At 37.1% G+C, this 57,671-nt stretch carries 50 protein-coding genes (2 of these 50 cut by a window edge); 4 read left to right on the top strand and 46 right to left on the bottom strand.

What is annotated here, in order from left to right:
• From ABH902_RS08990 to map, 44 genes are all read right to left on the bottom strand, one after another.
• Nucleotides 1–404, bottom strand: the 5' portion of a protein-coding gene (locus ABH902_RS08990) for a GspE/PulE family protein (protein ID WP_404590379.1). It extends 1,354 nt beyond the left edge of the window; only the first 404 of its 1,758 coding nucleotides appear in the window; the start codon lies at nt 402–404; its stop codon lies off the left edge, out of view.
• A 26-nt stretch (nt 405–430) separates the two neighbouring features.
• A complete protein-coding gene (locus ABH902_RS08985; protein WP_404590378.1) occupies nt 431–2,605 on the bottom strand; it encodes a hypothetical protein in 2,175 nt (724 codons plus the stop codon).
• On the bottom strand, nt 2,589–3,311 hold the full coding sequence (locus ABH902_RS08980) for a PilW family protein (protein ID WP_404590377.1): 723 nt from the start codon (nt 3,309–3,311) through the stop codon (nt 2,589–2,591). Before ABH902_RS08980 ends, ABH902_RS08985 begins: the two co-directional genes overlap by 17 nt.
• Nucleotides 3,312–3,326: 15 nt before the next feature.
• Nucleotides 3,327–4,001, bottom strand: a complete 675-nt coding sequence (locus ABH902_RS08975) for a hypothetical protein (RefSeq protein WP_404590376.1) — start codon at nt 3,999–4,001, stop codon at nt 3,327–3,329.
• A gap of 439 nt (nt 4,002–4,440) precedes the next feature.
• Entirely contained in the window at nt 4,441–5,781 is a 1,341-nt protein-coding gene (glnA, locus tag ABH902_RS08970) for a type I glutamate--ammonia ligase (protein WP_404590375.1), read from the bottom strand.
• A 41-nt stretch (nt 5,782–5,822) separates the two neighbouring features.
• The gene (locus ABH902_RS08965; protein WP_404590374.1) at nt 5,823–6,206 is read right to left on the bottom strand and encodes a MerR family transcriptional regulator; all 384 of its coding nucleotides are present in this window, start codon (nt 6,204–6,206) and stop codon (nt 5,823–5,825) included.
• 174 nt (nt 6,207–6,380) lie between these two features.
• A complete protein-coding gene (locus ABH902_RS08960; RefSeq protein ID WP_404590391.1) occupies nt 6,381–7,697 on the bottom strand; it encodes a DUF6056 family protein in 1,317 nt (438 codons plus the stop codon).
• A gap of 127 nt (nt 7,698–7,824) precedes the next feature.
• Entirely contained in the window at nt 7,825–9,063 is a 1,239-nt protein-coding gene (gene hflX, locus ABH902_RS08955; RefSeq protein ID WP_404590373.1) for a GTPase HflX, read from the bottom strand.
• 3 nt (nt 9,064–9,066) lie between these two features.
• On the bottom strand, nt 9,067–9,987 hold the full coding sequence (miaA, locus tag ABH902_RS08950) for a tRNA (adenosine(37)-N6)-dimethylallyltransferase MiaA (protein WP_404590372.1): 921 nt from the start codon (nt 9,985–9,987) through the stop codon (nt 9,067–9,069).
• Between the two features lie 5 nt (nt 9,988–9,992).
• A complete protein-coding gene (locus tag ABH902_RS08945; RefSeq protein WP_404590371.1) occupies nt 9,993–10,733 on the bottom strand; it encodes a glycerophosphodiester phosphodiesterase in 741 nt (246 codons plus the stop codon).
• Between the two features lie 139 nt (nt 10,734–10,872).
• A complete protein-coding gene (locus ABH902_RS08940) occupies nt 10,873–11,817 on the bottom strand; it encodes an NAD-dependent epimerase/dehydratase family protein (protein WP_404590370.1) in 945 nt (314 codons plus the stop codon).
• A gap of 161 nt (nt 11,818–11,978) precedes the next feature.
• Nucleotides 11,979–12,488, bottom strand: coding sequence for a hypothetical protein (locus ABH902_RS08935; RefSeq protein WP_404590369.1), 510 nt, complete (start codon nt 12,486–12,488; stop codon nt 11,979–11,981).
• Nucleotides 12,489–12,505: 17 nt separating this feature from the next.
• A complete protein-coding gene (locus ABH902_RS08930) occupies nt 12,506–14,890 on the bottom strand; it encodes a C39 family peptidase (protein WP_404590368.1) in 2,385 nt (794 codons plus the stop codon).
• A 204-nt stretch (nt 14,891–15,094) separates the two neighbouring features.
• Nucleotides 15,095–16,519 (bottom strand): lipopolysaccharide biosynthesis protein, encoded by a 1,425-nt coding sequence (locus ABH902_RS08925; protein ID WP_404590367.1) that lies wholly within the window; start codon nt 16,517–16,519, stop codon nt 15,095–15,097.
• A gap of 10 nt (nt 16,520–16,529) precedes the next feature.
• Complete coding sequence (locus ABH902_RS08920; protein ID WP_404590366.1) at nt 16,530–17,498, bottom strand: glycosyltransferase; 969 nt, start codon at nt 17,496–17,498, stop codon at nt 16,530–16,532.
• Between the two features lie 24 nt (nt 17,499–17,522).
• Nucleotides 17,523–18,347 (bottom strand): phosphorylcholine transferase LicD, encoded by an 825-nt coding sequence (locus tag ABH902_RS08915; protein ID WP_404590365.1) that lies wholly within the window; start codon nt 18,345–18,347, stop codon nt 17,523–17,525.
• Between the two features lie 3 nt (nt 18,348–18,350).
• Complete coding sequence (locus tag ABH902_RS08910; RefSeq protein ID WP_404590364.1) at nt 18,351–19,712, bottom strand: O-antigen ligase family protein; 1,362 nt, start codon at nt 19,710–19,712, stop codon at nt 18,351–18,353.
• 27 nt (nt 19,713–19,739) lie between these two features.
• On the bottom strand, nt 19,740–20,720 hold the full coding sequence (locus ABH902_RS08905; protein WP_404590363.1) for a glycosyltransferase family 2 protein: 981 nt from the start codon (nt 20,718–20,720) through the stop codon (nt 19,740–19,742).
• 7 nt (nt 20,721–20,727) lie between these two features.
• The gene (locus ABH902_RS08900; RefSeq protein ID WP_404590362.1) at nt 20,728–21,780 is read right to left on the bottom strand and encodes an NAD-dependent epimerase/dehydratase family protein; all 1,053 of its coding nucleotides are present in this window, start codon (nt 21,778–21,780) and stop codon (nt 20,728–20,730) included.
• Between the two features lie 10 nt (nt 21,781–21,790).
• A complete protein-coding gene (locus ABH902_RS08895) occupies nt 21,791–22,495 on the bottom strand; it encodes a 2-C-methyl-D-erythritol 4-phosphate cytidylyltransferase (protein WP_404590361.1) in 705 nt (234 codons plus the stop codon).
• A gap of 3 nt (nt 22,496–22,498) precedes the next feature.
• Nucleotides 22,499–23,380: a phosphorylcholine transferase LicD gene (locus tag ABH902_RS08890; RefSeq protein WP_404590360.1), complete on the bottom strand. Its 882-nt coding sequence runs from the start codon at nt 23,378–23,380 to the stop codon at nt 22,499–22,501.
• Between the two features lie 182 nt (nt 23,381–23,562).
• Nucleotides 23,563–25,125: an ArnT family glycosyltransferase gene (locus tag ABH902_RS08885; protein ID WP_404590359.1), complete on the bottom strand. Its 1,563-nt coding sequence runs from the start codon at nt 25,123–25,125 to the stop codon at nt 23,563–23,565.
• Nucleotides 25,126–25,329: 204 nt separating this feature from the next.
• A complete protein-coding gene (locus ABH902_RS08880) occupies nt 25,330–27,816 on the bottom strand; it encodes a GW domain-containing glycosaminoglycan-binding protein (protein WP_404590358.1) in 2,487 nt (828 codons plus the stop codon).
• Between the two features lie 247 nt (nt 27,817–28,063).
• Nucleotides 28,064–28,888, bottom strand: coding sequence for a glycosyltransferase (locus ABH902_RS08875; protein WP_404590357.1), 825 nt, complete (start codon nt 28,886–28,888; stop codon nt 28,064–28,066).
• 14 nt (nt 28,889–28,902) lie between these two features.
• Complete coding sequence (locus tag ABH902_RS08870) at nt 28,903–30,297, bottom strand: sugar transferase (protein WP_404590356.1); 1,395 nt, start codon at nt 30,295–30,297, stop codon at nt 28,903–28,905.
• Nucleotides 30,298–30,526: 229 nt separating this feature from the next.
• The gene (locus ABH902_RS08865; RefSeq protein ID WP_404590355.1) at nt 30,527–31,690 is read right to left on the bottom strand and encodes an EpaQ family protein; all 1,164 of its coding nucleotides are present in this window, start codon (nt 31,688–31,690) and stop codon (nt 30,527–30,529) included.
• 22 nt (nt 31,691–31,712) lie between these two features.
• A complete protein-coding gene (locus ABH902_RS08860) occupies nt 31,713–33,674 on the bottom strand; it encodes a hypothetical protein (protein ID WP_404590354.1) in 1,962 nt (653 codons plus the stop codon).
• A 31-nt stretch (nt 33,675–33,705) separates the two neighbouring features.
• Nucleotides 33,706–35,850 carry a glycosyltransferase family 2 protein gene (locus tag ABH902_RS08855; RefSeq protein WP_404590353.1) on the bottom strand — a complete coding sequence of 715 codons (2,145 nt, stop codon included), beginning with the start codon at nt 35,848–35,850 and terminating at the stop codon, nt 33,706–33,708.
• A gap of 32 nt (nt 35,851–35,882) precedes the next feature.
• A complete protein-coding gene (locus ABH902_RS08850) occupies nt 35,883–39,026 on the bottom strand; it encodes a glycosyltransferase (protein ID WP_404590352.1) in 3,144 nt (1,047 codons plus the stop codon).
• Entirely contained in the window at nt 39,016–40,233 is a 1,218-nt protein-coding gene (locus tag ABH902_RS08845) for an ABC transporter ATP-binding protein (RefSeq protein WP_404590351.1), read from the bottom strand. The genes ABH902_RS08850 and ABH902_RS08845 overlap by 11 nt, the downstream gene beginning before the upstream one ends.
• Nucleotides 40,234–40,287: 54 nt before the next feature.
• A complete protein-coding gene (locus ABH902_RS08840) occupies nt 40,288–41,082 on the bottom strand; it encodes an ABC transporter permease (protein WP_404590350.1) in 795 nt (264 codons plus the stop codon).
• Between the two features lie 176 nt (nt 41,083–41,258).
• A complete protein-coding gene (locus ABH902_RS08835) occupies nt 41,259–41,603 on the bottom strand; it encodes a hypothetical protein (protein WP_404590349.1) in 345 nt (114 codons plus the stop codon).
• Complete coding sequence (locus ABH902_RS08830) at nt 41,603–41,944, bottom strand: DUF2304 domain-containing protein (RefSeq protein WP_404590348.1); 342 nt, start codon at nt 41,942–41,944, stop codon at nt 41,603–41,605. Before ABH902_RS08830 ends, ABH902_RS08835 begins: the two co-directional genes overlap by 1 nt.
• Nucleotides 41,941–42,669: a glycosyltransferase family 2 protein gene (locus tag ABH902_RS08825; protein ID WP_404590347.1), complete on the bottom strand. Its 729-nt coding sequence runs from the start codon at nt 42,667–42,669 to the stop codon at nt 41,941–41,943. The genes ABH902_RS08830 and ABH902_RS08825 overlap by 4 nt, the downstream gene beginning before the upstream one ends.
• Nucleotides 42,670–42,789: 120 nt before the next feature.
• A complete protein-coding gene (gene rfbD / locus ABH902_RS08820) occupies nt 42,790–43,641 on the bottom strand; it encodes a dTDP-4-dehydrorhamnose reductase (RefSeq protein ID WP_404590346.1) in 852 nt (283 codons plus the stop codon).
• A 228-nt stretch (nt 43,642–43,869) separates the two neighbouring features.
• Nucleotides 43,870–44,898, bottom strand: coding sequence for a dTDP-glucose 4,6-dehydratase (rfbB, locus tag ABH902_RS08815; RefSeq protein ID WP_404590345.1), 1,029 nt, complete (start codon nt 44,896–44,898; stop codon nt 43,870–43,872).
• A 24-nt stretch (nt 44,899–44,922) separates the two neighbouring features.
• Nucleotides 44,923–45,495 (bottom strand): dTDP-4-dehydrorhamnose 3,5-epimerase, encoded by a 573-nt coding sequence (gene rfbC, locus ABH902_RS08810; RefSeq protein ID WP_404590344.1) that lies wholly within the window; start codon nt 45,493–45,495, stop codon nt 44,923–44,925.
• 13 nt (nt 45,496–45,508) lie between these two features.
• Entirely contained in the window at nt 45,509–46,378 is an 870-nt protein-coding gene (gene rfbA / locus ABH902_RS08805) for a glucose-1-phosphate thymidylyltransferase RfbA (RefSeq protein ID WP_404590343.1), read from the bottom strand.
• 131 nt (nt 46,379–46,509) lie between these two features.
• Nucleotides 46,510–47,223: a glycosyltransferase family 2 protein gene (locus tag ABH902_RS08800; RefSeq protein WP_404590342.1), complete on the bottom strand. Its 714-nt coding sequence runs from the start codon at nt 47,221–47,223 to the stop codon at nt 46,510–46,512.
• The gene (locus ABH902_RS08795; protein WP_404590341.1) at nt 47,224–48,054 is read right to left on the bottom strand and encodes a glycosyl transferase family 2; all 831 of its coding nucleotides are present in this window, start codon (nt 48,052–48,054) and stop codon (nt 47,224–47,226) included.
• On the bottom strand, nt 48,054–48,833 hold the full coding sequence (locus tag ABH902_RS08790) for a glycosyltransferase family 2 protein (protein ID WP_404590340.1): 780 nt from the start codon (nt 48,831–48,833) through the stop codon (nt 48,054–48,056). The genes ABH902_RS08795 and ABH902_RS08790 overlap by 1 nt, the downstream gene beginning before the upstream one ends.
• Before the next feature lie 173 nt (nt 48,834–49,006).
• Entirely contained in the window at nt 49,007–50,143 is a 1,137-nt protein-coding gene (locus ABH902_RS08785) for a glycosyltransferase family 4 protein (RefSeq protein ID WP_404590339.1), read from the bottom strand.
• A 183-nt stretch (nt 50,144–50,326) separates the two neighbouring features.
• Nucleotides 50,327–51,241, bottom strand: a complete 915-nt coding sequence (locus ABH902_RS08780; RefSeq protein WP_404590338.1) for a YihY/virulence factor BrkB family protein — start codon at nt 51,239–51,241, stop codon at nt 50,327–50,329.
• Between the two features lie 47 nt (nt 51,242–51,288).
• Complete coding sequence (gene map, locus ABH902_RS08775) at nt 51,289–52,053, bottom strand: type I methionyl aminopeptidase (RefSeq protein ID WP_404590337.1); 765 nt, start codon at nt 52,051–52,053, stop codon at nt 51,289–51,291.
• A gap of 248 nt (nt 52,054–52,301) precedes the next feature.
• Here map and ABH902_RS08770 point away from each other — a divergent pair, with 248 nt between their 5' ends.
• Nucleotides 52,302–52,745 carry a flavodoxin gene (locus tag ABH902_RS08770; RefSeq protein ID WP_404590336.1) on the top strand — a complete coding sequence of 148 codons (444 nt, stop codon included), beginning with the start codon at nt 52,302–52,304 and terminating at the stop codon, nt 52,743–52,745.
• Nucleotides 52,746–52,794: 49 nt separating this feature from the next.
• Here ABH902_RS08770 and ABH902_RS08765 read toward each other — a convergent pair whose 3' ends face one another.
• The gene (locus ABH902_RS08765; RefSeq protein ID WP_404590335.1) at nt 52,795–53,367 is read right to left on the bottom strand and encodes a TetR/AcrR family transcriptional regulator; all 573 of its coding nucleotides are present in this window, start codon (nt 53,365–53,367) and stop codon (nt 52,795–52,797) included.
• Nucleotides 53,368–53,621: 254 nt separating this feature from the next.
• On the opposite strand from ABH902_RS08765, the gene ABH902_RS08760 reads away from it, so the two are divergent.
• Together ABH902_RS08760 and ABH902_RS08755 are read left to right on the top strand one after the other, a co-directional pair.
• Nucleotides 53,622–54,857 (top strand): aminopeptidase, encoded by a 1,236-nt coding sequence (locus tag ABH902_RS08760; protein WP_404590334.1) that lies wholly within the window; start codon nt 53,622–53,624, stop codon nt 54,855–54,857.
• 192 nt (nt 54,858–55,049) lie between these two features.
• The gene (locus ABH902_RS08755) at nt 55,050–55,694 is read left to right on the top strand and encodes a uracil-DNA glycosylase (RefSeq protein ID WP_404590333.1); all 645 of its coding nucleotides are present in this window, start codon (nt 55,050–55,052) and stop codon (nt 55,692–55,694) included.
• A gap of 201 nt (nt 55,695–55,895) precedes the next feature.
• Here ABH902_RS08755 and ABH902_RS08750 read toward each other — a convergent pair whose 3' ends face one another.
• A complete protein-coding gene (locus ABH902_RS08750) occupies nt 55,896–56,747 on the bottom strand; it encodes a hypothetical protein (protein ID WP_404590332.1) in 852 nt (283 codons plus the stop codon).
• Nucleotides 56,748–57,128: 381 nt separating this feature from the next.
• Here ABH902_RS08750 and ABH902_RS08745 point away from each other — a divergent pair, with 381 nt between their 5' ends.
• A protein-coding gene (locus tag ABH902_RS08745) for an acyltransferase (RefSeq protein ID WP_404590331.1) crosses the window boundary here: on the top strand, nt 57,129–57,671 show its 5' portion. It continues 540 nt past the right edge of the window; only the first 543 of its 1,083 coding nucleotides appear in the window; the start codon lies at nt 57,129–57,131; the stop codon falls past the right edge of the window.

Raw genomic sequence — 57,671 nt, 5'->3', positions numbered from 1 at the left:
ATAGGATTAACCATAGCGACCACTAAGCGGCCATTTTTACGTTTCACTGGAAATAATTGGTTTTTTTGCGCAAATTTTTTCGGAACGAGATTTAACACCTCGGTTTCTCTTTCCACATTAAACAAATCAATAATACGAATCCGTGATTGCTTACTGCGTAAAAGCATCCGTTCTTCTTCACTTAAATAATTGCTCTCTAATAAAAGCTGATCAACCGTTTTAACTGGGGTTGCCAGTGCTTCAATCTCATCAGCTTGTTCTTTGGTTATCATATTCTGGCGGACAGCCATGGTTAAAAGATCCGTTTTATTCATTACTTTTTTTTCAGAAGAACGTTCTGAATTTTCTTCAGATTCCATAGGGGAGCGCATGATTCTTTTTCTTCGTTTTCTTCGTTCCTCCACCACTTCTGACCTCCTTTTTTTCTTCTTTATTTCATTTCACTATGTTCAAATACTCGTTGTGTTACCCAGCCTGCAGTGGTATTGACCGGCACAGTTGGCGTAATAATCGTTACTTCGCCATTAACCGCATCTTTTTCATCTGTTTTCACCGAAACCTTTACTCCGGAAAGCTTTTTTAACGAATCATTTAACTTCGTCGCATCCTCTACAGTAGCTGGTTTTAAGATTAATTTTCCTTTAATCGATTCAGTACCAACTTTGAAGGCTTTTTCAATAAACGTTGTGTCAAAAAGCAATAGCTCAGGTAAAAGCTTCATGGTAAGAACCGTATCTTCTTCCATTTCTAAATTGAACGGCTCAACACCGGCTGTTCCAAGATCTAGATAGCTTTTCTCTTTTAAACGAATCGTATTCCAGTACTTGGAATTACTGTAGTAGCTACCTTTTTTCTTACTATCGGTTCTTTTTCTTGTTTTTGGCGCATCAATAAAACTCACACCATTTTCCACAACCATGGAAGTATTTTCACCTTCTAATTCCAGTAAAGAAGGCTGACGCGGCGTTGAACCGAAAATACCTCTATCGAAATAAGAAAGTGTCTCTTCTCCTTTGCCGTTTTCCATGGAAGCGCTGGTCAACATAAAGTTGCCGTCTTTTAAAATAATTTTTCTTTCATCTTCTTTGGTTGAAGGTTTTATATCGTCTAAATTCGGATCGTAATTTACTAACCCTCCAAGATGATCAATATTCATTTGATGTCGGATCGTAGGAGTTAAATAAACCGCTGAACCAGCCACCACAAATCCGCCATTCATAAAGGCAGCCCAATTTTGATCTTGTGGATTCAATGTCTTAGAGTCTTTGTCATATTCAGCAAAATTAATTTCTGAAGTGCTTGCTTCTTGTATAACGGTCCCTTTAGATAAATAAACACCAGAAGAAGTTCCAGCTGTATTTTTATTATTAGTCACACCCGAATGATTGATCAATAAATTGGGCGTTTTTATTTCTTTTCCAGCCTGATTCTGTATAACAAATTGATAATATTGTTCTTTCACTATTTGATCGATATAGATTCCTGTACCCGCCGTAACTGAAAGCTCATAAATTGAACCAACTCTATTCGGGTTATTAATATTACTTAAACCCAACATATTTTTAGTTGTTAATTGCCCATTTCCCTTCCCTTTTAAAAAGGGATTATTATAGATTAAAAAGGAGCCTTCAAATGTTAATGAGGAACTAATCGGATCAAGCTCTCTTCTATTCCAAAAATTGAGTATAGGTAAAGTATCCCGATCTTTATAATCTGATAAAAATTTGTAAGTATTATGATAACCGTAAGTAGTATCCTTTGTAGGATCGTACCAAGAAGTTTTATTTACATTAGACTGTCCCCAAGGAAACTCTTTCTTATCTGATTGATAATTATAAATTCGATCCATTTTACGAGTCCATGCATCCGCTGAAATCACTTCTTCGCCATTGGACAAGGGCGTATCATAATAGATATAGCGCCAGGTTTCCAGCTTTTGTGTTTCATTTTGGTTAGCTGTTTGTTTTCCGTTGCTTTGTGTCAGTTTTCTTTTCTCCCATTGAAACTCATAAACGTAATCCTCATGATCCGTTGTAATCATCGGAGAAGCATTCTTTTTATCTCGTGTTACTTTCACTTCTAAGGCAAAGGTCGTTTTCGTGTTAGTCACATCAGCAAATTCCTTTGTCGGACTGATTTTTATCCAGCCGTTTTCTCCAGTCGATTCATCTGAAACAAACTTATACACTTCATTTGTCGCTACGACCGTCGGCTCTGTAAGGATAGTAACTTCATAAGAAAAATCTTTGTTTTTTCCAATTCCTGTTTTTTTCAGTTTATCCTTTAATTCAGCAGCAACCTCAACCATACTTGGTTTTAGATACGCAACATCTTCTGCTTTACTTCTTCCTTTGCCAAGATTCTCATTAGCCGATACCTTTTCACGGATAGCTTTTTTCAATTTAGCAGAAGCGTCCTGCAAGGCATATTCTTTAATATCTTTCGTTTTAGTGATCTTATCAACTTCTGAAATTTGAACATAGTTATTTCTGGCATTCATAAAAATGCCCATCATCAGCAAACCTATAAGTATAATTACTCCCAGTGTATAAAGTAATGCATAACCCGCATCATCTTCTTTTAGCTTTTTACCAACGTCCTTCACCGGGAATCTCTCCTTTCGCTTTCTTCTCATCTCGATATGTTAACTCTGCATTTCTGATGTATAAGATTTTTTTCGCTTCTTTTTCTTCAATACCATTCGCTCCAGACAAATTGATTGTTTCTCCGTCAGCTTCTACATACTGATTAAAATCAATGTCTCCTTCATAAAAGAGAATCGTTACACTATTTTGAATCGTAAAAGTGTCACGATAATTTGGCGACTCAAATTGGGTTTTTAGTGATTCATTTTTATTTTTATGCTGGAAAATTTTCACTTTAGACTTGTGGTTTGGTAAACGATAAATTTTACCGTTACTTTTTGAAGCATCCAAAATATCCGTTATAGCAATTTTATTTGTACCAGGTTCTGTCCAGTCAAAGGTTTTTAAATCAGAACGATCAGGGTCAAAAACGACGACGACTTGGTCAGTCTGCCACGAGCTTTTTCCTGTAACACTATCCGTTTTAAATTTTCCTAAATAGCCGGCTTTTTCATAAATGCCTTCCTTATTAACAATGCCAATCATTTGGACGACCATGTCATTAGCCATTTGCTGAAGTTTAACCTGCCTACTTTGAATAGCGTAACCTTTACTAAGACTGCTCATAATCATTCCAAAAAAGAACAACACGACTAGAAACACAGCCAAAGTTGCAATCAGTTCTACTAAAGTTACACCTTGTTCATCTTTTAGAATGTTCTTCATGATTTACCCCTTCATTTAATAATCAGCAACCCATTTAAAAACAGTATCTGTCATAAATTTACCTGTATCTTCATCGTAAACTTCCAAGGTCAGTTCCAATCCTTCTTCACGATAATCTTTCGCGTTTGCTGCTTTGTCCGTTATTTTACATATGACTAAAAAAGAGTTCTTCGTTTCACTTCCTATGTATTTGCCTAAATAATTAGCCTCTTCAGTACTTTTACCGTGAGCATCCTTAAAACTGCTTGGTAAGGTACTCTCTTTATTTGAATACTTATATTCAATCTTTCTCTCTTTATTTTCACCACCTGGCGCACGATCTCCATAAACTATCGCTTGCTCTCCATAAAGTGTGGGAGAACCTGTATATGGACCTTTTTGTATGCCGGAATTATCCAGAATCAGATATTTAATTCGCGTCTGTTGCTTATCTGTCAGACTGTTATTCTTTTTAACACTGTGGATAAAAACATATTGATTTAAACCGGCTATATCCTGTGATTGCGCACGATACCCCATCCATTCTTTTATATCATCGCGAACATACTGCGCTTCTTTTACTTTTTCATTCAATGCAATGAACTTCTGATTTCTAACGATCATTGATGCAAAAAGCATAAATGTCGTGCCTAGTATGACGACTGATATTAAAACTTCTGCGAGAGTCATGCCATCTTCGTTTTGAAGCATCAACGATCTCTCCTTTAAGAATCATTTTTTCTCGATCTCAAAAACTTAACAGAAGTTAGTATATTACAAAAATAACATCTATTCAATATGGAAATAACAAAATACCAATTAAAATAAGCCTTGAATTAATTAAATAACCCAAAATAAAAACAGACCCAAACCAACAAATTATTTATACAAAAATAATAAATCGAAAAATCAAAAAAAGCCTTTATATAAAGCATATAATTATAATTTAGATATCTTTATTTCTATAAAATTATAAAATACACCCACTATTTTTCTATTTTTATAAATAAAACGTATTTTATCCAACCTTAATTAAATAACGTTAACAAACGATAAAATAACAGAGAAAAAACGTTAAATTCCACAAAAAAATAGTTGAAACTTCCTTTCTCAGGATGTTTCAACTATTTTTCGTATACTTATTTTACTATTAATAAAGCTCTAAATATTGTTCTCTTTCCCATTCAGAAACTGTTTGACGAAAGGCAGCCCATTCCATACGTTTCGCTTCCACAAAGTTCGCATAAATGTGACTCCCTAACGCATCAATCATAACTTCATCTTCACGCAGTTCTTTAATCGCATTATGCAGTGTAGAAGGCAAGTCGTAGATTTGCGCTTCTTTGCGCTCTTCTTCATTCATGACATAAATATTGCGATCAACAGCATCCGGTGGCGTAATCTCATTGCGAATTCCATCCAGTCCAGCCTGCAACAAGACAGCCATTGTCAAATATGGATTCGCTGAAGGATCAACCGAACGCAGTTCCAGACGAGTGGATACACCGCGCGATTCCGGTACGCGCACAAGCGGCGAACGATTGCGTCCACTCCAAGCCACATATACCGGCGCTTCATAGCCAGGCACTAAACGTTTATATGAATTAACAGTTGGATTGCAGACCGCTGTATAAGCACGTGCGTGTTTTAATAACCCACCTAGGAAATGATAGGCTGTTTGACTTAACTGCATTGCGCCATTTTCATCATAAAAGGCATTTTCTTCCTCTTTAAATAAAGACATATTGCAGTGCATACCTGAACCATTGATTCCATATAACGGTTTTGGCATAAATGTCGCATGCAGTCCGTGCTTTCTCGCAATTGTTTTTACAACAAGTTTAAAGGTTTGAATATTGTCACAAGCTTCAATGACATCCGCATACTTGAAATCAATTTCGTGCTGACCAGGCGCCACCTCATGATGCGAAGCTTCTACTTCAAAACCTAGACTTTCCAGCTCAAGAACGATATCTCTACGACAATTTTCACCCAAATCCGTCGGCGCAAAATCAAAGTAGCCGCCGCGATCATTCAAATCGGTCGTAATCTCCCCATCTTCATCTAATTTAAACAAGAAAAATTCAGGCTCTGGCCCAAGATTGAATGACGTAAACCCAAGCTCCTTCATATCTTCCAGCGCACGCTTTAAATTCCCGCGCGGATCACCAGCAAAAGGTTCGCCACTCGGATTGTAAATATCACAAATCAGACGCGCGACTTTCCCATGATCGCTTTCCCACGGAAAAATCATCCAAGTGGATAAATCAGGGTACAAATACATGTCACTTTCTTCAATACGGACAAAACCTTCAATAGAAGAACCATCAAACATCATTTTGTTGCTTAATACTTTATCCAGCTGGCTCACTGGCACCTCTACATTTTTGATTGTTCCCATAATGTCCGTGAACATTAATCGTAAAAATCGAACATTCTCTTCCTCTGCAATACGTTTGATATCTTCTACTGTGTTTTGTTTCTTTGTCATAGTCTTCTTTCACGTCCTTCATTTTTTGTGTAACTAATCAGTTATAACTTAGGCCCTTTTGATTGGAATGGATTCTGTTGAGTCAGTCCACCTTGAGAAATCAGTTCATCGTATAAGATCTTACGCACATCCTCATCTGTAAGCGGCTTGCTCGACTCCTGTGCATGCATTTGTTCTTCCAGCTTCATTTCATAGACACGCTTAATCCCGGCCATATTTAGACCATCAGATAAATAATCCTTGATTTCAAGCAACACATCAATATCATTCAGTGAATACATACGCCGATTGCCTTCACTTCTTTCTGGATGAATCAAATCCTGTTCCTCATAATAACGGATCTGACGCGCCGATAAATCCGTCAGCTTCATGACTGTACCAATTGGAAAAACTGACATCGATCTCCTCAGTTCTTTCTCTCTCATATCCACCCCCCTCTCTTAGTTAGATATAGAATAGCAATACTTTTTTCTCTTGTCAATGATTTATGTAAGGTTTTCTTACATAACTTTTGAAAATATTGAAAAATAGACCGCTTTTCACAAAAAAAGACCTACTTCGCAAGTCTAATACTTCTCACGAGCAGGTCAATTAATCGCCTAACGTAACAATAAAACAAACAATAAATGAATCACTGGTATAAAGCAACCATAAAAATATACATAAGCTTGCTGCTTCAATGTACATTTAGCAGTAAACTGCTGATAAAGTCGATAGAGAATAATAATTAAGAAAATAGAGGAACACATGAAGACTCTTGCTCCAGAGGCATACATGGTCGGTGAAAGCCACATAAGAACCGAAGCTAGCAAAGCAGCCATATAACTTAGACTTACAAAGATCTTTTCTTGTGTCACAGTTATTGACAACGCAATAATCAGTCCAAAAAAGAGCAGCCATAAGACATAAGGCGCAGCCGCATTCACTACTGGTCCGGCAAAAAAGCGACCTGCTTTTAAAGGCTCTACCCAGAGTCTTTCACTAATTAACCGAAAATTAGTAAACTTATCGGGAAAATTATACACCAATAAAAAGAAAAAAGTCAGATACCCACAGGTTATTTTTGCTAACACTTTTGAATGATCGATTAATAAGGACAGCACTAAAATTAATAAAAACGGCAATAGTAATTTTGTCTGCCAACCTTCAAATAGCCAGCTAGTTCCTCTCATTACTCTTGAAAAGATGCTTAACTTATGAAAATCTGGCATCCACATAGCGACTTCCTGCTCCATTCGCAACGCATTTCCCGGGGCAAAATACATCGTCAGAAGTCCAAATACAAAAAGGCCTGTCAACACAAGTAAGCTGTGATTGTGTGGACGTTTTTTAAAGAGCATTGCACCATGATAAACCAGCGCAATGCCAACCACACAAACAATCAACTGCTCATTGGAAAATGCGAACAGCAATGCAGGAAGTATATAAGGCCAGATCGCTGTTTTTTTCTCTCTAAAAAAACTATCTGCATAGGGAATTAAAGCGAATACGCCTAGAGCCAATGGCCATAAATAATTTGTCGCACCGGTCAGCCAAAAAAGAGCATCCTTCATAATCGTTACATGAATAAATCCCAACGAAAAAAAAGCCAATAAAAATTTTTTACGACTCACTTGCTGATGAAATAGACGCACAAAGGAAAAACTATATAAAAACCAAGCACATGCACTAATGAAATGATGCACAAATAATGGCACTAAAAAAATCAAATACAACATCGTTTCTGGAAATAAACGCGCAGACCAGTTCGCATAACGCCACTTTAAAAATTCCAGCAAATTATATTCTTTAGAAATCATCATAAACCAGCCATCATCTGTTTTCATGTCCATTTTAAAATTTCCAAGATACAATAACGTCACTATGAATAAACCGCCATAAAACAAAAGATTCTTTTTATTTCTTTTAACAAACATTTGCACAATAAAATACCGCCTTAAAAACCTATTTTTACTTAGTATATCATTCTAAAATGCGAATAACTACCTGAAATAAAAAACAAATGAACAAGGAAGCTGAATTCCTTTGTTCATTTGTTTTCGTTTAAGCATCAGCTAGCAGCCATTTAGAACCACTTTTAGCAAAACCTTTTACATGATACGCATTCTGCTCTTCATCAAACTGCTCTGATAATAACAAGGTGTGGCGTTTTAGTTCACTTAATGTGTGCCCTGCAGCAGCGGAAATGAAAAATTCATACGGAACCAACAACTCCATTAATTGTTCACGAACAGCTTTGGTCAACGCCTCTTTAGCGTTGGGGCTTTTGGCAGACACCAGCACATTCGGAAACAGTGTAGGAATAAAGTCTTCATTATCCAGCTGATCACTTTTATTATAAACGGTCAAAACCGGGAGCTTTTCTAAATCCAGCTCATTTAACAGCTCCACTACTGTCTGCTCATGTGCTAAACGATCTTCAGCACTGGCATCCACCACATGTATTAAAAGATCCATACTGCGGCTTTCCTCTAAGGTTGACTGGAAAGCTTCAATCAGCTGCGTCGGTAATTCTTGAATAAAGCCAACAGTATCTGTAAGGGTCACGATCATCCCTTGGGGCAGCTGCCATTTTTTAGTTAAAGGGTCCAAGGTAGCAAAAAGCTGATCCTGAGAATAAGCTTCCGCAGCGGTTAAAACATTTAAAATCGTTGATTTCCCTGCATTGGTATAGCCGATTAAGCCAATTTGAAATAGATCAGATGATTGTCTTTTTTGTCGGCTTCGTTCCCGATGAGCCGTTACTTCTTTTAACTCTCGCTTAATTGCTGTAATCTTGTTGCGAATATGACGCCGATCAGATTCCAGCTTTGTTTCTCCAGGACCTCTTGTACCAATCCCGCCGCCTAGACGTGACAGCTGTTTTCCTTGTCCAACTAAACGTGGCAAAAGGTAATTCAGCTGCGCCAATTCCACCTGTAGTTTCCCTTCTTTAGAACGAGCACGCATAGCAAAAATATCCAAAATGAGCTGAACGCGATCAATCACTTTTACACCTAAAGCTTCGACGATTAACTGATTCTGTCTTGGAGATAGTTCATGATTGAAGATAACCAAATCGGCTTCATAAGCATCTGTTAATTGTGCTAGCTCCAGCATTTTACCTTTGCCAATAACGGTTTGTCGATCGACTCTTGCCCGTTTTTGCGTGACGGTAAAGACCACTTCTCCTTGTGCAGTTGTGGTTAAATTGGCCAATTCCTTCATTGAACTTTCAAAATGAGGAAAATTATCTTCTGTCTCTACACCGACTAAAATAACTTTTTCTATTGTTTTTTCCATTATTTATCCTTTCGAAGAAGCAAGCCATTCCGTTATCCTCTGTTCCAATACAGGAAGGGTTTCAGGATGCTGAACTAAATCCCACCAGCTGGCTTGCATTCGGTTTTTAAACCAGGTTAACTGGCGTTTGGCATATCTTCTTGAGTTTTGCTTTACCTGCGCAACGGCAGCTTCTAAGGATTCATCTCCGGCAAAATAAGGGAAAAACTCTTTATAACCAATCCCCTGAACAGACTGCTCCGGCTGCAGTTGATAAAGTAATTCGGCTTCTTTTAAAAGACCCTCCTGCAGCATGGCATCCACCCTTGTATTGATCCGATCATATAAAAGCGCACGCTCTGTTTCTAACCCGATCAAAAAATAATCATATAGCTGTTTAGGTGTTTCCTTAGGTGCTAGAATGCTATGGCCTGTTTTGTCAAACACCTCTAAAGCACGAATGACCTTTTTTCGATTATTAAAATGAATGCTGGCAGCTGCTTTCGGATCTTTTTCTTCCAACAATGTCCATAAGCGCTGATTACCATGTTCTTCAGCAAATGTTTCATAGGTCTGGCGAATTTCCGAGGATTCGTCTTTTGAGCCTAATTCAAAATCATACAACAATGCCTGAATGTACAAACCAGTACCGCCCACCACAATCGGCAGCTTTCCTTTAGTATGAATCGCTTCAATCGCCTGCCGTCCTTCTTTTTGAAAATCAGCAACAGAATAAGTTTCTGATAATTCCCGACAATCGATTAAATAATGCGGAATCCCCGCACGCTCCTGTTCAGTGGCTTTTGCTGTGCCAATATCCAGCTGCTTATACACCTGCATAGAATCGCCACTGATAATTTCTCCATTTAATTTTTTAGCCAGCTCCACACTTAAAGCCGTTTTGCCTACAGCAGTAGGGCCGGCAATTACTAATACTTTTTTCACATTTTTCATCCTTCATCTACTAATAACTTACGAAGCTTTACTGCTTTTTCCGGAAAGTCAGTATGAAATCCCGCGAGTTGATAGCTTAAAATAAGCTTCATTTGTTCTATTTCATTTACTGTCCAGGGACGAATGCTTTTAGGATATTTCCTTACCTCATCCAAATGTGTCAATACCCATTGAATATTAGGATGAATCCCTTCAATAAAGGAAGCTTGATACGCTTGCTGTTCATCCTCAGCAGCGGTTCTAAAAACAGAAGCAAGCCTACTCTTTCTGTCTATTTCATGAATTTTTTCCAAACTTTTGAAATAAAAGCTGGAATACATATAATCAAATGCCCACTGATTAGTGTTCATTAGTGTCACGACTCGTTGTTCAATTCCCTCATAATGCACCTTATCTGTTTTTAGCTCAATATTTAAAAAGCCCTGAAACTTTTCCTGCACTAAGAGCGCCAATACTTCCTCTAGCGTAGGAATCTCTTGAACTAGTGGATTTTCAATAAACCAAGTACCTGCATCCAATTGTTTTATTTCTGCTAAAGTTGATTCCCCAACAGCACCTTGACCATTGGTTGTGCGTTCAAGCGTTTCATCATGGATCACGACTAACTGATGATCTTTTGTTTGCTGTACATCCAGCTCAATACCGTCTGCTCCAACGCGAATAGCCTCCTTAAAAGCCGCTAAAGTATTTTCCGGATGGGTACCTTTACTTCCTCTATGGGCAATTATGTCTGTCACTTCCGTCACTCCAATCGAGGCTATTGTAACATTCTTATACCAACGGGGCAAACACTTCTGATTTTATAAAGGATCAATAAACGTTTGTAAAAAAACAGACGGCACAAGTTAAGCCATCTGTCTTTACTTTTGGTCAGCATTAGTTCATTTCATAATCCACATATTTTTTAAGACCTGATTTAATTGTATATTGCGGCTCGTAACCAATCGTTTTCAATTTGGAAATATCTGCAAGTGAATGCTTAATATCTCCAGAGCGCTCTTTTTGAAAATCAATTGGTAATTGAACATTTAAAAGTTCATCTAAGGTTTGTGTTAGTTCATTTAAATCAATCTCTGTTCCTGTCCCAACGTTATAAACTTCACCTAGGGTTTGTTCAGAAACGGCGACAAGTTTCAACGCTTGAATAACGTCTTCAATAAAGACAAAATCTCTTGACTGACTACCGTCGCCAAACATTGTAAATACAGCTTCCTTGCCGGCTATCAGCTTTTTATAACGATCCATCATAATAGAAATGACACCGGAATAAGGTGATTTTGGATTTTGCTTTGGTCCATAAACATTGAAAAAACGCACCGCACTTGTAGGAACACCATATAGATGATAATAGTCTACCACGTATTTTTCAGCTGCAAATTTGTCAATTGCATAAGGAGTTAACGGGCGAATCACAGACTCTTCTTGTTTTGGCAGTGTAGGCTCATCTCCGTAAACTGCTGCTGAAGATGCAAAAATTAAGCGTTTTAACCCTTTTTGTTTTCTCGCTAACTCTAGTAAATAAAAGGCACTGTCAAAATTTACTTGATGGGTCTCTAACGGCCGTTCTACAGAGTCCGCAACACTAGCGACAGCAGCTAAGTGAAAAATGTAGTCGAAGTGATGTTCTTCAAACAACTGTCCAACTAAATTTTTATCTGTAACACTTCCTTTGATAAAACAAACATTTTCAGAATGATCTAGGTTGGCTTTATTTCCCATAGACAAATCATCCACTACAACAACCTTATGATCTTTGCTGTAAAAATTTGCTAAAGTTGAACCTATAAACCCGGCTCCTCCAGTGATTAAAATTCGTTCCAAACTTTTCACTCCAATACTTTTATCCTGCAGCAAATTATTTCCTTTGTAAGTGTATCATGTATAAGTCGCAAATGCTATTGTAAAAAAACTAGCTATCCTCGCTTGACAGCTAGTTCAACTCGATGATCAATCACAAAGTTTTCATTGTTACCTTTACATAGTTAATTATTTTTAGCAATTTCAACAATTGTTTTGTTTTCTTTTTTGGCTTTTTTGAGTAAGGCTATAATTTCATTATCATGCATTTTGTCAGCATCAATTCCTGCATTTAACAACTCTTTTCTTGCTTGTTTAATTTCATTATCGTCTGTTTTTTTGTCTGTCTGATTTTTTAAATAGTCAGAAACTGATTGATGACTTTCAGAAAGCTCATCAGCCATTTTTTGGATTTCCTGATCATTGAACAAAGTACTGTCATAACCGGCTTTTTCAATCTGCTCACGATAATTCGTTAACTCTTGTGTAGACAATTCCACATGTTCACGACTATAAGAGGTTTCGCTCACACTTGAATATTGGATCACGGATGATTCGGACGATTCCTTTGTTTCAGTTGAATGAAAAGGATTAGCCGTATTTTGACTCTTCCGATTCGTCAAATTAAAAATAAAATAGCTTCCGACAATTAAAACGATCACACACAATAGAAGTAATGGCTTTTTCGACTTCATCTTCAATTCCTCATTTTCTATTTATCAATAGTCACAGCCATCTTGTTAGGACTGTAAGAAAGAGCGACTGTATTTTCACTTGCTTGCAGTTTTCCGTAAATAGGATCAGCTACATAAAAGGTATTTCCATCAAAGCCAGTAATTAACCATACATGCAAGTTCTCTACTTTCCAAGAACCGTAATAGGTACTATAGACTTTTGGCGGAGCTAAATATGGATACGTTCCCCAAACGACAATAGGATTACCTTTTAAGAGCTCTTCTTTGAATTTATCTGTGCCAACACCGCTGATGTCCTTTGAGTTAGGTGCATAGCGCTTGGCGTATGGAGTAAAAGCTTTCGGATAAATCGTGTGAAAACCACCTGATTGCTTCGGATCACCGTTAAATCCGTCATTGGGATTGCCCCAAGAAGCTACCTTAGGCACAGCGTTGGTCACTTGGTGAATCGTTTGATTTTTGGTTGCGCCTAAATAGGACAATGCCATATATAGTGAGAATTCCTCACAACCATTAGGATAACCATAAGACATTTGATTATAATAAGGAACGTCCATGTAAGTCCTCTGACCTTTTGCCGTTGAAGCCACGATCTTTTTATTGGCAGTAATATAACCATATGGCGTTTCTAATAAAGGGTAACCATTTTTATCGATTACTCGACGCTTGACATTAATCACCGTACCGGCAGCTATCGTATTTCCTTTACTTAACGCACGATTTGTATAGTAATGTTTGGTTTTCACCTCTACCCGCTTCGGCGCTGTCAAATAGTAATTTTTGATATCAGCCGGTGCTTTTTTGTAAGAAGCAGATAAAGCTGGCGCCTGCTTCCCTTTTCTAACAATCAGCATTTCCACTCCTTCTAATCTAAAGCTGTACGCTGATGTTCCACTTATACTCCCATTTTTACCCCAGCCCAGCCAGCCAAAAAATTCTGTGTGGGCACGATAATACACGTCAAAATGTTTAGCCAATTCGCCGGTCAATTTTATATCAAAAGCTTCAATTCGTTTTGATTGACCAACGGTTCCGCTGACTTGATTATTTGAAACCTTGTTTTGCCAGCCGATATTTTGAACATGACTGCGATAGCTGATGCCTCCTGAAACGGGTGCATTCTCTATTTTTATTTTCAAGGCTTCCACTCGCTTGCCTTTACCAACGGTTCCACTTGTTTTACCATCTTTTTTTGCTGCTTGCCAGCCGATATCTTGAACATGACTTTGATAAACAATATTCGGCTGTTTAAATTGAACAAAGTATTTTTCAGTTGCGCCTTTAAAAACGCTATCCTTTTGAACGAGTTGCGCTTCAATTGCTTCAATTTGATAGCTAAAGCCAGCCGTTCCTGCATTTTGACCATTTTTAGCCCAATCTAGCCACCCAAAATTCTTTGCATGAACCCGGTAATAAATGTCAAAGTGTTGTGCGAGTTCACCTGTTAAACGAAGTGTAACAGCTTCAGCTTGTTTCTTTTGACCAACCGTTCCACTGACAGCATTATTTGCCACATAGTTTTGCCAGCCAATATTTTGAACATGACTGCGGTATTCAATACCGCCAGCAACAGGTGCGTTCGTTATCTGAAATTTCAGTGCTTCTATTCGTTTATCTTCTCCAGTAGTTCCGCTCATTTGGCCATTCGATTTACTTGCTTGCCAGCCAATGTTTTTTATATGGCTTTGATAATTAATCGTTGGCTTTTTATATTGCACGACCGGACGTTTGGTTTCGCCTGGTGCCTTATCACTTTTGGCTACTAGTTGGATTTGAATTCCTTCTATAAAATATGTAAAGCCCAATGTGCCTGCTGTCTGACCATTTTTGCCCCAGTCCAGCCAACCAAACCCTTTCGCTTTGACCCGATAATAAAGATCATGGGTATTTTTAAGATTTCCAGTTAATTGCATTTCCACGGCTTCTATTGTTTGCCCAACCACACCGCTTTGCTCATTTGCTTGAACGAAATTTTGCCAACCAACCTTGGATACGTGCGTACGATACTGAATCCCTTCTGTCTGCTCTGTTCCATTAATGCTAATTTTCAAGGCCTCAATACCTTCATTAGAAAATTCGCTGACCTCACCATTTTTATGTTCCGGCTGCCAGCCTTGTTGACTGTTAAAAATAGCATAGGTTATTGCTGGCATATTTGTTGGAGCCTCTTGGGTCGCTTCCGTTGTTTCCACCACTTCTGTTGTGGACTGGGTTTCTTCTTTCGTTTCACTACTTTCAGTTGTAGAAGCTATACTTTCTACAGTAGTACTCTCTTGTAAAATAGCTGTATCACTTGTTGCTTCTTTTGTCCCCTGTACCTTTTCTTCTGCAATTGCTAATGTTGGCGCTACCAAAAAAACAATCGCACAAACCACCGCTAAATAACCAAACTTCTTTTTCAATTATTCTCCTCCTTAAGTTTATACAAATTGTAGCAAAGTTCATTATTTTTGTCTATCAAAGGAACATTTACTAAGCAACTAAAAAATCCTGAATTTGCCGAGAAACCGGACTTTTTATTCCCCTGTCTTATCTATTCCTAATTAAAAGCCGGAACAAAACTATTTTTAGTTTTATCCCGGCTTTTAATTCGATTAATTACACTATTATTCGCTTTTCAATAAATTTTTAAATTCTTTAAAACTACGAATTATCGTTCTGTTATTTAGCAATATATAGAGCAGATAGCAGCCTCCATAAACCGCAGTACTCAGGAAGCTTCCATTAAAGAACAAATTACTTAAGATAAATAGAATCGTCAATAGGGTTTCAAAAATCATCGTTTTGCTAAACCGTATATCCATTATTTTGCACAAGAAAAACTCGGCAAAATTGCATCGGAAAGCCAAGCTAATCAAGATTAATCCTACTGCCCAAGTTAAGTTGCCAAAACCGAAAATAATTGTAATAGATAAAATTAACGATAACGTCAATGTAGTAACATTGACAAGCAAAATGGTTTTCTCCTTACGTAACGCTTTTAAATACGTATTGATCAATAAGGACATGCGGCCTTCGTAAATAACAATGGGAAATAGAATGCCCATAAATTTTAAACTTTCAGCGTATTCCGGCAGCCAAAGAGAGAGAATATATTTGGCAGGTACATAAAATAATAGAATCGCATAAGTGATTGGTACAAAGAGATCTCTCAGTGTTTTAAACAATGCAGGGAGCTTCTCCTGATTAGTACGCCGTAATAGCGGAAACATAACCACGCCTACTGCATTTACAAAGGTTAAAAACATGTTTGAGATACTCAAGGTGAATGAAAGCTTACCAAACGTTTCAATGGTCCATTTCTTTTGAACGAAGAAACGAATAGTTCCAATGATCAGCATGCTTGCAACACTGCTAAGCATAAGCTTACTGCCTATATTGATATTATCCAGAATTTCCGGAAATAGTTTTTTCAGACTGACTAATTTACAGGTTAGCATATCTTTGATCCGATACATGCCCCAAAGTGTCATAATCAATTTAGATAAAATATCAAGAACAATCAACCAGAAAAAGCTGCGGCCGCCTATGAGAAAATACACACCGATAAAGGCCACATATAAATAGCGATCGCTTCGGGACAATTGTGCATATTCCTTAATACGATTCGTCGATTGGAATATATACAGAATAAACGTCTTGGCAATGGTTATTAACGAGACAACTGCTGTAAGCATTAAGATGACAGATTTATTGCTCGGTGGCAAGAAAAAGGCTGCCCATAGGATTAATGCAATAGACACGACTGTTTCAAAAATACCCAGATACCAAAATTGAGACCCTAAGTCTTCTTTTTCAAGATCTTCGTATTCTTCACCGCCGATTTTCAGATAGATACCGTCAATCCAGCCTAGATGTAAAAAGCCTACGTAGGATGAGTAAAAAACATACAGCTGCCAATAGCTGTACTCTGTAACTCCAAGTAGTTTAGGAACGACCAGACTTAGCAGAGTGGAAATACCCAGAGTCGCAAAATTCGCAGCAACGGTATAATATAGATTTTTTATGACTGCCTTCGCTTTTTCGTTCAATTCTATGCCCTCATTCTTTTCCTAAACTTAATTTCATCATATGATAAATATCCGCAAAATAATCAAACGGCTTGCTATAAACATTAAAAGAAAAGATAATCTTTCCAATTTTTTTTCTTTCCAATAATTGTACTCTGTCTGTATTTTCCTGCATCATTTGATGAATGATTTTTTCTTTTTGCTCTTTGTTTGCTACGTCCTTATCCAATAGGACGAACTCCTTTAATGAGTTTAAACGTTCATTATATCTATTCAGCATATTAATTCTATATTGATACTTGCTTGCTTTTTCGGATTTCACCATCTCTTTTTTGAACGTACTATTGCCATGTTTTCTAAAAGTAATGGTCGCTTCATTTAATAAATATAACCGATCAACCGCAAGCGCACTTGCCCACAAAGCAAGATCATGTGCCGAATTTAATGCTTGGTTAAAATACTCGACTGCTTTGGGAATAAAATCCTTTCTAACAGCATATACACAGCCAGGTCGCTTCAAAATAACATTGTCACGTACGAAAACAACTTTTTCATCAGTGCCAACTTGCTTTGTTTTTAAAGTTCTTAGCTTAGAAGAATGTCCGCCTTCTTCGATTTTTTCCTCATAGTTGGAAACTAAAACAGCGATATCTGCATTATTGGCCATTTTAGTACTCATTTTTTCAATTTTATCTATATGCCAAATATCATCTTGATCACATGGAAAAACATAAGTACCTTGAGCTTGAACAAGCAAATCTATAAAATTTTGACGCCAGCCTTTGTTCACAGGGTTGACCGTTACTTTCCAATTCTCTAAATGATGTTCATCTATATACTTTTGAATAATTTCTACTGTCTGGTCTGTTGAGCCATCATCACATATAAGCAACTCATCAATCAGACATGTTTGATTTTTGAGAGAATCCAGTTGTTCAATTATATTACGTTCACCATTGTAGGTAGCCATAACAACAGAAACAGTAAAATTTTTTTTCATTAAGCTATCCTCCCGTTACTTGGCTTATTTCCAATAAAATGTATATGGATGGTGGGTTATTCTTTCATGCTCTGGCGGCAGTTCCATGTAGTTCCCATAGCGTAACGTTAAAAACTTATCACGATCTTTTATTGCTCGAACTTTTTTTCCGGCAAAAATGATATCTTCATAATGCTCAAACCACTCTGTTGGGAAAATTCCCCATTCCTCATCAAAAAACTCAATATACCCGCATACAGAAGTTTCTTCAATAGGATATTTAATTGTTTCCTTCATAAACAGTTCTTTCCAATGAGCGTAACCGCCTTGCTTTACCAGCTTACGATGCTTGGGATAAAATAGTACTCTTTTTCCGTAAGCTTTCCACCAAGTGCGCGAAATTGCGTATGAGGCATTTAAGGAAGCAAGCATGTTATAACGATACAATTCACATCGATTACCGAATTCTGTTCTGACAGCAACATCTGCAGGAAATCCATCAATCGGAAAAATATCAACGAATACACCTAGTTCAGGATCTTCACTATGGTAGAACTGCGTTGTTTTCACAGATGTCCGTCGATCTACTAATTTAGCAAAGGTATAGCGATAATTTTCTCTTGTTTCCAAACTCAAAAGTAAATAAGTTGATTCTTTTGCCAAAATATTAATCAGACGATCATAGTTTGGGCGTGTCAAAACGATATCTAAATCATCGTCCCATGGAATATATCCTTGGTGTCTTTCAGCACCAATCAGACTTCCATAAAAAACCGAATACTCAATATTATGCTTTCTACAAATAGTATCAATATAAACCAAAATTTCAACACTTGTTTCTTGAATTTCATTAATACTTAATTCTTTCATTATTTATTCACTCGTTTCTTGTTCATTTTTTGAATTCAAATTCCCTAAGTATAGAAAGAACAACATCGAGCCCAGCTTGTTTACTAAAACAACATCTGTAATTAAGCATGCAGAAATCAAGATGGTCAAAACAATCAAACTTTGGTATAAATACTCCTTATATTCAACGATATCAATTTTAAACAAATGAAGCAATGCTTTAATCATACTAAATACAATGAAAAGCACAAATGGAATCGTGCCAATTAGCCCTGTAGTGGCTAATAGATAAAAAACAAAATTATGGGGAGTTTGTTCTTTTTCTGCGATCCAAGTCTTAGGCAGATGCTCTTGAGCATACGGAACCATATTTTTAGGCGCCGTTCCTACTAGCGGTGTTGATTCAAAAATTTCAAAAGCACTGCGCCAAAGCTTAAATCGACTATTAGAAACATCGGCATTTTCACCTACATCTTTACGTTCTAAGGAAACTTTTGATTCATCTTTTTTGATAACAATAACTTTTTCTACTGCAGTCGCTGAAGCCACAGAGACTTTTTGAGTTAGATTCATCGCTAGATAAATTCCCGCAACAACGATGATCCCTGCTATAAATGAATAGGACAGTTTCTTTATAAGTGAATGATTTCTTTGCATATAGTAGCAGTAAAAGAAGGTGCCAGCTAGCGTGATGGCCATAACCTCAATAAACGCAGTACGTGAACCTGACAAAACAACATACAAGAATTCAAAAAGAATACTAATGATTAAAAACGCTTTGTATAATTTATTCTTAGCTTGTTGAAACAAGTGAAATGAAAAGCAAATCGCTACTACTGAAATAGTTGCTCCATAGTTTGGATCCACAAAAACTCCGTACAAACGATTTTCAACAAAGCCCATACGAATACCGTAATAAAGCTTATCTAACGGCGCAGTATAACTAAATTGTACAAAAAACATACCTAGAGAAATGACAATCAAGATGAACCAAACAAATACTAATAGTTTTTCTACTAATCTAAATAAACGCCCATCATTTTTTTTGCCAATTTCATAAACAACAAAGAAAAATAACGCTTGCCATATAATCAATTTAAAATTAGCGATCATCCCGGCTGATCCATTCAAAATGGAACTAATAATTAAAGCAATAGTAAACAAAATCAGTAAAATACTTAGCTTTCGCTTTTTTTGCAGCCATTGTAGACCATTTCTTAAAAGGAGCATGCCCCCTACCAACGAAATAAGCGCAAAAATAAGACTATCGACTTTTGAAGGAATAATACTGTATGTGCTTATCATTCGTATAATTAACATAAATTCCCAAAATAGTATAAAAGGAAGCTCAGCTTTCGTGAGTACTTCATCTATTTTTTTTAACATCAAGCTTTTCTCCTTACCCAAATAAAACTATTTATTTTTTTTCTTAACTACTTTATTTTCAAAACGAGATAATTGTTTATAAAAATAAGTATGAATACTCAATGCAATCATTGCAATTTTTCTTTGTTTAGTAAAGTATTGATTTTTAAGAACAAATAGAGAATTTTTACGTAAAAAGCGGATAATTTCTTTTTGAGTTACCAGATCCTCTTTTTCTATTTGACTATTCATCATTTTATCTAAAACTATAAAATATGCCCAACAAACACGTGTGTGGACAAGGTCTTTTAATTCCGGGTAATTTTCTAAAACATGTTTTTCATTGTCTTCCCAAGCTTTGATTGTATCAAGGTCTTTTTTTGAGAAATGATTACTGGAAATACTATTTTCCCGATGATAATAATAATATTTCTGGCTGGTATCAATAACCACTTTCGTCGTTTGCTCAAGTACCTTTAAAATAACCGCTGCATCTTCAGTAATTCTTCCTTCTGGATAGCGAACGTGCTCAAAGATTTCTTTTTTGTATAATTTATTGTAGGCATTTACGGAAACCAGCTTGCCTTCTAAAATAATTTTCGCAGCGCCAAGCATGTCTGTCACAATATATTCATGTTTTTTTATTTCAGGCTCTTTTCCTGCATATAAATCAAAAAGCCCTACAATTGACAAATCAGCCGCTTCTTTTTTCAGATTAGTGTATAACAGCTCATACATGTCTGTTTCAATATAATCGTCACTGTCTACAAAGCCAAGATAACGCCCGCGAGCTATTTCTATTCCTGCATTTCTTGCAGCGCTCAGTCCGCCGTTTTCTTTGTGGACAACAACAATTCGGTCATCAATTTCAGCATAGGCATCACACATCGCGCCACAATTATCCGGTGAACCATCATCTACAAGAATTAATTCAAAATCTTTAAATGTTTGATTTAAAATTGATTTTACACATTTATCTAAATACTTTTCAACGCCATATACAGGGACTATGATACTTATCTCTGGCACCACGTGTTCACTCCTCAGTTTTCATAATCTTCATCACTTGATTTAAGCTATCATTCAAAGAGTAAATAGGCTGCCAGCCTAATTGTTGAATTTTTGCAATATCTAGAATTGCTGTAGTAGCCTTTGAATAACCTAAAGCTTCTGATTGTTCCGGCAAATCAAATCTCACTTTGGTTCCCGCAAGATCCGCCAGCTTATTGGCTAAATCTTTTAATGTTAAATCCAGCGCAGGATTAGCGATATTGTATGCTTCACCGCTTTGCCCTTTCTGTAATAAGAAAAGTAACCCATAAACCGCATCAGCCACGTAACAATAAGAAAAATACTGATTGCCAGCGCTTTTTAAAACAATATCCTCATTATTTATTGCATTCAAAATGAATTGAGAGGAAGCTTTTGAATCATCTTTTAACATTGTTGGTCCAAAAATTCGACTTAATCTTGGGATGACAATATCTAAATTGTATTGTTGAATATAAGCTTGACAAAGCGCTTCACTCGCTCTTTTTCCTTCCGGATAGCCCGCTCTTAATGTATTACAGTCAATATAGCCGCAATACTTTTCATCGAAGGAGTCAATATCACCTCGATTTTCGCCGTAGACTTCAACAGTTGATAAAAATAAGACTTTAGTTCCCGGAATCTCCTTTGCAAAATCCAAGACCTGCTGGGTTCCTTTTATATTCGTCATAATCGTGCCAATCGGATCGCTTGAATAGGCTTTTGGATGAGTATTGCTCGCGCCATGAATAATGTAGTCAACGGGTACATCAAGTGTAATTGCTTCTGTCACATCTCCAGCATGAATATGAAAATTTGCATGTTCGCTATATTCTGAATAACGCTCTGCTAATTTCTGGTGACTTCTGCCCATTGCGTAGATAGTTATATTCGAATTGTAGTCAATATTTTGTTTCATTAGACAATCAATTAAAAATGTACCTAGCATGCCTGAAGCACCGATCACAAGAAAGGCTTTGTCTTGAAATTTTTGCCAATCAATATCGGCAGAAATGACTTTTTGAAGATCGGCCTGATAGTATGCATTGTTTGAAAACATAATGCTCCTCCTAGTCCTCTTTCATACGTAGATAGCCTTTGAATAATTGAAGGTCATCTTGAGTAGTTAGTTTGATATTTTTATCAGAGCCTAATGCAAAGTACAGTGTTTCACCTAGATCAACCATCATTGTGTTTGTGTATGAGGACTCAGAAATCCCAATATTTTCTCTAAACGCTTTTTCATAGGCCCATGCTAATTTGCCATATTTGTAAGCTTGAGGTGTAGAAACTCTGCGCAATGTTTCTCTGTTAATATATTGTTTGGTTGTTTCTTCTGTTTCTTTTACAAAAATTTGTTCATTGTAAGGTAATGAAGTTACCGCATTACCGAATTCCTTACTTTTAACAACAACATCAGATAAGACAATTTCATCCACTAATGGACGAATACCATCATGAATAACAACAATATCCTCTTCATCCGAATGCTCTTTTAGAAAATCTACACCATTTCTAATAGATTCTTGTCCGCTGTTGCCACCTTCGATAATCCAATTCAATTTATCAATATTATATTCTTTTGCATATGCCAGTAAAGTATCTTCCCAGCCTTTTTTACAAACCACTAAAATTCTGTCAATCATCGGGTGTTTTTGAAAAGACTCTAATGTGTAGATAATAATCGGCTTATCTTCCACCATGATAAATTGTTTTGGGATATCCTGCCCCATTCTTTTGCCTACGCCGCCAGCAATAATCAACGCTGTAATCATCTCTTACTCCTCCTCTATACTATTCGTACAATAGTATATTCCTTTGTATTTTTTATAAGAATGCTCTGTATCAATATAAACTGCATCATGATGCGAAACACGATCTTTTTCAGGCGGCAATTCCATATAATTACCAAAAACTTGCGTTAAATAACGATCATAGCCGACTGGTACCGGCATTTTAGTATCTTCAAAAGGTAAAAAAACAGCTTTTTCAAAGTCCGTTCTTTTATATAAATTCCCCATGTATTTAGGACCAACACAAAGTTCAGTGACATATTCAGAAGTGTTGAAATCATATTTAGTCATTTGTTTTTGAGCCAGTGACCAAATTCTATAACGACCTTTTTTAGTTGGAATGAGCTTTAATAAAATCCTACTGCCTAACGCCATAATTCCTCCATGCTTTTCCGGAACAACCTGAGAACAAAATAATGCATAAATAAGTGCCCAGATCTTTTGAATTTTTCTTTTAATTGTTGAATCAGGAGCCCCATCTAAAGGAAAAATATCGATAGGCAAGCCATGAGGAATATCTAAATCTTTTTGATATGGCTTAATGAAAGTGGTATCAGTTTCTCTAATTGTTGTGAAAGAATTATGATCAATATAAGTTGCTGAAGGTCTTAAAATCGGATATTTTTGCAGATCAGCTTCATTTATCCACAAATCATAAAGCTTTTCATAATCCTCACGCGGCATAAAAAAATCTAAGTCATCATCCCAAGGGATAAATCCTTGATTTCGCACTGTTCCTATACAGCCTCCGCCGCAAAAATAACAAGTCAATTGGTGTTGTTCACAGAATCGGACGAAGTATTTGGCCATTTCTAAATTGACTTTTTGAATCTTCTTGATTTGCTCTGTTTCTGCTTGTTCATTCATGATTAACGATTAAACTCCTCAAGACAATCATTTTTTTCGAAATTACATCTTTTCCATTTTCTCATATCTACTAAAAACTTTCAACAAGTTGCCTAATATCTTAATATAACTGTAACGGACACTCCGCAGATCAAAACATACAAAATAAAAAAAGGGCTGGGACGTCCCAGCCTCTAAATGTATTAATATACTTTTTTAGTTTCTATTTTATGATCTTCATTCTCTTTTTTTAGCAGTAAACCGATAGCCAAAACAGCTGGAATGAAAATGCCCATGGCATATCTCGGACTAGCTTCCCAAAGAAGTAAAAAGGCAAAATAACCGGTAATGTAAATACTATTAAAAAAGATGAACAGATTCATTTTTTTAAAATACTTGATTGCTGCAAAAACAATGCCAAAATAAATGATATATTGAATCACCATCATTAACGCATACAGAATTAATCCGCTGACATTATTTTCAAAAACCCACATTTTGTCTTTTTTGCGACCCGTACTTAAAAAGATTTCAAAAGAAGATTTTAAGTCGCCAGAACTCCAAGTAACTGCGACCTTAGTATTGAGAGCTTTTATAAGCTGTCTTAAATTCATATTGTTCAAACGTTCTTTAATCACCTTAAGATGTTCTTTTTGAATTTTATCTTTTGGTAATCGTTCAGTTAAAAACATGTTCCAAGTAAATTTTTGATCGGCAGAAGAATAAGTACCCACAGACCATCTATACGTATCTTTTTTTGATAAATCCTCCGGAATCGGCGTTCCGTTTAACCCCATCATAATATAATGAGTATTCGGTTGCCCATAGTTATTATCCGGAAACAACTGCTGAGAATGAATAAATTGATTCCAAAAAAAACTGCTTACTAATAAGACCAGAAAAGGCAAAACGCCCATCGCTCTTCGTTTTCCAGTATTTTTCAACAGTAAAAATAAGGCTAGCGCAATGATCAGCACCAAAACTGTACCTTTACTGATATATCCTATTGCACAAAATATCATGGTCAAAAGAATGACTACTTTTTTATGTGCAACATCCTCTTTTAGATATTTAGTAAGGAAAAACATTGTTAGTGCAATAAAAAATAGCGACAAAATATCTGTATAAGCTACAGGGACATGGAGCGTAACTTGAAAGGCAAATATCAAAACCTGAATAGATATCAACGCAGGCAAATTACCAACATTTAACTGTTTCATTGAAAAAAAGGTTAAGACTATCGTACAAACATGCATAAGACTAAAAATGATGATAATTGCATAATAATTTGTACCAAAGAAGAACTGAATAATAGAAAAAATATACATAAGCAGCAAATTTTGAGGATTAGAATACATATAATTAAATCCCCAAGATTCCCCTTGAGATAACTGCTGTAAATACTTCAAAGTAAATGCTGTATCATCCACAGGCTGATTGAAACCGATAAATTTAAGAAATATCAGTAATGACACAAAATAAATGATAAGTTCAGCGATAAGTATACCATAGGCTGTTTTGTTGCTTAATTTCCAACTTTGTCGCTTTCGTTTTAAACTATATGAAATAAACGCATACAAGCCTAAAGCAAAAAGTAAGCAAAGTATATTAATAGCTATAACTGTACGATAGGAATGCGTGTTTCTAAACAATGAATAAATTTCCCCAATCCTAGGTGCAAAAATAGTTGTAAAAATTGCCCACATCATCGTTAAAATTGCTGTCACTAAGAAAAATTTATAAACATACTTTATGTACTTGTTCATTTTCAACCTCTTTATAATGTTTTATAGTTCCTAATTAAATATAACATATTTTTCCTCTAAAAAATTGATTAACGTTAAAAAGTGACTGGAATATAACCTTGCAAGTTATATCCCAGTCACACATAGCGTCCCACTAAAAAGCAAAATCAGAAACGGCCTCAGACTAATTGTATTATCCATTTTCCTCATCTGACTTTGCTCTGATTAAGGAATTAAATCGAAGCCTTTAGCATCCATCCAACCGATGACTTTGCCGTTTAGTTTGAATTGATACCAGGTAGCTTTTACTGTTTTTGCTTCTTTTACAATTTCAACAGTTTTATTTTCATAAGCAGGGCTGCTGGCTAATCTTGGATTATTGCCTTGAGTATAATAGATTTTACCATAGATACCATGATTCATTCCGGTCTTAATTTTTCCTTTAAGAGACACAGTTTTTTCATATTCAATCGCATCATAATTATCGAAACCTTTGGCATCCATCCAGCCAATTACTTTACCGTCTAACTTAAATTGATACCAGGTAGCTTTCACTGTTTTTGCTTCTTTTACAATCTCTACTTCTTTTCCTTCATAGGTCGGACTGCTCGCTAATCGTGGATTATTGCTGTCCGTATAATAAATTTTGCCATAAATTCCATGATTCTGATTCAATTGAACCTTAGCTCTGAAGCTTACTGCTTTTTCATATTCGATTGCATCATATTTATCAAAACCTTTGGCATCCATCCAACCGATGACTTTGCCATTTAGTTTGAATTGATACCATGTGGCTTTTACTGTTTTTGCTTCTTTTACAATCTCTACTGTTTTACCTTCGTAAGCCGGACTGCTCGCTAATCGCGGATTGTTGCCCTCTGTATAGTAGATTTTGCCGTAAATTCCGTGATTTTGTGCAGTCTGGATCTTAGCCTTAAAGCTTACTGCTTTTTCATACTCAACCGCATCATACTTATCAAAGCCCTTAGCATCCATCCAGCCAATTACTTTACCATCTAACTTGAATTGATACCAGGTAGCTTTTACTGTTTTCGCTTCTTTTACTACTTCTACGTCTTTTCCTTCATAGGCAGGACTGCTTGCCAATCTTGGATTGTTTCCTTCTGTGTAGTAGATTTTGCCGTAAATCCCGTGGTTCTGTTTGGTTTGAATCTTAGCTTTGAAATTTACTGCTTTTTCGTATTCAATCGTATCATAATTTTCAAAACCTTTGGCATCCATCCAGCCAATTATTTTACCGTCTAACTTGAATTGATACCATGTAGCTTTCACTGTTTTCGCTTCTTTTACGATTTCTACATCTTTTCCTTCATAAGCTGTACTACTCGCTAATCTTGGGTTATTTCCTTCTGTGTAGTAGATTTTACCGTAAATTCCGTGATTTTGTCCCGCTTTTACTTTTGCTTTTATACTTACTGCTTCTTCATATTGTATTTCGTCATAACTGTCAAATCCTGAAGCATCCATCCAGCCTACTAATTGTCCATTTACCTTAAATTGATACCACGTTGCTCTGGCTGTTTTTGCTTCTTTCACGATTTCAACATCTTTTCCTTCATAGGCAGGGCTGCTAGCCAATCTTGGGTTGTCGCCTTCGGTATTATAGATTTTGCCGTAAATTCCATGATTCATTCCTGTTTTCACTTTTGCTTTGAAATTAACTGCTTTTTCATATTGAATCACATCATAAGAATCATTCGCTGATAAAAATAAATTATTGTATGCAATATTAACATCAAATCTGCCGCCGATTCCTGTATTTACACTTGGAAAAGTGACCTCTGAAGACCATTGCCATGCAGCATAATTAGTGTGCAATAAATTAGAATTGAGCGGATTATACGGATATTGAGCGACCCAACTATTCTGAAGACCTAATACATCTGTATTCAAAATTTTCCTATTAAACCAATCAAACATTGAATAATGGGCGACTCTATTAAAACCTAAACTGTTTAATCTATTTTTAAAAACAACAGAATTTGATGTAACATTTCCTTGAGTCATATCAACCTGTTCAGCATCATTAACCATCACAGTGTTTTTAGAAAGCCCAAGTTTTACTGCTTGAGCAGCAAAAAAATCTGCTTCTGCCTCTGCCATTGCTGGGGTTGAAAACCAGCTATAATGATACACCGATACAGCTAAGCCAGCTTTTTTTGCATTTTCTATTTGTGATTTTGCGTAGGGATTGACGTACGTTGTATACTCTGTCAACTTTACAACGACTCCTTTTACGCCATAATTTTTCATATTATTATAATCACTTACTGAAATTTCACCATTATGAGAAGAAACATCGATAAAGCTAATAGCGGGACGTGTTTTGTCATTAGCAGAAATATAAGCTTCTAAACTAGAAAAAGTACTCGCCCGCGAAGTTATTGCTAAATCAGAACGTCTATTCGGATCAAAAGTTATAAATTCTGATTCTTTTTTTGCTTCTTTTCCCATCTGAGCATTATTGCTTTCAGTTATTTTAATTTCTTTAGAAGATGAAGTCGCAGTTCCTTGTTCCGTACTATTTTCAGTTTTTGTTGTACTGTTTGTAGGTACTGATTCGCTTGTTTCACTGACACTTGTTTGTTCTACTGTACTCGATTCTTGGACTTGGGAGTCAGTAGCTAAAGCTACAGCACTATGATAGCCAAAAACCGTAGCCATTCCAACCAAAATAAAAATTTTTTTCATTAACTTAACCTCTCTTATTCTAAATTTCTATCGACAATTTTATATTTATACATTAAAGCTATAGTCTTTCTATTGTCTAAATGGGTAACTTTTATAGCAACACTTCAATGTGCTATTATTAATTCTCTTTGTTTTTATATGTATATCCTAAAGAATGAAAAACAAAATATGTGATGAAATGGTTTCAAGTTCCTTATAAATGTGAATTACAAGGAACTTCTTTACCTAAATTATTCCTCTAAATAAATTATTTCCTCAATTGTTTTTGATAAATTGAACCTCGTACTTTATTTGGCATTAAGCTAATAACAGTATGCGCCAATGAAACAAATAAGAAGTCATTGATTTTTCCCAGACCTTCCTGATAAATAATCCAGCGAGCCTTTAAGCCGGGCAGCAGATAAGCCAATCCGCCTCTTCTAGCATACATATCCACGCCAGTTCTAGCATATACTAATACCTCTGACATGTTTAATCCAAGATAATTTTGCTTTAATAATCGAACCCATAAATAATAATCTTCAAATCCTTTTAGTGGTTGATAATTGCCAACCGCTTCTACCGCCGCTTTTTTATACATAACAGTCATGTGATTAAATGGATTACGTTTTTTAGAAAATTGCTTAATTTCTTCATTACTTTGCGGCATATTCTTTCTAGCCAAGATATTCTCAATACTGCCTTCAAATTCAATGATATTCGATCCGATAATCGCTAGCTCCTCATTTTTCAAAAAGGCTTCGTATTGCTTTTGTAATCGTTGCTCAACCATAACATCATCCGTATCCATCCGCGCAATCAACTGGTTACGACAACGTTTAACACCAATTGCTAGTGCTGTTCCCAATCCTTGATTTTCTTCTAATGCGACAATCGTCAGCTGCCTGCCTAGCTTTGCTTGATATTCCTGAATAATGGTCGTTAATTCTAACGTTAGAGGTCCATCTTCAACTAGTAGAATTTCATCAGGCTGCTGGGTTTGTTTAATGATACTTTCCATTGCCTGATGGAAATACTCTGGTTTTTCTTTGCTGTAGATAGACATTAAAACACTAACAGGGATTGTTTCCATACTATTCACTCGCCTTATCTAAATAAATCAATATTGTGTTCTTCTAAAAAAGAAAGAGGTTTTTTACTGCGTTCTACCTCTTCAACTCCTTGAGAGGAAACCTTATCAAATAAAATTTTAATGGTTTGCAGTAAAATTTTTAAATCCAGCATTAAAGAATAGTTTTTAATATACAATAAATCGAAGTTTAATTTGCTATTATAATCTGAAGCGTATTTACCATAAACCTGTGCATAACCTGTAATCCCGGCTCTTACATTGTGCCGTAAATAATATTGCGGGTTTTCACTGTTGAATTGATCAACAAAAAATGGACGTTCCGGTCTTGGACCGACAATTGCCATATCACCGCGAATAACATTAATCAGCTGTGGCAACTCATCAATTCTTAAAGCCCGCAAATACTTACCAACTGTCGTCACTCGACTATCATTGCTAGTTGAAAGAACAGGACCAGATTTCGCCTCTGCGGTAGCTGACATTGTTCTGAATTTTAGAATAGAAAATTCTTTTTGGTCCAGCGTAATCCGTGTTTGCTTATAAATAACAGGACCCGGTGACGTTACTTTGACTAAAACGGCAGCAATTATCATCAACGGAGAGGCAATAACCAATAACACAAACGATAATAAAACATCAAACAAACGTTTGACAAAATTATCTTCGGCTTTAATTCTAAAATCAGATACTTCTATAATACTTTCATCTTCAAAGTTCATCATATTTGGTTTTAACATAATTAGATTTTCAAAACTAGTGTTCAAAAACAGCTTTTTCTCAGCTTTAGTTACAAGTTTATAAATTTTGAATTTCTCATTTTCATCAATATGACTAGCAATATAAACGATATCAATCTCTGCTAAAACTTGTACAAGATTTTCATAATAATGATCGATGATGACTTTTGTTACTTGATGTTTTTTATTTTTGTGACTAATAAAATTTTGAGCTGCAGAAACGACACTTTCCTGCGTGCCGATGATTACAACCTTTTTAACAGCACTAACTTTTAAATAAAGCAGATACACTACAATTCGCCACAAACTTAACAGAATAACTCCTACAATAAATGAATATACTAATACGGATCTTGGAAAAGTAAACCATCTGCCGGCAAAAGTAATACTCATAATAACAAGCGTTGTTAGAATTTGACCGATAACTGTAACAAATACGATATCATTGATGGTTCGGTTATAAAAAACGTACGCGCCTAATAATAAATTCAAAAGAACAAAAAATAACGAAATGTAAATAGCTGATTTTTCATAGGATACAAAATTATATGAAGGAATGTTAAATCCAAACTTAATCCAAAACCCCACCAATACAGAAAAATTGAAGACTAAAACATCTATAATAATAAGCGCAATCCGCTTCGCATTATTCCATTCACTTTTAGTTGTCATGTGTACCTTCCTTCCTAATCGCAAACTTCAACAGAAATAGGCCTGTCAATGTCTGAAGCAAAACTTCAATGTTCATGTTAACATAATAAGCTTCAAAAACAAATAGCAATTATCGTTCGCTTTCTTCTTCAAATAAAAGAAACCAAAAAGCTTCCCACTTTTTCCCAACGTTTTTAAACGAAAGAAAATGATCCAAAAAACATAAATTTTCGTCTTTTAATACTCTCCGTTAATTTGAGCCCGAGTTTTGTCCCTGCTCTGTTTTTTGTATTGCTAATCCAATAAATGAATAAACAATCGGAATCCAATAATTTGCTAATAAAGTTTCTTCCATGGTTGATTGAATGCAGATGGCTAAAAAGCCGAAAAATAAACTAATTTGGAAGAAAGACAATCTTCTTTTTTGAATTATTCCTATGCTTAATAATCCAAGCAGCACAGAAAACAATAAGATATATCCAATAATCCCGTAGCTACCCAGCGCATAAAGATAGCTGTTGTGCGTTCCCAGATTTTTCCAGGATGCCGTAAAAGGCGCCATTCCGATCAGCATATTTTGAGTATCAGCAAACCATTTATCAAAAAACTCTGCCCAGATTCTTTCTCTGCCTGTAAACAAATTTAAGGTTGCCGACTTTGAAAAGGCATGAAAGATAAATGGTCCAGCAGCAAAAATCGCGCCAAACCCAAGCGTCAGCAGATAATTATTTTGCAAAAGCTTTTTAGGAATCAGATTATCAACAAAAATGAACAGGAGCAATGCTCCTAAGGAAGCTTTCGACTGACACACCCAAATTCCCGCTAATCCGACAGCATAAATCGGTAAAACCAATAGTTTTGCATAGCCAATACTAAAGGATTTGATCAAAATACTCAACATAATCACCGACAGCAGCAGGGTCATGCCGATTGTATTTGTGTTGATCCAAATGGCTTCCAGTTTGTTGCTGCTTTTCCAAATCTCTGCCTTAGGAACCAACTTAGGTAATTCCGTATAAATTCTATACAGCGTGACTCCTAAAGCAGCTCCGGTAATTCCGGTTAGCAGCCCAAAGTCTATTTTAGTAAAGCGCGTGTTTTTGAAGCAAATCAAAAATAGAATAATCAAAGGAATTGAGGCGTTGATAAATCGATTACTGTGCCGCATAGAAGAAGTTGCAGTATAAAAAAGCATAATGCCTACTGCTAAACCGATCAACAGCCAATCCGCTTTTTTTAATTCCTTGATTCTCAACACGAGGACGACAGCAATCGCTGCTGCTAAAAGATAAACACTATTTTGATAGATAAACCCTGTTGCTTTGGTACCGATACCTGCTACCCACATTAGGTAAGAAGCAGCTATAGTAAGTAGTAACACAAGATTACTTATTTTATTTAGTATTTTGTCCATACTAACATCCTTTCAACAGCTCTTAATAGAGAACTTGATAAATATAGGCGCTGTTTGTATCTGGTCCGTATAATTGTTTTAACTGGATCGATTCTGTTGCCAGCTTATCAATATTTTCATAAGTAACCAAATATTTAATCTGGTATTTTTTCAAATCCTCAAGACTTAGGAAAACCTTAAATGCATCTGCATTCAAAAGCTCAAACTGCGGTTGCTTATCGCCAATTTCCACATAAATATGTGAATAACGGTTATAAACTTTTTCGTATTTCCCCGTTGGATCGATTGGCTTCCAAGAATCCAGATTAGGTGTAAATGCCGTTCCGTTGAACGTATGTACACCCAGCATTGGTAAAAATTGATGCATCATGCGTTCACCAGCCCATAATTGACCCGGATCTGCTTTTTCAAGTGCCATTACCTGCTGCGCAATTTTTTTCTCATAGACCGCGTTGATACCCTTTGCCAACGGATTAACCGTCAACCCGCCAACTAATACCACACCTAAAAGAACAATTGAAAAGAGATATTTCCGCTTATTCAGTAATAAAGTGATAAGCAAAGCTGCAACAGCTAAAATCAGTAAAATATCCTGTCTGCTTAAATACAATCTTAAATTTCCTGTGTACAATGCGTAAAAGTATAATCCTATATTACCAACGATAAGTCTAGCCTGAGCGACCCATGGCAATCTTTTGTGCTCCCATATATATTGAATAAACCAAATACTCAATAAAATAGCTGCAAAGCTAAAAGCCAGATATGCACGTTCTTCTGGTACGTAAGACCAAAGCGTCAGCTTGGCAAAAAGGGTCGGAAAACGAACGCTCATCCATAACAAATTGAAAATACAAAATATCAATAGGAAGAAGCCATACATATTTTCCTTAATTTTTTTATAAAACAGCCAAGGTGAAATGAAAAGAATCACGAAAAAGAAATGGTAAAAGCTGCTTAGCTCTGAATTATTTTCATAAACAACATCTTGAAAAGACATCTTCCAGTTAGTCAAAAACAGAAAAATATCCTTTTTAGCAAAGTCCCCACCAACGGATACACGATTGCCGGGATAAATAGTGTGCAATACACGAATTAATGAATCCCACGAGGTAATCAGTGAAACTCCTACAATGATGGCCGTTAGCCCGATAGCTAAGCCAATCGCGCCAATATCGAACTTATCGAACTTAATTTTATGCTTGAACTCAAAGAAAAAGCCAAGTAAAAAGAGTAGAATCAAATAGCCGAAAGGCACCTGAAGCGCTGGATACAATACGAGGACAAAACCGGAAGCACAAATGGCCGTCATTAATGAAAACAGCCAGCGCCAGCGTTTATTTTGATGGTAGTAAAAATAGTTATAGATACCCGCTAAAAAACCAAAGGTGAAAAAGACCAGATCGCCTACTGGTGAAACAAACCACCATTGAATCGCTGCAGAAAAAGGAAGCCAGACGCTAGTCAATAAAGCCAGATACTTATTTCGCTTTGTCAGTATCAACCCAATTTCAAATGACAATAACATCAGTCCAATTAATTTAAGTCCCCAATACCATGATAGACCGCGCTCTTTTCCCAGCAGAACATAACCCCAAGTAAACGGTTTTGCTAAGGTAGCCAAATTTAAGGCTGGCGAATTATAACCAATAACCATATCCTGTCCATCAACCGTTATTACTTCATTATGATTTTTTAAGCCTGTCTGTGTTTGCGACAAACTGTATGGCGTTTGTACCATCCATTCATCCGATCTGATCGGTCTGGCTTTACCCCAAATCACATTTTGCGTATCTGCTCCTTCCGCATAATCGGACACGTAATTGTCCCACATACTGATTGAGCTGCCATGTAATTTGAAAATTAGAATGAAACAAAACACGAGTAAAGCCAGCCAAAAGCGAGCCTTAATCAGTTTGTCAAAAATGACTAAAAGATTATTTTTCTTTAAACTTTTTTTTTCAGTTGCTACTTGATTGATTTCCATTGCAAACTCCATTCATCTTTATAACAAATACTTAATCCCGGTACGAAAAATTTGGTATGTCTCTCGTGAGATTAGGGTTGTAAAATGGATCATCGGCGATCAAGCTGGCCCATTTATTTTCCATCATTGCTTTTTCTTTTTCAAACCGTTTTTTCTTTTTCCCTTTATCATCATAGCCTCTAGTTTGTGATTCAAAATGATAAAGCTCAGCTTCATGAAGCCAGACATTGTCCCGGCCTAGTGCTTTAACCTTTAAGCATAAATCAACATCATTAAAAGCCACTGTAAACTCTTCGTCAAAACCTGAAACAGCCTCAAAATCAGCTTTTTTCATCAAAAGACAAGCCGCAGTTACTGCCAAATAATCCACATTTAATGCCAATTTACCAAAATAGCCCAAATCTCCATGGGGATAGCCATAATGACCATGTCCTGCAACACCGCCCAGTCCTAAAATTACACCAGCATGCTGAATCGTATTATTTGGATATAAAAGCTTCGCTCCGACACAGCCAATACGTTCCTGTTGACCAAAAGAAACCATTAGCTTTAGCCAGTCGCCGTTGATGACTTCTGTATCGTTGTTTAAAAACAACAAATATTTCCCCTGTGCGCTCTTTGCAGCAATATTATTAATTTTGGAAAAATTAAAAGGAATATCAATCGTTAAGACACGAAAACGGTCGTTTAATTGTTCTTGATAAGAAGCATATAATTCCTGCATTTTTTCGTCCGTGCTGCCATTATCCGCAATGATAATCTCGTAATTTTGATAAGTAGTTTTTTCGAGGATCGATGACACACAGCGCTGAATATCCTTGTAGCCATTTTTGGTTGGGATAATAATGGAGACTAATTCTTCCTTCTCGACCTCATAGTACACATCGTATAACCCATTCGCCCGACCATGTGTGGCATAGCCTTTGATGCCGCGGCGCACAAGAGCATCCTGCACAGCTTTCAACCCAGCTTCAAAAGCATAGCCTTTAGAGGATTGATCGACTGCCGTTGAGGTTGGCAGCATGCGCCAATGATATAAAACTTTAGGAATATGCTTTATTCTTTCTGCCGTCGTTTTCTCAGTAAAACGAAGCACCAAATCATAGTCCTGAGAACCTTCATAGCCTTTTCTAAAACCGCCGATTTCTTCTAAAATCGTTTTTCTGTAAACACCTAAATGAGAAATATAGTTGGTTCCCAACAATAAATCAGGAGACCAGTCCGGCTTAAACGAAGGATCTGAACGATTGCCGTCCATATCAATCTTATCCTCATCACTGTAAAGTAAATCTAGCTCAGGATTTTCATTTAATGCTTTTACAACTTCATAAAAAGCAATTCTCGGCAGCTCATCATCATTATCCAGCAAAGCGACAAATTCTCCAGTGGCTAATGCCAGCGCAGAATTAGTGGCTTCACTAATATGACCGTTAACCTTTCGATAGACAACTTTGATTCGTTCATCTAATTGTTGGTATTCTTCTAAAAGCTCTTTTACCTTGGGATCAGTAGAAGCATCATCCGCCATACAAAGCTCCCAATTAGGATAATCCTGAATCAAGATCGAATCAATGCAGCGGCGCAGCCATTTTTCTTCTACATTATAAACTGGCATAGCAATCGAAATTTTAGGCCGATAGTCAAAAGCAGCAATTTCCGCTTTAATCTGTTCAAAATCAAATTGTTCATTACGCTCCAGCCAACTTGGATAAGAAGACTGTCTGCGAATTTTTTCGATTTTAACGCGCTGAATCGTTCCTTTAATGCCATTTCGTTTTAGATAGCTAATCCCTTTATGTACGTTAATCATCAAGCGAGATAATTTGTCTTCCGTTCCGGGAACCAAGGGATGCTTTTTGCCTAAATTAATCCACTCAGACTGTTCTGTATGACTATCCTCTGAAATAAAACGAAGTTCCAGCTGATCTTTTTTCAATAAACCAACCAATTTGATTTCAAAGCCGGCCATAACAGCTGGTTCAGTTTCGTAGATTTGGTTAACATCTTCTCTAAGCACACGTTTGATTTCGTAAGAAGCTACCTGCTCTTGATTGTTGACCAAAATTTCTGGACTGGACTTGGCAGCAATTGCCAAAGCCCAGCCAGTAATTGTTAAGTTGTTGGTTTCTTTCTCTCGATAGATACTATCAATAATGATCTTGATCTCATCGCTCATTGTTTGTTCTCCTTATACTTAAAGGTCTACTTTTATAAATGCTTTGGATTCTTGTAAGCATCTTTTAATTCCTGCTCTGTCCAGCGATTCATCAGTTCTTTAAAATTACCCTTTTTAGCAGTATTTTTATTTTTTTCTTCTGATTTGAAAACAGCATATGAACAGTAAATGATAGTTTTATTTAATTTATTTGCAAACTGCAGTGATAAATCAGTTCCCATCAAATCGCTGCCTAGCCCCTCATCCAGTCCAGCTACAGCCAGATAATCTGCTTTTCTAAACGCCATACATCTTTCAGAAGCAGCCTGAATATTTCTTGGCAACGCAATTCGATAATAATAGCCCAAGCTCTTACCCGGTGTTCCTTCTTCTGGATATAATACTCTTTTCTTCTCTGTATCTACAGACATACCTACATTTTCAATGCGGTAGCGATAATCCACAATTCGACCAGTCACAATACCTGATTGAGGTTGTTGTGCCATGTTCAGCATTTCCATTAACCAATTGCTCTTTGTTGGCACTAATCCTGCTTCTAAAAGAACGATATATTCACCTGCAGCGGCTTTAATCATAGCATCTCTCGTTGTGCCATCACTGAATACAAGCTTATTGGTTGTTAACTGAACATCCGTTTTCAATGACGTTGGTAAAACAATTTCATAATTCTCATAAATTGTTTTTTCCAGAATTTTTTTCAAGTAGTCGTTGATATCCGCCGCACCATCTGTAATAATCAATGAAACTTTCGGCACCACGTCATAGATATAATTTATTTTATAAGAACCATAAAACTCTGCAATTTCAACGTTCGCTTTAATCCCACGACGATCCATTGCTGCCTGTAGTGCTTTTTGACCCGCTACATAGGCATAGCCTTTGCTTTCAGGGTTTAAGGCTGTCGAGGATTCGATCGCCCGCCAATGATACATCATGCCGGGAATATGCGCGATATTTTCAGCATTTTCCGTCGCCCGTAAAACAAAATCGTAATCCTGTGCACCATTGAACTCCGTTTTTAAGCCGCCAGTTTTTTCCAGCACGGAACGTTTCACCACAACAAAGTGAGTGATGTAATTGTGATTTAAAATCAGCTCTGGATTCCATTTTGATTTATAAAAAGCGTTAAATCGCTTGCCGCTTTCTGTTACTTTATCTTCATCGGTATAAATAAAATCAATCGTCTGATCCTCATTCAACGCCTTAACAACTTCATATAAAGCCTGTGGCGCCAACTCATCGTCATTGTCCATAAAGCCGATATATTCACCTGTAGCAATACTTAAGGCAGAATTGGTTGCTTCAGAAATATGACCATTTTCCTCACGATAAATCACTTTGATGCGATCATCTGCATCTGCATATTTTTTCAGCAGCGGTTTAATATAGGCGCTTGGCGAAGCATCATCTGCTAGACAAAGCTCCCAGTTTTCATAATACTGGTTTTGTAAGGAAGTCACGCAGGCATCCAGCCACTTTTCTTCTACATTATAAACCGGCACAGCAACAGAGATTTTCGGCTTAAAGGTGAAGGTTTCAATGTCAGCTAAAATCGCTGTAGCATCTACTGGTGTTTCCTGTTGTTCTTGTCGTTTGAAATACCATTTCATAGAGCCGACAAGTCCGCGCGTTTGTACAGAACGCCACGCTCGCTGAAATTTTCCGCCAGGTTGAACCATATTTGGTTTTTCTAAACGATATTGTAATTTTCGACCATTATGCGCCGCTACATTCAGCGTATATGCTGGCAAATCACCTGGATCGCTAACTTCGATGACAAAGCCGTAATCTTGGTCGCCCTTTAATTCAAACATGTCAATGACATCACGTCGATATTCTTTGGCAGTGGTATAATCAATGTCTCCTTCTGCAGTCACATCGAAGGTCACTGGCAGCTTGTCTTCTCGAGAATAAGCCCAGCCGCGAATCACCGTTTTTTGCTCTTCTACATGACGAACGATATCGTCAATATTCAGTGAAATATAGGAATCAAATTTATTGATCGATACTTTTTTGTATTTTGTCATTTGCTTGCCACGCACCATCGATTTTTTATTGTTTAAGGCATTGGCGAAATCCCGCTTTTCAACTGCATAGTCAATCAGCTCATGAACAATTTCTGAAAATTCGCCTTCATACTGATAATCAGCAGTTACAGTCAAGGTTTTGCCAGCCATTTTTTTATCGTTAAATTCTATCACCGGTACTTGCTTGTCAGAGAAAAAATAATGTTTTTTCTGATTATATACAGCATTTGATGCACTTGCTCTTAACAGTGTTCCATCAAGCTCTACACTTAGGTCAAGCACGACACCGGTCATGCTTGGGAAAATTTTCAGCATTTGGATGTTTTGTGGAATATCCAGAGTAAACGTCTTATTTTCACCGGTGACTGTATTTAATTGAACATCAAATTCTTTTTGATCTTCTTCACCACAGTCGTATAAAAAATGAATATTTTTAACATAGCTGGAATTTTCAGGAACAACCCGAACAGGATTTGCAACCGGGCTAGTCGTCAACGCATAAAAATACTGATAGACTTCCCCAAATGGACGTGCTTTAAACGCGGCACGTGCTTCCACCGGCAAGTCTTCATACGTTGCTTCAAGTTCATTATAGCCGACCTGATTGATCGTAAAATCTTCTTTCGCGATAAATAAACCGACTCTGTCAAAAACTTTTTCAAAGCCGCTTTGAACAAAGAAGGATTTGTGGGTTGCATCCAGCAAGCCGGTTTCACGCCAATCCAGCTTATTGTTAAATAATTCAATTAAGACAGAATTGTGTGCGATATTTGGAAAGGTAATTAAAATCTGTCCTGCTTCGCTTAAAAATGGCTTTACTTTTTTTAAGGCACTTTCAGGATCCATTAAATGCTCCAATACATCTGCAAAGACAATATAGTCAAAGGTTTGTCCGGCAAAATAATTAGTCCAGGCTTCTTCGTCAATATTACCGTAAAAAGCATCGGTTGAAAATTCACTTACATGATCGTACAATTCCTTGTCCAATTCAACAATAGCTACGGTACAATTCTTTTCTTCCATCAAATATTTTGTCATTCGGCCGTTTCCAGGTCCAAATTCTAAAACCCGACTATTTTCCTTGATTTGAGCGACGATTTTTCCCACACTGGTACTTTCATCGACTTCCATTTCAAAATCATACTTCATCTTTAATAGTATCCTTCCATTCATGATCTAAAATGACAATGCCTTCGCCTGCATAGCGACCAGTAATAAACATGTTCAGGTATTTCGTTTTATACACTAAAGGTACCGTAGCGTGCTCTTCAAAGAACGCAATATCAAAATAATATTCACCGGTTAACAGTGACATTTTTCCATATTCCAAATAAAAGACGTTCTTGCCCTTTTTCCAAGGAATTTCCACTTGATCCAACAAGGTATTGAGTCCGCAGACATAATTATTGTCCACTGTTCGAATAGCCACACCGCAAACGGGTGATTTGATTGTATCGTTTTTTACAGTATATTCCAGTTTCAGAATAACCTTTTCATCCTGATTAACCATTTCCAGCGGCTCTAAGGCATAGTTCAACAAAGTAGCTTTTTCTACTTCAATAATATCCGGTACAGTTTCTTCATTTTTGATTGTTTTTTCACGGTCGACTGTTTTGATTGATTTCTTCTTTAAAAAGTTTTCGTAGTTTGTCGTGACATCCATCGTATCGCCCGCTTCAACAACTTCACCGTTTTTCAGCCAAAATGTTCGATCACAGAAGCGACGAATGGAATTGACGTCATGGGAAACAAACAAGATAGTTTTGCCGGAATTTTTAATTTCAGTGAATTTTTCCATACATTTTAATTGGAATTCCAAATCACCGACCGCCAACGCTTCATCAACGATCAATATATCCGGATCAACGTTGATCGCCACCGCAAATGCTAGACGGACAAACATCCCGCTCGAATAAGTTTTTACTGGCTGATACAGATGATCGCCAATATCAGCAAAATCAATCACATCTTGAACTCGTTCCTGCATTTCCTCTCTGGAAAAGCCCAGCACCATACCGTTTAAAAAGATATTTTCATAGCCGGAATATTCAGGATTAAAGCCGGAGCCTAATTCCAGTAAAGCAGAAATTTTTCCGTCAATGGTCATGGTACCGGAAGTAGGAGTTAAGACCCCAGTAATAATTTTTAAAATTGTTGATTTTCCTGAACCATTTTCACCGACAAATCCAATCATTTCACCTTTTTTAATTTGTAGAGTTACATCTTTTAATGCATAAAATAGGTCATGATAGTTTTTCTTTAAGGGATTTAGCGCTTCTTTAAAACGATCCGAAGGCTTTTTGTACATGTTATATGTTTTGGTAATATTCTTTATATCAATTGCATACTCTGACATTGTTTACTCTCCTTGTCCGTGTCCAGCCACAGCCGACCGACAGTGCACTCGTTTTTATAATACATCTGAAAAATGTGGTTTTAAGCGTTTGAAAACGCCTGTACCGATTAATAACAGAATACCTGTAAAGACCCAAAAGTATAAGCCATAGCGCCAATGCTCCCAGAACCAAGCTCCGTTTGTGAAGGAATCCCGATAGCCTTGAACAATGTAGTACAGCGGATTGATTTTTAAAATCTGCATAATTCTGGCACTAGGTACCCAAATAACTGGTAATGTCCACATAATTGTTTGCATTGCAACATTAATAAACTGCATGATATCCGGTAAAAAAGGCTGCGTTGATGCAGTGATCCACGTTAAGCCAGTTAAGAAAACAATCAGACAGAATAAATAATAGATCAATTGTAGTGCTTTTAACGTAGGCCATACGCCACTTGCAGAAGTCACTACAAAGCCAATTACGATAAAGAAAAGATGTGTATATAAACTTGACAAAATCTTAGATGTTGGCAGAATTTGCACATTAAAAACAACTTTTTTAACTAAATAGCTGTATTCTCGAAAAACACTTGTAGCAGAAATTAGAGAATCAGAGAAAAAGAACCATGGAATCAACCCAGTAACCAAATAAACGATAAACGGATAGGTTAGACTTGAATCAGCAGAGCGGATTTGCGAAAAGACAAACCAGTAGGTCAAAACGGTCACAAGAGGAGTAATAAACGCCCACACAATCCCCAGTGCAGAACCTGCATATTTTGCTTTAAAATCATTAAATGAAAACTGCAATAACAGTTTTCTATTTTCAACTATATTTTTAAAAATAGATAGTGTAGATCGTATCATTGACTCTTTCCTTTCTTGTTTCCATTACTTAAATGGTGGCCGCATAACGCATCGTCAGCCATTAGACTACAAACATCTTCTTGCATAACATTACTAGTTTAAAGAATATGCGCTTTTTTTTCAAGTTATGTAAGTATTTTCTTAATATTCTGCTGCATAGGACAGGACCGCTTTACTTATTTCGCTAACTGAATAATCACAATCCCTAAAATAATCACGCCCGTACCAATCACCGTGCCCAGCGATACCTGTTCCTGCAAAATCAGCTTAGATCCCAATAAAACAGCAATATTGGTACAAGCAACGCCCAAGGGCACGATATAGGAAACCTCTGATTTACTTACGATGACCATCCACAGTACGAAGCTAAACAAATAGCAGACAAAACCGATAATCGAGGTAAGTGACATGGAAAAAGAAAAAACAGCATTGGTAAAATGAATGGCTGTTGCCTGTGAACCAAGCTTGACTAAAATCAAACCGGAAGTAGACAAAACAACATATAATAAAAACAATAGCATTATTCTTTCTCCTTTTTATTTTTCAATATTGAAATTTCTTGAATCAGTAATTTGATTTGATTTTGCTGCTTGGATAATAAGGCCGAATTTTTAATTTCTATAAATAACAAGACAAATATGGCTGCAATCAATAAAAAGTTTGAAGTCGTTTCAAAGCCAAGTTTGTGCCCCAGCCATTCCGGTAAATTTGGAAAAACCGCCACGATGACCAGTCCGACAGCAATAATTAACCAGCGAATAGCGTTTTTAAGCAGAAAAACGTTCTTGTTGATCGAACGAACAATATACCCCAAAAAAATCAGAGAAAACAACAGCATCTCTATTCTTAAAATTCCGCTCATTTATTTCCCTCCCGCATAAAGCTTGCCACTAAAATTGCTATGCTGACTTCAAACATGTATTTTACTGAAGTAAAGGCACGAATAGAAGACTGACCACCGGCACGCTCCATCATATTTACGGCTACTTCTTTAATCTTAAATTTCTGCTTTAATAGATGAACAGTCGATTCCGGCTCAGGATAGCTTGTCGGATATTTTTCTGCAAAATAAGCAAGAATTTCATGATTGCAGGCGCGATAGCCGGAAGTAACATCGTAAACCTTAACGCCTGTTGATAAATAGGTCAGAAATGATAATATTTTTATCCCTACCCGGCGCATAAAAGTCGTTTGAAAAGCGGCTTTTTCATTAGGTAAAAATCTGGAACCAATGACAAAAGCGGCTTGTTGTTTGAGAATAGGTTGTACCACCGCATCCAAACTATGTATATCGTGTTGTCCGTCGCCATCAAACTGAACCGCAATATCGTAGCCGTTTTCCTTGGCATAGCGATAGCCGGTCTGAACCGCTCCGCCAATCCCCAAATTAACGACTAAATGAACCGCATTGATTTGCTGCTCCTGCAAAATTTTGGCCGTTTGATCCACTGAACCGTCATTAATCACAACATAATCAATAACATATGCTCCAGAATCATGCTGTTTTTTATACGTTTCTATAGAGGTGATTGTATTTAAAATGTTTGCTTCTTCATTATAAGCCGGGATAATTAAAAGAACGCGCAAAATAATTCTCCTCTACTTTCTTTGTTTGATTTTTACAAATACAATGCTGCAACTAATTTGGTCTTTTTATGTGCTGACTGAGATATCGTTATCAAAACGGTACCTCAGTCGTAGCAAGTGTTACTTTTGTTCTTTGGCAACTTGTACTAATAATTGTTCTAAGGCTTGTTCCCAAGTTGGGATGGTAAAGCCTAATGCTTCTGCTTTGGATAGATCCATGACAGAATATTTGGGACGCGTCGCTTTTTGCGGATATTGACTGGAGTCCACCGGTAAAACTTCGACATCTGTATCTTTTAAGATTTCTTTGGCAAACTGATACCAGCTGCAGCTGTTTTCGTTCGATAAATGATACACACCAAACGGCGCTTTTTCTTTCACTACAAATGTCATAAATTCTGCTAAGGTTCTTGTCCAGGTCGGACGGCCAAATTGATCATCCACTACCGTAATTTGCTTGTGCGTTTGCGCTAAACGCTGCATCGTAAAGACAAAATTATGCCCATATTGTCCAAATACCCATGATGTACGGATAATGTAATACTTCTCTAAAATTTCTTGAACAACCTGCTCGCCCAATAACTTAGTCCGACCGTATTCATTTTGCGCATTTGTTTGATCATCTACTTTGTAAAGCTCATCCTTTTTGGTACCATCAAATACATAATCGGTACTGATATAAATTAAGGTAGCATCCACTGCTTTTGCTGCTAACGCTACATTTTTTGTCCCGTCAACGTTGATTTTTTCATTTAATTCCTTGCCTTCATCTTCCGCTTTGTCTACTGCCGTATAGGCTGCACAATGATAAATGATTTCAGGCTTTAGCTCTGTAATAAATTTCATTGTTTGTTCCGCGTCCGTAATATCCATATCATTTGAATCTGTCGAAACATATTTTAAGCCCTGCTCATCAAGCAAATGACGTAACTCTGTTCCAAGCTGACCATTTCCGCCAGTTAAAAGTATCATCTCTGTTTCCTCCTTTAATGAATCAGTTCTTCTTTTTCAGCTACTCGCATTTAAAGTGACTGGGACATAACTCTGCGAGTCATATCCCAGTCACACGGTATCTGAATAAACAGTAAGAATAAAGTCTTGCTTTCGAAATAAAGCGTCTACTTCTCTTATCTTTTCAAAAGCCATTAATTTTACCCGAACTGATTTTTTATCAGCTGTATGCTATTGATTGACTATTGGTTATTGACCATTTTTGGCATAGTTCGCTTCAACAGCTTCTTTATCTGCTGCCCACCACTCTTGGTTGTCTGTATACCATTGAATCGTATCCGCTAAGCCATCGCGGAAATTTGTAAACTCAGGTGTCCAGCCTAATTCTTCCCGGAGCTTCGTTGAATCAATCGCGTAACGCAAGTCATGTCCCGGACGGTCATTGACATGCTCATAAGCATCTTTGGGCTGTCCCATTAATTCTAAAATCAGTTCCATTACTGTTTTGTTATCCTCTTCGCCATCAGCACCGATCAAGTAGGTTTCACCAATGCGGCCTTTGGTTAAAATAGCCCAAACTGCAGAAGAATGATCATTGGTATGAATCCAGTCACGCACATTTTTACCTGCGCCATACAGCTTAGGTGTAATGCCGCTCAAAATATTAGTGATTTGGCGCGGAATAAATTTCTCAATATGCTGATAAGGGCCATAGTTGTTTGAGCAATTGGAAATTGTTGCTTTCAAGCCGAATGAACGTCCCCAAGCTTTTACCAGCAAGTCTGAGCCTGCTTTGGTGGAAGAATACGGACTTGACGGATTGTAAGGCGTTTCTGCTGTAAATTTCTCACCGGCACCTTCTCCATGTCCAGGCAAATCTTCACGCAACGGTAAATCGCCATAAACTTCATCCGTTGATACATGGTGATAACGAACATCATGTTTGCGGCAAGCTTCAATTAAAGTATACGTGCCGATAATGTTGGTTTGGACAAACGGAAAAGGATCGTTTAGTGAATTATCGTTATGAGATTCAGCCGCGTAATGTACGACAGCATCGGTTTCTTTCACTAACCGTTCGACCAATTCAGCGTCTGCGATGTCACCAACGACCAATTCAACGCGATCTTTGGGCAGGCCTTCAAGATTTTTTTTATTTCCTGCATAAGTTAGTTTGTCTAATACAGTCACATGAACTTCTGGATGATTGTTCACCACATAATGAACAAAATTTGAACCGATAAACCCGGCTCCACCCGTTACAATGATGTTTTTCATCTTAATAGTCTCCTCTAAATTGCACTAAATTTCTCCATAAACAAATGGATTTTCAGCTTCAAATTCCTTTAATGTCGGATGCTTTCTGTCCTTTTCAGAAGTAATCGCCTTGTCGATACTAATCGGCCAGTCAATTGCCAAATCCGGATCATCGAAAGCAATACCGCCGTCAGCCGCCGCATTATAGTAATTATCGCATTTATACATAAAATTAACGTTCGGCGTCAATGTCACAAAACCATGCGCATAGCCTTTTGGCACCAATAGTTGACGATGATTATGTTCAGACAAAATATAGCCTTCCCATTGTCCATAGGTTGGGCTGCCTTTACGAATATCAACAATTACATCCAAAACCGCACCAGTCACTACACGAATCAGCTTTGTTTGAGCAGCTTCGCCTTTTTGGAAATGCAGGCCTCTCACCACGCCGGCTTCGCTTGAGAGAGAGTGATTGTCTTGAACAAAATCAAAATCTAAGCCCTGTGCGGCAAATTTTTCTTTAGAATAGCTTTCTGTAAAAAAACCACGGTGGTCGCCAAAAACGTCCATTTCGATGATTTTTACATCCTGCAGCTTTGTATCAATTACTTTCATTATCTCTTCGCTCCTACTCTGCTTCTGCTAATCTTAATAAGTATTGTCCATAACCATTTTTCTTCAACGGCTGTGCCAGTTCAACCAGCTGTTCTTTAGTGATATAGCCCATGCGATAAGCAATTTCTTCTAAACATGCCACTTTTAGGTTTTGGCGTTTTTCAATGGTTTCAATAAATGTAGAGGCTTCTAAAAGCGATTCATGGGTTCCAGTGTCTAGCCAAGCAAAACCACGTCCCATTACTTCTACGGATAATTTATTTCTTTCCAAATAGACCTTGTTCACATCAGTGATTTCAAGTTCGCCACGTGCAGAAGGTTGAATATTTTTAGCGATGTCAACTACATCATTATCATAGAAATAAAGACCTGTTACTGCATAATTAGATTTAGGCTGTTCAGGTTTTTCTTCAATTGAAAGAGCCTGCATGTCGTGATCAAATTCAACCACACCAAAACGTTCCGGATCATTTACGTGATAGCCAAAAACAGTCGCTCCCTGATCTTTAGACGCCGCCCGCTGCAATAGTTTGGATAAGCCGCCGCCATAATAAATATTATCGCCAAGTACCAAGCAAACACTATCGTCTCCGATAAACTCTTCGCCAATAATAAATGCCTGCGCCAAGCCGTCCGGACTTTCCTGCACCGCATATTCAATATGAATTCCTAAATCATCGCCGCAGCCAAACAAGCTTTCAAAACGCGGCGTGTCTTCCGGCGTAGAAATAATCAAGATTTCTGTAATTCCAGCCAACATCAATGTAGACATTGGATAATAAATCATCGGCTTGTCATAAATCGGCATTAGCTGTTTTGAGGTGGCCTTTGTTAACGGGTATAGTCTAGTTCCGCTACCGCCGGCTAAAATAATCCCTTTCATGGAAAAACTCCTTCAATCGTCATTTATTTTACATTACATTAACTAACGTTACTAAATGTTATTATTGCATTATTACTAATCGTTGTCATTCATTTTGAGAATATTTTACAAAACTGTAAAATAGCAGCGCCCTACAGCTTCAAAAACAAGCGTTTAAACAAAACATAGCTTAAATCACATCGCCATTTCAGCTGCTGCCAAAAAGACGCTTTCGTCTGAATTTCACTTGCATTGCCGCCATGTCGGCGGTACAAAGTAAGCGGCTGCGCGACTAATGCACTTTTCTTTTTATAAGCCGCAATCAGCCCCAGCCACATATCATGCATCGGTACTTTGGCAGGAATCGGCAGAATTTTTTCTTTTAAATGACTGCGAAACGCCATACCGGCGCCAATATATTTATTTTTCACAATATTGTGTAAAAAGCCCAGCTTTACGTTACGATAATTAAAATAAGAAGGCTCAATAACTTCCAGCTGTTCATCCACAATGACTAAATCACTGACGACTAAATCAATTGTCGGATGTGCAGCAAAATAGGCCAGCATTGTAGCTACTTTTTCAGGAAGCCAGACATCATCCTGATCGGCCAAAAAAATCAAGTCTCCTGCTGCCTGCGTAATTGCAAATTCAAAATTGGCAATCACTCCCCGCCCGGGTCCTTCAAAGAACTTGATGCGCGTATCGTTAGCTGCGTAGTCAGCAATAATTGATACTGTCCCATCTGTCGAACCATCATCTGAGATAATCAGCTCATCATCGGCACCAATCTGAGGCAGGATACTATCCAGCTGTTCTTTTAAATATTTCTCTCCATTAAATGTCGCAATACAAACTGAAATCATTTAGCGTCCTTTCATTAGTAGTCGATATTCTGACCAAGTGCGCCGCCAGATGCTGCGGTTTCTCACACGTAAGAATTGTTTAATTGTTCGTAAAAAAAGCTGTCTTTTGTGAGCGCTGAGTTTTTCTCGATCATACTCTTGATAAAACAACGTTTCTGCCTGAATAATAGATTCATACCGTTTTATCGATACCTTTTCATAATCCAAGACAGATAAATCATGGGTCAAGCGCTCTGGCAGCACCTTCACTTTGATCCCCATTTGATATAGGGCAAAAAAAAGCCAGTGATCTAAAAAATCCAAGGGAAAATCTACGTTAAAAGAACCCAGTTTTATTAAAGCCTCTTTTGTCAAAACAGTTCCCGAATTAATTGCCATTAGTCTTTCTTTGTAAACACCAGCGACAGGTAATGCAGAAGCTCGGCCAACATATTGATCTGAAAAAACTGGCGAAATTTGCCGTTCTCCTGAATAAATTAGCGGAACATAGGAGCCAATCTCTTGATTCAGCGGTTCTTCTATTATTGTATCTAAATAGGCAGCTGAAAGAGCCGTATCTTGATCCAACAACAGCAGCAAACTTGCCGCCTGTTCTTTTAACAACTGCAGACCAGTATTGTAAGCCTTAGCCAAACCAGAATTTGTTGGATCATGGTGATAATAAACATTCGGTAAATCAAATAGCTCATCCTTTTGAGCAGTAAGACTATTATCATAGACCAGCAAAAAAAGCTGCTGTTGTTGAAGTCGCTCTTTCAACAGCTGATAGCTGGCACTTTGCGAGAACTTGGTTTGATATAAGACAATCGTAATCACCAGCTTATTCATCACTAGAAAAACCTCCAGCCCCACTTATTAAAGAACTTCGCCATAGATTGTAAAAAGATTTTAAATAACTTTTGATTCTTATGAGCCCCTTTTTCATAGAGGTGAATCACCGTTTCAAAAGGCGTATATAAAATCTTGTAGCCCTTTTTGCCAAAGCTTAAGCAAAGATCATTATCTTCAAAATACATAAAGTAGCGTTCATCAAAACCACCGACTTCACGAAACTTCTCTATATCAATCATCATAAAACAGCCCGAGCCCATCTTAATAAAAGAAGTCTGATCATCCGGCAAATCCCGACATTCAAAATAACTGAGCCGTTTATCAAACAGTTTTTTGACAAACTGAAAAGGAATAAACCGCAGCATATAGTCAAAAACATCCAGCTTGCGCCGTACTAAATATTGAGTCGTGCCATCCGGATTCAATACTTTAGGACAAACCGCTGCGACCTGTTCTTCCTTTAAACGCTGAAGCATTTGATCCAAATCTTTTTTTTCAACCGTAATATCCGGATTAAAAATGATGCCGTATTTTGAAGTAGATTGTTCAAAAACTTGGTTATGCCCATAGCCGAATCCTTTATTTTCAGAAGAGCGATGAAGGGTGATCAGTGAACTATAGTCTTCCAACCTTTTTAAATACTCTTCTTTTGAGGCATTATCAAATAGATGGATGTCATAATTTGAATTTGCTCCCAACTCTTTTTTTAAATGATCGAGCACATCAAAAATATGACGGCTATTATGAGTAACAATGGATATCGTTATTCTTTCGTTCACGTGTCTTTTTACACCTCGTTTACAACCGGATGAATCTCCCCTCATCCTAAATAGCACCGAAACTTCTTGTGCTTAAGTGAAACTCATTTTAAAATACGTGTTCATTCGTGTTCATTTCTGTTGAACAAATTATAACATACTCTCTAAGCGCTCTATATCTTTCTATTAGGAATTTACTTTTTTTTAGAATGTTTCCCTAAACGTTTTTCTAATTGCTGATGGCGGAATTCTCGATTGCCGAACATACGCAAAATATACATCAACGGCTGATGATCCTCACCAACCAAACCAATCATTTCAATAAACAACTCTAAGCCAATCGCACTAAATACAATCAACAGAATTGAGCCAACATTGCTGGCATAGCTAATTAACAACGCCACAAAAGAAAACACTAATGCTAAGCCATAAATCGTCATTACTGCACCCTTATGCGTAAAACCTAACGATAACAAGCGATGATGCAAGTGCATTTTATCAGCGGATGAAATTGGTTTCTTGTTCATTACCCTACGAATAATTGCGTATACCGTATCTGTGATCGGCACACCTAAAATGATCATCGGTGTAACTACTGTAATAAACGTTGCGTTTTTCAACCCTTGTAAGGATAATACTGCAATCATAAAGCCCAAAAACAAGGCACCGGTATCTCCTAAAAATATTTTTGCAGGATAAAAATTATACGGAAAAAAACCAGCAATACTGGCAACCAGTATAAAAATGACGATCGGGATAAAAACTGTTTTAGCGTGCAGGAAAAAATACCCAATCACACCAATCGTTGCCAAGCTTATAATCGATACTCCAGAAGCCAAACCGTCCAAGCCGTCAATTAAATTGACCGCATTAGTAATTGCTAAAATCCAGAATAACGTCAACGGCAAACTTGCCCAGCGCAAATCAATATGACCTAAAAGAGGCAAAGTGACTGCATCGATGCGAATCTTAGCCACAAAGTAAATCACTAAAGCACCCAGTAAAATGCCTACCGTCTTTTTTTTCGGCGAAAGCTCATAAATATCATCTAATAAACCTGTAGCAACTACAATTCCCGCTCCTAAAAGAATCGGTAAAATATACGCTCTCGGTATAATGGACTGAAATAAGACTAAACAGGAAAAAGCAAAAACAAAATAAATACCTAAACCGCCGGCTGTCGGCATATTTTTAACATTAATTCTTCGTTCCCCCGGAGCATCAAAAGCGCCAATTCTAAACGCCAGCAACTTGATAATCGGTGTTACAATCAACGATAAAATAAACGTCAAGAAAAGACGAATAACAATTTCATAAATAAACATCGACATAGCGGAACCTACTTTCTTAATACACAAGGTATATTATACCGAATCATCCTACTTTTACAAGTTGGAACAGGTGTTTCCACCTATGAAACAGCCTTGTTAAACAGACGAAATTCCTGCCTTATGCAGAGGTAGAAAGAGCAAGTCCAATTGACTTCATTCTCCCTAGTTCTTTTCAGCAGGAAATCATTTTTTAAATTTTTCTTTTATTTTATCCATCAAGCGATTGAGAACACCGTAACGATGCTCGATTTTTTCGTGAGAAAAATATTCCTTCACAACTGCATTAATAATACCGCCTAAAATAATAATAGTAGCAGCAAAATTCAGCCACAGCATCAACACAATAAAGCTTCCAATAATCTGATAGCTGGCAATTTTAGAACTGAAATACTTAATGTATAACCCAAAAGCTTGCGACAATAGCATCCAACCTGCCGTTGCAAAAATTGCCCCTGGAATAATCGAACGAAAATTCAGTCTCGCATTCGGCACCACCCGATAAATTAAACACATAATAACCAAAAGAACCAGTGAAGTCAGCGGCCATTTTAAGGCTTGGAAGGTGTCAATAAAATCCGTGGAAAAATGCAAAATTGGTTGTAAAAGATCCAAAATCGTTTTCCCCAGACCTAAAACTCCGACAACCCCGACGACTGCGGTTAACAGTAGCACAATAACAAACAAAGACATTAACCGAACTATAATGAAGTTTTTCCGCTGCTCTACACCAAAAGCCTTATTCATCGCGATCTGCAGTGCATTAATACTTTGACTGGCACTCCACAAAGCGGCCAACGCTGAGATAGAGAGCAAACCGCCGGATCTTTGGGTCAAAAGCGACTGAATTGCAGATTTCAAATCATTAAAGATAGATTTAGGAATCGCTTCAGCAATATAGGGCAACACCGCATTGGGATCAATATGTAAATACGGCAGGATATTTCCTACCGCTATCAATAGAGGGAATAAGGACAAGAGCAAATAATACGCAACCACCACTGAGGTATTGCCAATTTCTGAATCAACCATTCGCCGCTGCGTGGTTTCGATAAAACGCATCAGACTTTCATTGTTTTTCACCTTGTCCACCAGTTTCATAAAATTCTCCTCTAATTAAGTTCATTATTACTGTGCATTTTTACAGTTTAATAGGTTAATTCTTCCCCTTGAGAGGTCAAAATTTTCGGCCCTTCTTTCGTTACCGCCAACGTATGTTCAAATTGACAGCTAAGACCACCGTCCAAAGTATACGCCGTCCAGCCGTTCGGATCCATTTTCATGCGCCAGGTTCCTGTATTAACCATCGGCTCAATGGTAATGACCATGCCTTCTTTTAAACGCAGCCCTTTACCGGCTTCCCCATAATGAGGAATTAACGGACTTTCGTGAATCGTAGGACCCACACCATGACCAACAAAATCGCGAACCACTGACAAGTTTTCACTTTCAACATAAGTTTGAATGGCATGACCGATGTCGCCAATGCGATTACCGACTTTCGCCTGTTCAATCCCTAGATATAAAGCTTTTCTTGTCACTTCCATTAAATGATCCAATTCAGGAGTGGATTGCCCTACTACATATGACCAACAAGAATCTGAGATGCCGCCTTTTAAATCAATACACATATCCACTTTGATTAAATCGCCGTCTTTTAACGGCTTTTTACGTGGAAACCCGTGACAAATTTCATCATTAATACTGCAGCAAGTAGCGTACTTATAATCTTCAAAGCCAATTTGCGCAGCGATTCCACCATGACTTTCAATAAAATTTCTCACAAAAACTTCTATGTCCCAGCTGGTAATCCCAGGTTTAATAAAGCTTCTTAATTGACGGTGAACCTCTGCCAACAAAGCGCCGGACTCATCCATCATTTCAATTTCTCTCGGTGATTTTAAGGTAATCATTTCATTATCGTCTCCTAATCTTAATACTAAGAGTATTTTATCATAATTTATGAAAATTACACTGAAAAGTAGCCGCAAAAGGCAAATTCCTTTTATTTATAAGATAGGAATGAAAAAATCCAGAGAAAAACTGCTCATTTTTCTTTTTTTCATTCGCTAGTTTTCAAGAGAAACCTTGATTTTGCAATTTACATTCCTTTTATACTTCTGATATAATCAAGATTGAATTATTTGAAGGAGGAAATCCAATGACCTTAGCTAAGATTGTTTATGCAAGCATGACTGGAAATACAGAAGAAATCGCAGATATCGTAGCGGAAGCTCTTGAAAATTTAGATGTTGACGTTGAAATGAATGAATGCACTCAAGTTGATCCTGAAGACTTCGAAGATGCTGATATCTGCATCGTTGCCACGTATACATACGGAGACGGCGAATTGCCTGATGAAATCGTTGATTTTTATGAAGAATTACAAGAAATTGATTTATCCGGAAAAATTTACGGAGTTTGTGGTTCCGGTGATACCTTCTATGATGATTTTTGTAAATCGGTTGATGACTTTGAGGCTGCTTTTGCAAAAATCGGTGCTTCAAAAGGTGCGGACAGCGTTAAAGTTGATTTAGCCGCTGAAGAAGAAGATATTCAAAATCTTGAAGCTTTTGCTAAAAAATTAGTAGAAGCAGCTCAATAAAATGACAAAGACGGAACAGCTTATTCATTAACGCAGTTCCGTCTTTTTTCTAATTATCAATATCAATCGGCTTGTCTTGCTTCGAAATTTGATCAATCGAATTTTGCATTAGCTCTTCAATCTGCTCATCAGTCGGATGAATAATACCGGATGTCATTAAAGCAGCGATCCCTGTCGCTACAATCCACGTACCCATGTGAAGAGAATTAATTTTAGCGTCATCTAAATCCGCATAGGTCGGATCTTTTTTTACAGCATTTGTGAAGTAATTATAAGAAAACTGCTGCATCCGCTCACCACCGCCATATTCTTCCAAATACAGCGCGCGATATAATTTACTTTCATTATTGGCGAAGTGAATATAATTTAAAGCTAAATCAACGATGGTGTTGCCGGTATGTTCAACAGGAAATACTTCAGTTGCTAAATACTGATGGATTTTTTCAAATAATTCTTCTTTCAGATCATCCATGTTTTTAAATTCTAAATAAATAGGTTGTGTCGAGCATTTCATTTTGGTTGCAATGTTTCTTGCAGTGAATTTCGAAAATCCTTCTGTGGCCACTACTTCGTATGCAGCATTTAAAATCTGATCTTTAGTAATTGTTTTTTTTCTTGCCATAATTCTTCAATCCCCTCTACCTATCCTTAACAACGCTTCCACATCAATACTATAGTTATTGTAACACGATTTGATATTTCTGCAAAATACTACTCTCTCTTCTTTGCGTTCATCAACAAATGGATAAGATAGCTGTTTTCTCTCCTTTTTACGTGAATTAAATAATCATAAAGCTCCGCTTGATCGTTTGAGCTCATTGACTTTACGTGTTATGATATTAGCGATTATATCCGCACAAATCAGGAGGTTATTTTATGACATTACCAAATTTTGATGAGTTATTAAAAAAATATGCACGCTTAATTGTGGAAACAGGCATCAACGTGCAAAAAGGTCAAAGCGTGGTCTTACAGATCAGCGTGGATCAAGCGCCATTAGCTCGCTATATTACGCAAGAAGCCTACAAGCTTGGCGCAGGCGAAGTGATTGTACAATGGAATGATGATATTATCCAACGTGAATTTTTACAGCATGCTGATGAAAAGTATCTAAACAATATTCCTCCATATAAAGTGGATCAAACAAACGATTGGGTGGAAAAAGGCGCCAGCCGCATTAGTGTGGTTTCAGCCAACCCTGATGCTTTAGCCGGTGTTGATGCTGATAGAGTAGCCGCTTTTCAAAGCGCCTCTGGCAAGGCTTTGGCAAGTTTAAGAAAAGCCACTCAAGCGAACAAAGTCAGTTGGACAGTTGTTGCCGCTGCCGGTAAAGAATGGGCAGCCAAAGTCTTTCCTGAATTACCGGAAACGGAACAAGTAGAAGCTTTATGGGATCAAATTTTTAAAACAACACGGATTTATGAATCCGATCCTGTAGCAGCATGGCAAGCACATGATGAAAAATTAGCTGCAAAAGCTGAAGAATTAAATAAAGAGCAGTTCAGTGCCTTACATTATACAGCGCCCGGCACAGATCTGATTGTTGGATTGCCAAAAAATCATTTGTGGGAAGGCGCCGGTAGTGATAATGCCCGCAAGGAAAAATTCATGGCCAACATGCCAACAGAAGAAGTTTTTACAGCACCTGACAGCCGCCGTGTTGACGGTACAGTTGCAAGCACAAAACCACTCAGCTATGCCGGTACAACCATTTCAGGCATGCGCTTTACCTTTAAGGATGGAAAAGTCGTTGATTTTTCTGCAGAACAAGGAGAAGAAGTCTTAGGTAAATTGCTGGAAACAGATGAGGGTGCCCGCCGTTTAGGAGAAGTTGCTTTAGTTCCTGATCCTTCACCAATTTCTCAATCTGGCATCACCTTTTACAATACTTTATTTGATGAAAACGCGTCAAATCACTTAGCCTTCGGTTCTGCTTATGCATTTAATTTACAAGGCGGAACGGAAATGAGCGAAGAAGAATTGATTGAGGCCGGACTTAATCGCAGTCACACACACGTTGATTTTATGATCGGCTCTGATCAAATGAACATTGACGGCATTCGTGAAGATGGAACACGCGTACCGATTTTCCGCAACGGTGACTGGGCTTAGTACTTCTAAAAGAGGTTGGCTGGAATTTTGATCACTAGTTATTCGTAAGTAGTGGGCGGAACAAAACTAAAAAACAGTTTTGTTCCGCCCACTCTTCTTTTTTATTTTACAGCACGTGATAGTTTCTAAGTACACGGACTTTAGGCTATACTAATAGTATAAAGTGAAGTCAAGTATAAGGAGCTGTTTTAGTTGAACTATCCCAAAGAATTAGTTAAAAAGGTAGAGAAGGAATTAGCTGGTCATCAATTAGAAGGCTTTTTATCTGGTCAAGGGCCTAAAAATGCTGTTCTAATGTTAATCGGTGAGGCGCCCGGCAAAACGGAAGTCGACACAAATATTCCCTTTAGCGGTAGAGCAGGCAAAAAGCTAGACGGCTGGCTGGAACTCGCAGGCTTAAATCGTTCAGATATCTATATTACCAGTGCTGTTCGTAGTCGCCCTTTTCACATAAAGAAGTACCAAAGTAAAACAGGAATCATCGAAACAAAATATCCCAATCGAACGCCTACACAAAAAGAAGTAACAGCTTTTGCGCCTCTTTTGGACTTTGAGATCGAAACGATTCAGCCTGAAATTTTGGTTCCAATGGGCAATATCGGTTTGCAGCGATTATTAGGAAAAAGCTACACTATTTCTGCGTATCATGGGAAAAGTTTGAACTTACCAATCCTTCATTTTGATTCTATCCAACAAAAATTAATTGCAACGTCCAATCGTTTTACTTTATTTCCTTTGTATCATCCAGCTGCTGTTTTCTATAATCAAACACTTGAAAAAACAATTCAAGAAGATTGGTTAAAGCTAGCTGCATTGATTCAGAATAAAAATTACTAGCAAAGAAGAGATTAAGCCAAATGTCGTTTAGGTTCAAGCAATTGGAGCAAAAAACGAACGATATGTTTTTATATTGATCGAATTTTATGAAATTGCCGCAGAACCTGACTTTTGGCCACCGTTTATTCGTAAGTAGTGGGCGAGACAAAACTGTTTTTTAGTTTTGTCTCGCCCACTACTTTTAGTATGTTTTTTTATTTATTAATAAGGTCCAAATAATTCAGCTGAATAGCCAATCGTTTTCAGCCCTTGGGTAATCCGATACGTTTTAACATAAATTGTTTTACGATATGGATCATTTAATTCTGCATCCACAAATTTCTTTAATGATTTTGTATCCTTAAATAACTTTAGTCCATTTTTTAGATAAGAATTTGGAACACCCAATTTTTTAGGATCTAATTCGCCTGCATAGGTTTTCTTTTCTCTAAATGAAACTTTCGATGAATAATTAACAGTTGTGTAATTCTTTTTAGGTACTAATTTTACTTCAATAGCTTCTAGGCGATAAGCATACTTAGCTGTTCCAGCTGGCAGTCCGCCTTTTTCCCAGCCCATCCAACCGAAGTTTTGCGCATGAACACGGTAAAATACATCATATTTTTTCCCAAGCTCACCTGTCAATTTAATTTGGATTGCTTCTAAACGTTTGGATTGCCCAGAGGTTCCAGAAGTCTGTCCATTCTTTTTCCAACTTTGCCAGCCAATATTTTGGATATGCGTACGATATTGAATGTCGCCTTTATAAGGTGAATTTTGAACTTTCAGCTGAATTGCTTCTAAACGCTTGGATTGCCCAGAGGTTCCGGAAGCTTTCCCGTTCTGTTTCCAACCTTGCCAACCGATTTTTTGAATATGCGTACGATACGTAACTGTTGGTGCCGACGCAGCATAAGGTGTAGCAGCGGCTTCTTCCGTTCCAGAGTCTTGAAGAACACTTTCATCACCAAAACCAGCTTCCGGCGTTACAGAAATTTGTTCTGCTGCATTAGCTGTTGTCCCTAACGTTAATGCTGTAAATGCAAAAACTAAAAATAAACTAACCTTTTTCATTTTCTCACTTTCCTTTCTTAATAACACAATAATTATATAATATGCCCAAGTTGCTTTACAATAGTAAATGCAAAAATATTATCATTTTGAAAATAATTTTTTTAAAAATATGACCAAAAACATACAAAATGATTTTTTTTAATACCAAAACAACATATAGCGGCTCTTTCTGATATTTATATTCCTTTTGTACCGATTTTAAAAAAAATCTTTTAGAGCAATTAATTCTATCCAAACAGCGTATTTAATATTAACGTAATATTACAAAACAAGATGAAAAGCTTTATTTAATCATTATCTTGCTTAAAAAAACCTTAAGTTTCTAATTACATTTGAATATCTATTGTTTTTTATTGAATGTATGTTACATTATAGTTACAAATGTTACAAAAGGAGTTTGAGGGGAAGATGTTGGCGAGGCGTTCTAATATTGAATTGATCAGGATTATCAGTATGCTAATGATTGTTTTTCATCATTATGCAGTACATAGCAAGTGGGTATTTTCTGAAGTATATTCTAATAGGCAGTATTTCATCGAAGTTATCGGAAGTTTCGGAAAAATTGGCGTAATTTTGTTTGTTTTAATTACTGGCTATTTTTTAACAGATTCTACGTGGAAACCTAAGAAATTAAGCAAGTTGTGGGGTTTAGTCACTTTTTATTCACTATCCATCTACTTACTTTTTCTTTTTTTAGGTAAGATTCAATTAAGTAAATACGGATGGGGCTATCTTTTTCCAATCCCCCTATCCCTTTATTGGTTTCCAACGTATTTTTTCTTTTTATATTTATTGCTACCAATGCTTAAAACATTTGTAGCAGCCGTTGATAATAAAAAAATCTTGTCTTCACTGATATTTTTTATTTGTGCTGCTCGACTGTCTGCCGTGTTAAAAAACGTAACAGATTATGGTACTAGTTTT

It is taken from the genome of Enterococcus sp. UD-01 (assembly GCF_044909655.1).
Taxonomy (GTDB): Bacteria; Bacillota; Bacilli; order Lactobacillales; family Enterococcaceae; genus Enterococcus_L.
The sequence above is the reverse complement of the archived record's forward strand: the minus strand, read 5'-3'. Positions and strand labels throughout refer to the sequence as shown.

Excerpts from the sequence above, each read along its gene's own strand:
- ABH902_RS08980 (WP_404590377.1), bottom strand. The coding sequence starts at position 3,311 with ATGAAGAACATTCTAAAAGATGAACAAGGTGTAACTTTAGTAGAACTG.
- ABH902_RS08975 (WP_404590376.1), bottom strand. The coding sequence starts at position 4,001 with ATGCTTCAAAACGAAGATGGCATGACTCTCGCAGAAGTTTTAATATCA.
- glnA (WP_404590375.1), bottom strand. The coding sequence starts at position 5,781 with ATGACAAAGAAACAAAACACAGTAGAAGATATCAAACGTATTGCAGAG.
- ABH902_RS08965 (WP_404590374.1), bottom strand. The coding sequence starts at position 6,206 with ATGAGAGAGAAAGAACTGAGGAGATCGATGTCAGTTTTTCCAATTGGT.
- ABH902_RS08960 (WP_404590391.1), bottom strand. The coding sequence starts at position 7,697 with ATGTTTGTTAAAAGAAATAAAAAGAATCTTTTGTTTTATGGCGGTTTA.
- hflX (WP_404590373.1), bottom strand. The coding sequence starts at position 9,063 with ATGGAAAAAACAATAGAAAAAGTTATTTTAGTCGGTGTAGAGACAGAA.
- ABH902_RS08935 (WP_404590369.1), bottom strand. The coding sequence starts at position 12,488 with ATGAAGTCGAAAAAGCCATTACTTCTATTGTGTGTGATCGTTTTAATT.
- ABH902_RS08920 (WP_404590366.1), bottom strand. The coding sequence starts at position 17,498 with ATGAAAAAAAATTTTACTGTTTCTGTTGTTATGGCTACCTACAATGGT.
- ABH902_RS08915 (WP_404590365.1), bottom strand. The coding sequence starts at position 18,347 with ATGAAAGAATTAAGTATTAATGAAATTCAAGAAACAAGTGTTGAAATT.
- ABH902_RS08910 (WP_404590364.1), bottom strand. The coding sequence starts at position 19,712 with ATGTTAAAAAAAATAGATGAAGTACTCACGAAAGCTGAGCTTCCTTTT.
- ABH902_RS08900 (WP_404590362.1), bottom strand. The coding sequence starts at position 21,780 with ATGTTTTCAAACAATGCATACTATCAGGCCGATCTTCAAAAAGTCATT.
- ABH902_RS08895 (WP_404590361.1), bottom strand. The coding sequence starts at position 22,495 with ATGATTACAGCGTTGATTATTGCTGGCGGCGTAGGCAAAAGAATGGGG.
- ABH902_RS08890 (WP_404590360.1), bottom strand. The coding sequence starts at position 23,380 with ATGAATGAACAAGCAGAAACAGAGCAAATCAAGAAGATTCAAAAAGTC.
- ABH902_RS08885 (WP_404590359.1), bottom strand. The coding sequence starts at position 25,125 with ATGAACAAGTACATAAAGTATGTTTATAAATTTTTCTTAGTGACAGCA.
- ABH902_RS08880 (WP_404590358.1), bottom strand. The coding sequence starts at position 27,816 with ATGAAAAAAATTTTTATTTTGGTTGGAATGGCTACGGTTTTTGGCTAT.
- ABH902_RS08875 (WP_404590357.1), bottom strand. The coding sequence starts at position 28,888 with ATGGAAACAATCCCTGTTAGTGTTTTAATGTCTATCTACAGCAAAGAA.
- ABH902_RS08870 (WP_404590356.1), bottom strand. The coding sequence starts at position 30,297 with ATGACAACTAAAAGTGAATGGAATAATGCGAAGCGGATTGCGCTTATT.
- ABH902_RS08865 (WP_404590355.1), bottom strand. The coding sequence starts at position 31,690 with ATGGACAAAATACTAAATAAAATAAGTAATCTTGTGTTACTACTTACT.
- ABH902_RS08860 (WP_404590354.1), bottom strand. The coding sequence starts at position 33,674 with ATGGAAATCAATCAAGTAGCAACTGAAAAAAAAAGTTTAAAGAAAAAT.
- ABH902_RS08855 (WP_404590353.1), bottom strand. The coding sequence starts at position 35,850 with ATGAGCGATGAGATCAAGATCATTATTGATAGTATCTATCGAGAGAAA.
- ABH902_RS08850 (WP_404590352.1), bottom strand. The coding sequence starts at position 39,026 with ATGAAGTATGATTTTGAAATGGAAGTCGATGAAAGTACCAGTGTGGGA.
- ABH902_RS08845 (WP_404590351.1), bottom strand. The coding sequence starts at position 40,233 with ATGTCAGAGTATGCAATTGATATAAAGAATATTACCAAAACATATAAC.
- ABH902_RS08840 (WP_404590350.1), bottom strand. The coding sequence starts at position 41,082 with ATGATACGATCTACACTATCTATTTTTAAAAATATAGTTGAAAATAGA.
- ABH902_RS08835 (WP_404590349.1), bottom strand. The coding sequence starts at position 41,603 with ATGCTATTGTTTTTATTATATGTTGTTTTGTCTACTTCCGGTTTGATT.
- ABH902_RS08830 (WP_404590348.1), bottom strand. The coding sequence starts at position 41,944 with ATGAGCGGAATTTTAAGAATAGAGATGCTGTTGTTTTCTCTGATTTTT.
- rfbD (WP_404590346.1), bottom strand. The coding sequence starts at position 43,641 with ATGATACTTTTAACTGGCGGAAATGGTCAGCTTGGAACAGAGTTACGT.
- rfbB (WP_404590345.1), bottom strand. The coding sequence starts at position 44,898 with ATGAAAAACATCATTGTAACGGGTGGAGCCGGGTTTATCGGTTCAAAT.
- rfbC (WP_404590344.1), bottom strand. The coding sequence starts at position 45,495 with ATGAAAGTAATTGATACAAAGCTGCAGGATGTAAAAATCATCGAAATG.
- rfbA (WP_404590343.1), bottom strand. The coding sequence starts at position 46,378 with ATGAAAGGGATTATTTTAGCCGGCGGTAGCGGAACTAGACTATACCCG.
- ABH902_RS08800 (WP_404590342.1), bottom strand. The coding sequence starts at position 47,223 with ATGATTTCAGTTTGTATTGCGACATTTAATGGAGAGAAATATTTAAAA.
- ABH902_RS08785 (WP_404590339.1), bottom strand. The coding sequence starts at position 50,143 with ATGTCGATGTTTATTTATGAAATTGTTATTCGTCTTTTCTTGACGTTT.
- ABH902_RS08780 (WP_404590338.1), bottom strand. The coding sequence starts at position 51,241 with ATGAAACTGGTGGACAAGGTGAAAAACAATGAAAGTCTGATGCGTTTT.
- map (WP_404590337.1), bottom strand. The coding sequence starts at position 52,053 with ATGATTACCTTAAAATCACCGAGAGAAATTGAAATGATGGATGAGTCC.
- ABH902_RS08770 (WP_404590336.1), top strand. The coding sequence starts at position 52,302 with ATGACCTTAGCTAAGATTGTTTATGCAAGCATGACTGGAAATACAGAA.
- ABH902_RS08765 (WP_404590335.1), bottom strand. The coding sequence starts at position 53,367 with ATGGCAAGAAAAAAAACAATTACTAAAGATCAGATTTTAAATGCTGCA.
- ABH902_RS08760 (WP_404590334.1), top strand. The coding sequence starts at position 53,622 with ATGACATTACCAAATTTTGATGAGTTATTAAAAAAATATGCACGCTTA.
- ABH902_RS08750 (WP_404590332.1), bottom strand. The coding sequence starts at position 56,747 with ATGAAAAAGGTTAGTTTATTTTTAGTTTTTGCATTTACAGCATTAACG.